Genomic DNA, 57,671 nt, shown 5'->3' with positions numbered 1-57,671 from the left:
TAAAGTTAGAGACATACTTTCCAATAGAGGTATAAGGTTTTCCATTGTAGATAAATTAGATTCCACTCCAATAGATGGATATTCTTTTTATCATGAAGGAACGCCCTGTATTGTGATTACTAAAAGAAGAGATAAGATTGACAATTTTGCTTTTGTTTTACTGCATGAAATAGGGCATATATTTCTTCATTTGTCTAAAAACCAAAGTAAGGAGTTTATAACTCTTGAAGAAAAGGAGAGAGTAGATAAATTGGAAAAAGAAGCAGATAAGTTTGCAAGTGATGGCTTGATTTCAGAAAAAATATGGAAGAATGCTCCTGCTGTGAAATTAGATCAATATCAAATTCAAAAAGTATTCACAGAGTGGGCTAATAGTAATAACTTAAACAAGTGGATTGTTTTAGGTAGAATTGGACATGAATTAAACTTCTGGAGATTCCGTGAAGATGGAACAAGAAGTATTAATTGAATAGACATTTGAACTTACATAAAGGCGACTGGAATTGCATATAATGTAAATGCAGTTTATTTTAAATGCAATTCATTTGCATGAAGGTATTGCCTGTTTTGTTAAAAATGTATACTTTTACGGAATAAACAGAGGTATCATGAGAAAGAAAAGCGCGCAATTCTTAACAATGTTAATCCTGGTGATGGGAGGAGTATGCTTTAGCGGATGTGACAAGGAGGGCGATATCACCTATCCAACGGTTGTACTGACACCGGAAAATGCGGAAGAAAGCGTGATAACCGGAACAATTGTGAGCGGCAGAATCACTCTAGCGGACGAAGCCACTTTTGTGAATGCACAGAAAGAAACGGTCTGGAAGAAACTGACCCGAAAAAAATAACCTCACCTATTGTCATATGCAAAATGCTGCATAGAGAGGAACAGATTTCACATCGTTCTCAAAACCAAAATTCTTTTTACTGATCCGAATAGCGTATGGCGAATGGTATCTCTTTGCAAAAAGTGATAGGCTTCGGGAACGGTTCAGGTATCCTTTTTTTACTTCTACCGGAACAACACCGTCATCATTTTGTAAAACAAAATCGATTTCTGCCTTGCCCTCGCTTTGCCAATAGAACAGATCAACCCCTTTGGCGGCCAATGCCTGTGCTACATAATTCTCGGCCATGGAACCGAGAAAAATATTATCCGCTTCAACAGGCGATAACAAGACCTGTAACGGTATCCTGGAGTGCAACGTGAGCATTCCGATATCGCCCATGTATAATTTGAAATTGGATAAGTCGGCATAAGCACTGACCGGTATAAACCCATGTTCCAACTTTTGACATTTGAGCACAATTCCCGCAAATTGAAGCCACTCTATCGATTCTCCGAAAATTGTGGCAGTGCCTCCGCGTTGTACAATCTTATATTGAAACTTGTTGTTCTCTTTTGCCAACTGCGCCGGAATGGAATTATAACAAGCCCTGATCTTGACACTTGTTGCCGCAGTGGCATATTTTGACATATCCGCAATGTACTGCTGAATGATACCGTTTTGGATCAATTGCACATCATGAAAACTTTGTGTATCAACAAACGAAGTCACCGCGGCTGGCATTCCTCCGACAATCATATATTGACGGTAATAATCCAACGCAACGGCATGAAGAGCTTCGGACATGGCCTCGTTACTTACGAAATGTTCTTCGATCTCTTTCGACAATAGTGCTCTGTCCATTGCCCATAAATATTCCTCGAAGTCAAGCGGAAACATGTTTATCTGCTGCACTTTACCCACCGGGAAAGAGTATTTATCGCGATTGAGGGCAATACCGAGCAGGGAGCCGGCAGCGATGATGTGATGCTCAGGCGCATCTTCGCAAAAATATTTCAACGAGGTGATCGCCCGCTCACTGACCTGTATCTCGTCAAAGAAAATCAACGTACTGCCTGCAACGACCTTGATTCCTTTGACGGCTTCGAGGTACTGCACAATTTTCCGGGGTGATATCTCGGTCTCAAGAAACAGGCAAAATTGTTCTTCGATCTCCAAATTGAGATAAAGTACATCCGAATAGTGTTCTCTTCCAAATTGATTGATGATATAAGTTTTACCAACCTGGCGTGCACCATTAACGATGAGCGGCATCCTTTTGGGATTGTTTTTCCAATCGGCCAGAGCTTTGCTTATTTTTCGTTTCATGAAATTATTTTTAGTCTTCAGCGTAAACTGGAAAATGAGACGGGTCACATGTAAAGACGAGTTGTTGTATTTTCGGTCAAAAATACAATAAAGTTCGGAAAAATCAAAATTTTATGATTATAATGAAGATAATGATTTATATGCCTGCCAGCGGCTGATCACGTCGCGCACGTAATTCACGGTTTCGTCGCCGCGAAAATAACCGGCTTTGCAAACCGGGTCGTTGTAATATTGCTCCAGCCGTTTTAACTGGATGAACCGCTCCACGTTCCCGTCCCACACGTTCTTGTCGGCAGCGTACTTCTCGGCCAGCGCACGGGCATCGGCGATGTGCCCGATCCCGCCGTTGTAGGACGCTAACGCCATCTTCACCTGCTCCGTCTCGTTTCCAACGGAGGAGAACGTATCGATCAGCATTTTCAGGTATTCGGCTCCCGCACGGATGTTCGTCTCGGGTATATACAGATCGTTTCCGGCTATACCCAAGGCTGCCGCCGTGGCCGGCATCAACCCCATCAACCCGCCGGCTCCGGCCCACGACTGGCCGTCGGGATCGAACGTGGACTCGTGGTACGACACGGAGGCCAGCAACCGCCAGTCCACGCCGTACTGCTTGCCGTACTGCTTGAAGTAGGCGTCCCACGGGGAAATTTGCCCGGGAGCCAGCATCGCGACAAAAGTAGATTGATTATCGGCATGGAAACCCTTGGCTTCCTCGAAATAACGCTTCGTCAGCCGCAGGTAATGGGGTGCCCGGTTGACCCTGCCGAACCAGGCAGTCAGCGAATCGGCAAGGACAGGGGTGTCTTTCCGGACTGCCCACGAGGTCCGCTGATCGAAACTGACCTTCAGCCCTACATCGATGTTCCGGAAGTAGGTATGGTTGAGCCGCGCCACATACTCGTCGGCAACGGTGTACCGGATCTCACCTCCCGATACCATGCGGATCAGGTCTTCCTCCACCAGCGTATCCCTGTCCGCATACCGGAGGCGTAGCCCGCCTCCCAGTTCCTGGTTCAGGTTGTTCATCCGCTGCTCGTACTTGGAACCGCGCAGCACATAGATATCCCTGCCAATCAGTTCCGTCACATCCTGTAATACGGTATCATCGCGTTCGGCACGTTGCACCACTACCTGGTGGGAAACCTCCGACAACCCACAATACAACACTGAGTCTTTCAATGCATTTTCTACCGGTACGCTGTAAGCAACCACGTCGCCGCTGTTGTTGAGAAGCAACTGAATAAGCGCCGAAGTATTTTGGGCCACTACAACCTGCAGTTCCAGCCCATGCTCATCGGCAAAACTTTTAATCATCTCGTAGTGATACCCCATCTCCTGGTCGCGGTAAATAAAATAGGAGGTGGAGGTGTTGAGCGTGATCACCCGGAGCGTATCCTTCGCGGCGATCTGCGGAAAATCATAGCCTGCTTCCTTGGACCTGTTGCAAGACAGGAGGAGCAGGATAAAGACAAATAAGATACGGCCGGGGTTGAACATATCCGTCAGTGATATTGAAACCGCTACAGCGTAGCAAACTTAATCAGGAAATAGACCAGGTAAACGCCCAGGAAAATAGTTCCCTGCCAGCGCCTTACGCGGGTACCTATCTTCATGAAAAACCACAGCAGCGCGCTGATGCCGACAACGAACAGGCTGTCCATAATGTTGATGTCTGGGGTCTCGATCGGATAAATAACGCCGGCAACACCCAAAATCAACAGGAGGTTGAAGATATTGGACCCCACCACGTTCCCGATAGCAATATCGGAACGTTTTTTCAGGGCGGCCACCACAGACGTGGCCAGTTCCGGCATGCTGGTGCCAACAGCAACAATGGTCAGCCCGATCAAGGCTTCCGACATACCTAATTTCTGGGCGATGATAATGGCATTGTCCACCAACAGGTTTGAACCGTAGACCAGTCCCGCAAACCCCAGTGCGATCAGCAGTACGTCTATCGCCCAATGTTTGAATTGTTTGATGACTTCGTCTCCCTCGCTGGCCCGGTTCTTGTTTTTCAGCGAAGTAACAAAAAGATAGGCCATGTAGGCCACAAAGAGGAACACGAAGAGAAAAGCTTCGACAGACGAAATCCTACCGTCGAGAAACAACACGAAGAACAGTACCGCTGTGAGTACCATAACCGGAGCGTCGAACTTCAACAGCTGCCTTTTAATGGCCAGCGGATAGATAAGCGCCGAAATGCCCAAAATGATTCCGACATTAAACAGGTTGGAACCCAGTACATTTCCAATCGACAAGGCGCTTTGCCCGTTCATCGCGGCTTTTACGCTAACCACCAGCTCGGGAGCGCTCGTCCCCATGGAAACAATGGTCAGCCCGATAATCAACGGGCTGACACCCAACCGGGCAGCAAAGGACGATGCACCTGACACGAGCCATTCAGCTCCGAAATAAAGTATGACGAGTGAAACCAATAACCAAACAACTTCCATTAACAACTAGTTTTATGAGTAAGGAGGGCACAAAGCCGTACAGGTACCTATAACAACAAAAAACCCCTATGGTTCAAATGGCCAAAGGGGTTTTTTTATAAGGGGTCCGTTTTATTCCGTATAGAACCGGAAATCCTTCAGCATCTCCTGCAAGCGTTTGCGGGCGAAAAAGATCCGGCTTTTAACCGTGCCGATGGGAAGCCCCAGGTGTTGCGCAATTTCTTCGTACTTATATCCGGAAACGTGCATGGAGAAGGGAACTTTGTATTCATCGGTGAAGCTGGCAATGGCCTTGTTGATCTCCTTGATGGTGTAGGCTCCGTCGGGAGTATTGAACCCGGAATCCTGTGGCAGGTTCAGGTGATACAAATTCTCTGTTTTGTCGATAATTGTCTGGCTTCTGACAATTTTGCGGTAGTTATTCACAAATATATTGTGCATGATGGTGAAAACCCATCCTTTAAAATTGACGTTCTCGTAATACTTTTCCCGGTTGTCCAAAACCCGGAGAGTTGTTTCCTGCAAAAGATCTTTTGCATCTTCCCGATCTGCTGTTAAAGTTAATGCGAAGTTAAACATATTATCCTGCAAGCCCAGCAATCTGTTTTCGAAAGAACTTTTTGACTTCATAGCTTTAATTTTTGATTGTGTTGTCTTTTGCAAATATAATAACATAATTTACTCCGTGAACATTTTTTTATTTCAAAAACAATTAATTAGTGTTAACAAATCAGCCCAAATCATTTTTCGATTTGTTATTCAGCACGTTACACATATTTCATGTGGGGATTTTCTCCACACATGATCGATAAATAATATTTATATCGTGATTTGGATAATCTAAAAACGCAATATTTCCAGCGGAACGGTGATTTTAGATCACGTCTAAATAAGCCGGATTAAGGCAGGTTAGCCGGCATTTTTATGGCATACTATTTGCAAATAATTTGAAAGATTAAAATTAACACCATATAGTATTATAGTATGATAAAAGAAGGACAAATTGGGGTAACAACCGGAAATATTTTCCCCATCATCAAGAAATTTCTTTACAGTGACCACGAAATTTTTCTTCGTGAAGTTATCTCCAACGCAGTGGATGCTACGCAAAAGCTGAAAACATTGTCGGATGTAGGAGAATTCAAAGGTGACCCGGGCGATTTATCCGTCAGGGTAGTTATCGATAAGGATACCAAAACGCTGACCATCTCCGATCGCGGGATCGGAATGACGGCTGACGAAGTGGACAAGTACATCAACCAGATAGCGCTTTCCTCGGCCAACGATTTCCTCGATCAGTACAAGGACAATGCCAATGCCATTATCGGGCATTTCGGGCTGGGTTTTTATTCCTCGTTCATGGTGTCTAAGAAGGTGGAGATCGTCACCAAATCCTACAAGGAGGAACCTGCGGTGAAATGGTCGTGCGAAGGCGATCCGGCCTACAAGATGGAGGAGGCGGACAAAACCGGCCGCGGCACGGACATTATACTCTACATTGACGAAGAGAACGAGGCGTTCCTGGAAAAGAGCAAGATTGAATCGTTGCTGGACAAGTACTGTAAGTTTTTACCGGTTCCTATCGTTTTTGGGAAGAAACAGGAGTGGAAAGACGGAAAGTACGTGGATACCGAAGAAGATAACGTTATCAACGATGTGAATCCGCTCTGGAAACAAAAACCTGTTGGGTTAAAAGACGAGGATTACCGCGATTTTTACCGCAAGCTCTATCCGATGAGCATGGACGAACCGCTCTTCTGGATCCACCTGAACGTGGATTATCCGTTTAACCTCACGGGAATCCTTTATTTCCCGAAGGTCAAAAACAACATAGAGTTGCAACGGAACAAGATACAGCTATACAGCAACCAGGTTTTCGTGACCGATTCGGTGGAAGGGATTGTCCCCGAGTTTCTGACGTTGCTTCACGGTGTCCTCGACTCGCCCGATATCCCGCTCAACGTGTCGCGCTCATACCTGCAAAGCGATAACAACGTGAAGAAGATCTCGAACCACATCACCAAGAAGGTGGCCGACAAGCTGGAGGAGATTTTCAAAAAGGAACGTACGCAGCTCGAAGAGAAATGGGATAGCCTGAAAATTTTCGTTGAATACGGCATGCTTACCGAAGAGCGTTTTTACGACAGGGCTTCCAAGTTTGCACTGCTCAAGAACACCGACAACAAGTACTTCACGCTGGACGAGTACAAGGCCCTTACCGAAAGCAGCCAGACCGACAAGAACAGCACCCTGGTGTACCTGTATGCCAACAACAAGGAAGACCAGTACACCTTTATCGATGCCGCCAAAGGGAAAGGGTACGACGTGCTGATGATGGACGGGCAGCTGGATGTGCATTGGCTGGGACTTCTCGAACAGAAGCTGGAGAAAACCCGTTTCGTACGCGTTGACAGCGACACGGTGGAGCACATCATCGAGAAAGACGAAAAAACCTCCGTGGAATTGTCCGACAAGGAGAAGGAGAACCTGACGGAAGCCATCCAATCACTGCTTCCCAACATCGACAAGACAGAGTTCAACGTCGACTTCAAATCGCTGGGCGAAACCACACGGCCGGTTCAGATCACCCAAAACGAATTTTCACGAAGGATGAAGGAGATGTCGGCCATGCAGCCGGGGATGGCTTTCTACGGAGAGATGCCCGACATGTTCCAGGTAATTGTAAACATGGACCATCCGATTGCCAAACAACTTCTCGGTGAGGTCAAAGATAAATCGAAGGAAGAGACAACGGCATTTGCGTCGGAAAACGCCAGACTGAAACAGGTTATCGACCTGGCGCTGCTCTCCAACGGGATGCTCAGGGGGGAAGCCTTGAGCAACTTCATCAAAAGAAGCGTGGAGCTTCTGTAATCACAAAAACAACGCAGGGGGGAAAGGATTATTATCTTTTTCCCCTCTTATTGTTGTTTTTATTCATCTTCCTGACCTGTTTTTCGAACCGTTTGTCCGCCTTTCCGCCTTTGGATTTCACTACACCCGTATCAAAAATATATCCCCCTCTTCCGGCAACCCGTGGATTTTTGGTTTTACCGTAGTCCCCAAATATACCGCCCCAATCGCGGTGCGATTTACCCAGGGTGTTCTTCATCCTGTGGAACGCGGCCGACCCGGGTTTGATGCCGTATCGTTTGGCCATCACTCCCCAGCCTTGTCCGTTGGAAACCCCTTCGCGGTAAATGCCAAAAACATCGGGCATCGGGATACCGAAGATCCCGCTCAATTCAAGGCCCAAAGCCACATTCCCCCAATTGTTCCCAAAATCGCTGTAATACAGGTTCAGCGTGGACTCCGGAACACCGTAGTAATTGTTGTACAGGCCGGCGATTTCGGTGTTGCCGTAACGCCTTGTGTATTCGTTCATGTGGGTAACGAAAACATCGAAGTTCTGAGCAAACAGTGTTAGGGAGGCTACGGTTAATGCTAAGGTAAAGAAAAACTTTTTCATAATCATGTTTGGTTTTAGTTATAGGTTAAAGACAATTGAAACCGAATAAAGTTTAAACAGCACACAAAAAACTACATCCGGATTTTTTAGGCAAAAAAATGCCCGTAAAAGAAAACCGTCTTATCTTTGCAACGAGAAAATGGCATACTTATGATTTTTAAACCTTACGAAGTAACTTACTCGCCGTTCCGGAGCTTTACACGCCAGGAATGGAGCATGCTTGAAGACCACCCCGAATTCCCGATTGCGGGTATCGACCTGACACAGTTGCAGGCACTGAACGAACCGCTTACCGTGGAGGAAGTGGAAGAGATCTATATCCCGCTTATCCGGTTGCTGCAAATCCACATCACGCATTACCGGAACCTGCACCACGAACGGGAAGAGTTTTTCAGGAATTCGAGCCAGACCATTCCCTACATCATCGGCATAGCGGGAAGCGTGGCCGTGGGCAAAAGCACCACCGCCCGGGTGCTGCAGAAACTCCTGTCGATGCTCCCCGAAAAACCGAAAGTAGAGTTGATCACCACCGACGGGTTCCTATACCCGAACGCGGAACTTGAGAAGCGGGGGATTTTAAACAAAAAGGGATTCCCCGAAAGTTACGATGCTAAAAACCTCCTTGCTTTTCTGGCCGGGGTGAAGTCGGGAAGGGAAACGCTGGAGGCTCCCGTCTATTCGCACCTGTATTACGATATTATTCCCAACGAGATTCAGCAGATCGGTAAGCCTGATATCCTGATCGTGGAAGGCATCAACGTCTTGCAGGTATCTCTCAATAAGAAACCCCGAAGGCGGCTGTTCGTCTCCGATTTTTTTGATTTCTCCATTTATGTGGATGCGGCTGAAAAAGATATCCGGCAATGGTACCTCGAACGGTTCAAGACACTACAAAAAACAGCATTTACCAATCCCGAATCCTATTTTCATCAATATGCCTCGTACCGGGAAGAAGAGTTGATGAAGTTTGCCAACGAAGTGTGGGAGGAGATAAACCTGCCCAACCTGGAGCAAAACATTCTCCCCACCCGTTTCCGTGCCGACCTGATATTGGAAAAGAGCGAGCACCACTTCGTGAGGGGAGTAAGGATTAGGAAGATATAAGGCCGGCGGGGCGGGGAATCAGTTAATCCGGCTGCTTATTTTTTCGGCAATCTCCGCAAACTCTTCTTTCGAAAGCCGGATCCGCGGATTGGCCAGGCTCATGTCTCCCTCCTTCTGAATGGGGATCAGGTGTATGTGCGCATGCGGGACCTCCAGCCCGATAACCATCATCCCCACGCGGCTGCAAGGGATCACCGCCTGGATAGCTGCAGCCACTTTTTTGGCAAAAAGGGCCATCCCAGCCAACAGGCTGTCGTCCAGGTCAAAAATATAATCGATCTCCTGTTTCGGCACCACCAATGCATGCCCCTTCGCCATGGGATTGATATCCAGAAAAGCAAAAAAACGGTCGTCCTCGGCTATCTTGTATGAGGGAATCTCTCCCGCTATGATCCTGCTGAAAATAGTTGCCATATGATTAAATCGAAATATCCAACACTTCAAAACTCAGCGTACCCGACGGCACCTGGATATCTACCTTATCTCCTACCTTTTTACCCAGCAGGCCTTGCGCAATGGGCGTATTCACAGCGATCTTTCCGCTTTTCAGGTCTGCTTCGCTTTCCGACACCAGCATATAGGTCATGTCTTTTTTCGTTTTCAGGTTCTTGATGGTCACCTTGTTCATGATCTGAATCTCATCGGTGCTGATAGCACTCTCATCAATAATACGGGCAGTGGCAATCAGCCCTTTCAGCTGTGCGATTTTTCCCTCCAGTAATCCCTGGGCTTCTTTGGCGGCATCGTATTCCGCATTTTCCGATAAATCGCCCTTGTCCCGTGCTTCAGCAATCTGACGCGAAATCTCCGGCCTTTGTACGGATTCCATATGCACAAGTTCCTCTTTCAGCTTTCGAAGACCTTCTTCGGTCATATAAGTAATTGCCATTTTTTTAACTCTCCTATTTTTTAAATGTTTGACACAGATATAGATTAAAGAAAAAGAATTCCGGCTGCTTTACAGACCGGAATCCCCTTTATTCAATCTTTTACGTTTACTGCAAAGATACTCCTTTCTCCGAAATTAAAAAAACTTTTTGCCAAATTTTACAATACTTTCCCCACTTCGCCGGGAAGGGTTGCGTAATTTTCAACACGTGCCACCACATCACCATCCCTGTTGATAACAAATGCCGTAGGTATATCGCGGACATTATACGTGGAGAGCAGGCGGGAATATACGTTTTGCGGATCACGAACGGTAATCCAGGGCAGGTTGCTCGCCGCGTTCTTCCAGAAATGCTCGTCTGAATCGAAAGAGATCTGATAGATCTCCAACCCTTTAGCCTTGTGCTGCGAATAGATTTTGTTCAACTCCATGTTGTGAGCAGGGGAGAAGTCCGATTTATACACGGTGAAGTCCAGTACAACCACTTTTCCCTTTTGCGAGGAGAGGGTTATTTTTTCCCCGTTAACTTCCGTCAGAACGATATCCGGCAGCGATAACCCGGAAACAACCGGAACATTCTCGAGCAGGGCAGCCTGTTGTTCCTGCTGTTTCCTTGTTTTCAGGGCATTCATCGTGAAGTCGTACAGGTGCTTCGATCGGGGGGTGCCGGGATAGTACCGGTCCCACGACGTGGCCACCGCTCCAAACATGGCGTAATCCTGCTTGTTGTAAGGATCAAATATCAGGTAGCCGTCCACCTTCTGAAAAACCGCATAGTATGCCGCCGCACCCGAAGGATTGCCCAGTATCAGTTTGGTGATTTCCGCCTTGTACGCTGTCAGGACGGAGTCGAGCTCGGCCAGGTAAGCCACGTCGTCAATAGCCTTGGCTGTATGTTTTTTTTCCGCTTCACTGATCCGGATGTTGACTTGACGGGTCTGGGAATCGATCTGCCTGATCTGCTCGTTCACGGGCGAGTTTTCGATGGACAACGTACTCGCCAGGTCTTTCGCATCGCCCCTGACCTGCAAAGTCTCTATCGAGTCGATGGCAAAAACAGCCACCTGGCTCCCTACCCTCAACTGGTAAAATTCGGGATTTACGGGGGCCTTTTCTTTAAATGCAAACTTCCCGTTCTCTTTCAGCTTAACCGAATCGAGCAGTTCAACACCACCCAGGCCACGGTGCTCCAGGTATAAGGTCTGATCGCCGGCAGCAGAGAGTTCTCCTTTTACCTCAAAGGTTTTCTCCGACTGACAGGACAGCAGGACAGCAGCTGTTAACAACACTGCGGGTAACAAAGAAACGTATTTTTTCATATCAAAAATTGCGTAAGAATTTCAGGGCGCAAACTTAACAATTTTTCGTCAATTTTGGAAGAATGTTCAATTTTATTGTTCTGCTGGGACATCCAGGTTGTCCGCCCCCGGAACTCAGGCCGAATTACAGAAAGTGTTGGATTTTGTTACAGAAAAAGAAAAAAAGCGCTACTTTTGTGGTTTTAAAATCCACAACACATGAATGAAATAGTAACCATCAAGGACAAGCAGTTTGAAAAATTCATCGAATTCGAGCAGATTCAAGCCGCTATCAATCGGATTGCAGAAAAAATGGACCGTGATCTACGCGATAAAAAACCTGTTTTTATTGCCGTACTCAACGGCGCTTTTATGTTTGCCGGAGAGCTGATGAAAGAAGTGAGCGTCCCCTGCGAGATAACTTTTGTACGATTGGCTTCCTATCAGGGAACAACCACCACCAATAAAGTACAGGAAGTGCTGGGTTTGAACGAAAGCATCGAGAACCGTACGGTTGTGATTGTGGAAGACATCGTGGATTCGGGAAATACGATGGTGGCGCTCAAAGAAGAACTCAACAAGCTCAACCCCAAAGAGATAAAGATTGCCACCCTGCTACTGAAGCCGGACGCGCTGAAACAGGAGATACAACTCGATTACGTAGCACTGGAAATCCCCAACGATTTTATCGTGGGCTATGGCCTGGACTACGACGGTTACGGAAGAAACTTAAAGGACATTTACAAGATCAGGCCCTGATAATGCGGCATCGCCCGTAACGGCTTGATTCAAAATATTCCTAACGAAACGTTAAAATTGAAATATATTAATCGTTTACCAGCCCATTTTACGTCTATTTAATGTTAAAATCAAAAACAAGCTTGCATTTTGATATTTATTAGCTAAACAAAACGCCGATTTTGCCGTCTAATTTGTACATTTGAGGTGAATTCAAATACGCTAATTAAAACGATATTTGTAACGGGATTTGGTCAATCTAGCGAGAAAATGACATTTTTTTGAGATTTTTATCGACGAAATACGACAGTATAAAAAAAATTGCCTATTTTTGCACCCGATGTCGTGGGTATATTCAGTCAGTAAAACACATAAAAAAGTAGAATCAAAATGAATGATGAAGTAAAAAAATCACCCAAAGCGAATATTGAAGCGCTCAAGCTGACTTCCATCCTGATGGGTATGGTAGTGGGAGTAGCGCTGTTGTTCTTCGCTTTTGAATGGTCTTCAGAAACCAAAAAACTGGACGAGAGTGTTATCGTTCAGGACGTTCTGGCAGAAGAAGAAATTGAAATCACTCGTCGCGATCCGACTCCGCCACCGCCACCACCGCCACCGGCACCGGAAACTCCGGAAATCATTCAGGTAGTGGAAGAAAAAGTGGAAACAAGAATCGAGATCAACACGGAGGATGATGCAAGTAAGAGACAAATGGAAGCTTACGTGCCGCCACCACCACCAAAACCTAAGGTAGAAGAAGTTACCGAAGAAATTTTCGTTGTGGTAGAAGAACAACCGGAATTCCCGGGAGGAAATACAGCCATGATGAAGTTCTTAAGCGACAACATTAAATACCCGGTAATTGCTCAGGAAAACGGCATCCAGGGACGTGTCATCACCAATTTTGTGGTAGAGAGAGACGGAAGTATTACTGACGTTCAGGTAGTTCGCGGAGTTGACCCATCGCTCGACAAAGAGGCTATCCGCGTTATCCAGTCGATGCCAAAATGGAAAGCCGGAAGGCAACGTGGTTCAGCAGTGCGTGTACGATTCACACTCCCTGTGGTGTTCCGCCTGCAACAATAATCAACTACAGTAATTTTTTTGAAATATCGAAAAGCTGCCTTTAGAACAAGGGCAGCTTTTTGTTCTAAATTAAATTTCACCAACATGATCTTACACAGCGCGGATACCTTAAGTAAGAAAATTGAGGAAGCCATCCAAAGCATCTCTTTCGATTTAAAACCAGCGAGCCTTTTCGAGCCCATCAGCTACACCCTCTCCGTTGGAGGAAAAAGGGTGCGCCCGCTGCTGGCCTTGTTAGCCACGGATATGTTTGACAAGGAGGTGGACCTATCGTTGAAGCCGGCTATAGGGATAGAGATTTTTCACAACTTCACCCTGTTGCACGACGACCTGATGGACAATTCGGATATGCGGAGAGGCATGCCGGCGGTCCACAAGAAGTGGGATGCCAACACCGCCATTCTCTCGGGTGACGCCATGCTGATAGAATCGTATAAATACGTAAGTTCCGTGCCACCCGCTGTCCTGCCGGAAATCCTTGGCCTCTTTTCAAAAACGGCCATGGAGGTGTGTCAGGGACAACAGCTGGATATGGATTTCGAGAAAAGAACAGATGTCACAGAGTCGGAGTACCTGGAGATGATCGTGCTAAAGACGGCGGTACTTCTAGCCTGTTCGCTCAAGATGGGAGCCTTGCTGGCCGGAGCCTCCCCGCGTGATGCGGAACTGCTCTACACCTTTGGCATAAACATCGGACTGGCTTTTCAACTGAAAGATGATTTGTTGGATGTTTACGGAGATGTTAAAACGTTTGGGAAAAATATCGGCGGAGACATTGTCAGCAATAAAAAAACCTACCTGTTGATAAAAGCGCTGAAAACATCCGGCGAAAGGCAACGCACGGAGTTACTAAAATGGATTACCGCAGAAAAATTCGACAAAAACGAAAAAATTGAATCCGTTAAAAATATTTACAATGATTTAAATTTAAAGTCGATTTCGGAAAATCTCATTGAAAAGTATTATCTTGCAGCGTTGGATTCTCTTTCGTTGGTGCATGTGGCTGACGAAAGGAAAAAAGAACTCATTTCCTTGTCGGAAAACCTGATGTACAGAGAAAAATAATTTCCGTAAATGCCCTATCGCAGATTACCCAATACAGACCTGTCTCGGATTAAAGCGTTGAAAACAGCTATCGAGAAAGCAGCCGGTACTGATTTTCAAGATGTCGCCATATCCATGAAAACACTGTCGAGGGCAAGAAGCGTGGTGGAAAAATTCGAACGTCTTTCCCTGAAATACCAGCAGACGCTGGATACCCAGGTAAAAGCGAACATTGCCTTTCAAAGCAAGGTGAAGAATGCGAGGATGTACCTCTCCCATTTCATTCAGGTCTTGTACATGAGCGTCATGCGCTCCGAGATAAAACCGGAACACCTGGATCTGTATGGCCTACAGGACGCAAACTTTGTCGTTCCCGACCTGAGTTCAAACGAACAACTGCTGCAATGGGGCCAGAAAATCATTAACGGAGAGAATAAACGGGTGGCACGGGGCGGTGTGCCGATATACAATCCGGGCATTGCCAAAGTGAGCGTCATGTATATTCTGTTTAAAGAGGGTTACCAAACCCAACAAATCCATCAGAAAGCCACCGCAAGAACCCTGGATGAAGTTTCCGAGTTCAGAAGCGAAGTGGACAGTGTTATTTTTGATATCTGGGAAGAAGTGGAGAAATTTAATGCTGAACTTCAGGCAGACGAGCGGCTGGATAAAAACAGGGAATACGGGCTGATCTATTATTACCGCAAAGGAGAAACCATGGATGAAAATCGTTGATACGCACGCCCACCTGTACCTGGATGCTTTCGATAATGACCTGGACGATGTAGTTGTCAGGGCCAGGGCCATTGGTGTGGAAAAAATCCTGTTGCCCAATATAGATGAAACAACCGTTTCGGATTTAAAACAAACCGTTGATAGATACCCGTCTTTTTTAATACCGATGATGGGGTTGCATCCTACAAACGTGCGGGAGGACTGGGAGCAACAGCTGCAAATCATTTACGACGAGCTAAGCCGCCCGGGATATATAGCCATCGGTGAGATAGGTATCGACTTGTATTGGGATAAAAGCTCAAAAGAAAGGCAGGTAGCCGCTTTTGAAAGGCAGCTTGCCTGGAGCATTGAAAAAAAACTGCCGGTAGCCATTCATTCAAGAGAGGCTATCCCGGAAGTGATAGAATCGATAAAAAAAACCGGAGAAAAAGACCTTTTCGGAGTCTTCCACAGTTTTGGAGGAAGCATAGGCGAGCTGAAAGAGATCCTGGAACTTGGGAATTTTTACATCGGGATAAACGGAGTGGTCACCTTCAAAAAATCGGGATTGATGGAAACACTGGAAAATTGTGTGTTGGAGAACATCATCCTCGAAACCGACTCCCCCTATCTTGCACCGGTTCCTTACAGAGGCAAACGTAACGAGCCGGGATATTTAAGTGAGGTCGTAAAAAAACTTTCAACAATTTATCGCAAAACGGAGGAGGAAATTACTGAAATAACAACGCTGAACGCTTATCGTTTGTTTAATATAGATTATTATAAATAAAGGAATGAAGCCTTTTTTCACGGAAAACCGTTTTTTTTAAAATAATTTGCACCAGGAATAGTAATTAATCGATAATTTCAGTAATTTTGCGGGATAAAAGAAGGGTAAGTAATTTTTTTTTTGTAATTTGCGCCCGTTTTCTGAAACTGTCTCCTTAAGGAGAGATGCTCGAGTGGTTGAAGAGGCACGCCTGGAAAGCGTGTATACGCCAAAAGTGTATCGCGGGTTCGAATCCCGCTCTCTCCGCGCCAAAAGTCTGACAAATAACATATAAGGCAACGAACTAAACGTTTAAATAAATCAAAAAAATCAATTAAAAAACAAAATTAAATTCATTAATCCAAAAAAAATTGAACACACAATGAAAAAGTTATTTGCAATTTTAGCAATCTTCGGCCTTATGTCTGTAGGATTGCCGACAATTCTTTCCGCTCAAGATGCTCCCGCTGCACCTGCAGTAGAAGAAACAGCTCCAGCAGCAGTATCGGTTGCCGAAACTGATGGAGGTGGATTTCACCAGGCTCTGAAAGTTAAATTTATTGAAGGTGGTGCCGGGTTTATGGCTCCCATCGCTCTCTGTTTAATTCTCGGTCTGGCTTTTGCTCTTGAAAGAATTATTTATTTAAGCTTGGCAGATGTTAATCCGAAAACATTGTTAAACGGGGTTGGTGAAGCACTCGACAGAGGAGATATCGAAGCTGCAAAAGACATTGCCCGCAATACCCGCGGCCCGATCGCCTCAATTGCATATCAGGGATTACTTCGCCTGGACCAAGGACCTGACGCAGTAGAACGCGCTATCGTGGCTTACGGAGGTGTACAAAGTGGATTGCTTGAAAGAAACCTTTCCTGGATTACCCTGTTTATCGCTCTTGCTCCGTCTCTCGGATTCTTGGGAACAGTAGTAGGTATGGTTATGGCGTTTGACGACATCCAACGTGCAGGTGACATGAGCCCGACAATTGTTGCCGGTGGTATGAAAGTGGCTTTGATCACGACTGTATTTGGTCTTATTGTGGCTCTTATCCTTCAGGTTTTCTACAACTATATTCTTTCCAAACTGGAAGGTATACTCAATAAAATGGAAGATGCTTCCATCACCCTTCTCGACCAGGTAGTAAAATACAACGTTAAATACAAAAAATTATAATTGATATGGCTGTAACTAAAATACGAAAAACCTCCAGTTTAGCCTTCCTGTCTACCATCATCGTTACGTTGGTAGTATTGGGGTTATTCCTGTTCGGAGGACAAGTTGCGCCAGAACAGAAACTGGTTCCCGATATGTCTCAGCCTATATTTACCGATATGCTGTTGTATTGGGCCTATGCGCTACTTGCAATAACGATTGTAGCATTGATAATCTTCGCGATATTCGGTTTTCTTCACAGCTTGAAGGTGAACCCTAAAGGCGCTATTCGTGGACTACTGGTTCTTGTAGCCATGGTGGTGATTTTAGGAATATCCTACTTCCTGGGAAGCGGAGAAATATTGAATATCCCGGGTTATGACGGCGGAGACAATAACCCCGGCACCTTAAAAGTGGTGGATATGTGGTTGTTTACTACGTATTTCATGCTTTTCATCGCAGTGGGCGCAGTGTTGATATCTCCCTTATTGAGTAAAAGAAAATAACAAAAGAAAAAATCTATGTCAAAGAAAAAAAGAAAAGTTCCTGCTCTGAATGCAAGTTCAATGGCGGACATTTCGTTTCTTTTGCTTACTTTCTTCCTGCTTGTTTCGAGTATGGATACCGACAGCGGGCTGGCAAGACGTTTGCCGCCACCGCCACAAAACGAAGACCAGCAACAAACGGTTGATGTCCAACGACGGAACCTGCTGGTTGTACTGGTAAACTCCAAAGACGAGACCATGGTTACTTCTCAGGCAGAGACAGAGTGGTATCAGAGTGATGCAGAATTGCTCGGCCGGGGAAATAAGCCAAGCTTGAAAGATAAAGTAAAAGAGTTTGTATTGAATACGAGTAACAATCCTTTATTGCCGGAATTGGTGGAGGAAGACTTTGGTACGCCCATCGGGACTGTACCGGTGACCGCCGACCACGTTGTGTCGTTACAAAATGACGCTACCACCAGTTACAAAACCTATATCGCGGTTCAGAACGAACTGGTAAAAGCGTATAACGAGTTGCGGCAGGAAGGATCGAAGAAGTATTTCAACTCAGACTACGAAAATCTGACCGACGATCAAAAGGAACAGATAAATAAATTGTATCCGCAGAGAATTTCTGAGGCCGAACCTAAAAACTTTATGGGAGGAAATTAATATGGGAAAATTTAGTAAAAGCGGCGGGCGTGAGATGCCCGAATTGAACACAGCTTCAATGCCTGACCTGGTATTCGCCATCTTATTCTTCTTTATGGTTACAACCACCATGCGCTCTGAGGAGTTAATGGTAAGGTTGAAATTGCCTTCTGCCACTGAAATTCAGAAACTGGAGAAAAAATCGCTGGTAACCTACATCAATATCGGGCCCGCAATGGACCCAAGATTCGGTACGGGAACCCAGATGCAGCTGAACGACAAGTTTGCCGAAGTGGAAGACATCCAGGATTATATCGCCCAGGAAAAAGCGAGTATGAATGAGGCGGACCAGCAATTGATGACGGTATCCATCAAGGCGGACGAACAAACAAGGATGCGCTACATCAGCGATGTTAAACAGGCACTCCGTAAAGCATATGCTTTGAAGATCAGTTATTCGGCACGAAAAGCTGAAAACTAAGGAGCATGTTTCTACAATAGAAAAACCGGGTCACTATCGTGATCCGGTTTTTTTGATCCATTCCATCACATTGGCCGGTGGCCGCTCAGCCAGGAGTTCACGCTTCATAAAATCCATGTAGGGTGCAACGTGGTTAAAGAATGTATAGTAACCTTTACAAAGGTAATTTAATCCGGGAATCCCATACTTATCTCTCACAAATCTATTTTTGGGACATTCTCCGTAACAGGCAAAAAGAAAATCACACTCCCTGCATTGCCGGGGAAGTTTATCGAACTTGTCGTTGCCAAAGGTAAGCTGCTCGTTGGAATACATCATTGAAGCGAGCGGTTTGGCGTAAATATTGCCCACGCGGTATTCCGGGAAAACAAAATGGTCGCACGAATAGACATCCCCGTTGAACTCCATCACCCCGGCATGTCCGCAAGTCTTGGCCATTGTACAAAGCCCGGGTTGCTCTCCCACCCAGTTAGCCAGCGTGGAGTCGAAAAGCTGAACAAAAACCTGCCCCACATCTTCTTTCACCCACTCGTCGAAAATAGCGCAGAGGAAACTGCCCCACTTCTCCGGAGAAACACTGAAAGGCGCCAACTCCACCGCATCCTCCCTATCTTCTGCCGTGGCCAGCTTTAGCGGAGAATTCTTTTTTCGTATTCGTTCGACGATAGGGGTAAACTGAATGAAGCGGCTGCCGGTAGTTTTGAAAAAACGATAAAACTCCAACGGGAAATCGGCGTTGTAATCGTTCACCACAGCCATACAGTTATATTCCACTCCGTGCTTATGAAGAAGCTCCATCCCGCGCATTACCTTATGAAACGACGGGCGGCCCATCTTATCCCTCCGGTACTCATCGTGAAACTCCTGCGGCCCATCAATGGAGATACCCACCAGGAAATTGTTATCCTTGAAAAAGCGGCACCAGTCATCGTTAAGCAACGTTCCGTTGGTTTGAATGGAATTATCAATCTGCCGTCCTCCGGCATATTTTTTCTGCAGTTCGACTGCCTTTTTGTAGAAACTTAACGGGCGCATCAACGTTTCACCGCCGTGCCAGGTAAACAGCACCTGCGGCATGGTCTGCGACTCTATGTATTCTTTGATGAACTTTTCGAGCAGTTCTTCACTCATCACGTGGTTCTTCTTCTCTGTATACAGATTTGCCTTCTCGAGGTAATAGCAATAATCACAATCGAGGTTACAACGCGACCCTACGGGTTTGAGCATCACATATAACGGTTTGGCAAAGGGAGCAAAAACAGACATATCAATTTTATTTATCGGACAAATATAAACAATTTGTAGGGTTTTGGAGTTTAGGCCTTGAATATAATTTAAAATAATGACAACATGAGAAAAGATAAAAATTTATTGCAGGCCGGATTGCTCCTCCTGCGAGTAGGTATTGGCGTTTCGATATTTTTCCACGGTTTACCCAAAATTACGGGAGGCCCGGAGACGTGGACGGCCATCGGCGGCACCATGTCGAACCTGGGCATAAACTTTGCTCCCACGTTCTGGGGATTTATGGCGGCCTTTGCCGAGACAATCGGAGGAATATTGTTTGCCCTGGGACTGTTTTTCCGTCCGGCAGCCCTCTTGCTTATCGGGACCATGACTGTGGCGCTGGTTATGCACTTTTCGCAGGGCGATGACTTTATGAAGTACGGGCATGCGCTCGATTTACTGATTGTTTTTGCAGCTGCCTTGCTCACAGGCCCCGGGAAACATTCCTTCGATGCAAAATACATCCCGAGGATCGCTTGAGGCTCCCTGCTCCACACACTGGGGAGAATAAAAAAAGGGTAAGCTTACTATATCGCGCCGCTACAACCAAATACCCTTGCTTCGGTCAAGACCTGGGGGATTCAATGGGAGCTGGCCGTATAGGACTTACCCAACTGCAAAGATACGGTTTTTTTTTTAGTTACAAAACGGTTGATTTGATTTTCTGAAATAAAAGGCTTTTGTTATCTTTGCGGTTACTAAAAGAAAAAACAATGAACATTGTTGAACGATTTATTAAGTACGTAAAGATTGATACCCAGTCTGACGAAAACAGTTCGCAAACACCCAGCACACAGAAACAATTTAACCTGGCTAAAGAGGTGGAACGCGAAATGCTTGAGATGGGTTTAACTGACGTTTCTCTCGACAACAACTGCTACCTGATGGGCACTTTGCCGTCCAATACCGATAAAACAGTGCCCACTATCGGATTCATCGCACACTTTGATACAAGTCCCGACATGAGCGGGGAAAACGTAAATCCGCGTATAGTCAAAAACTACGACGGAAAAGAGATCGTACTGAACGAAGCACAGCAGATTATCTCCTCGCCTGCCGACTTTCCCGAGTTGTTAAAATTTATCGGGGATGACCTGATCGTAACCGACGGGACAACCTTGCTCGGCGCAGACGACAAGGCAGGTATTGCCGAGATCATGACCGCTATGGAATACCTGATTGATCATCCCGAGATCAAGCACGGAAAGATACGTGTAGGATTCACGCCCGACGAAGAGATCGGCCGCGGAGCGGATAAATTCAACGTGGATAAATTTGGTGCAGAATGGGCCTATACGATGGATGGCAGCGAGATAGGCGAGCTGGAATATGAAAACTTCAACGCTGCATCGGCAAAAATATCGATCCAGGGAAGAAATGTTCATCCCGGATATGCCAAAAACAAAATGATAAACGCACTGCATGTGGCCAACGAACTCGTGCAGATGCTGCCCGTCAATGGCCGCCCCGAATACACGGAAAAATACGAAGGGTTCTTCCACTTGATCGCAATCAACGGAACGGTGGACGAAGCGGCGGTATCCTATATTATCCGCGATCACGACAGGCAGATTTTTGAAAATCGGAAGAAAGAGATGGAGCAGGCCGTAGCGTTCCTAAACGCCCGTTACAACAACCGATTGAAGCTGGAGATGCGCGACCAGTATTACAACATGCGTGAAAAAGTGGAGCCGGTAAAGTATGTGGTGGATTACGCTTTCAGGGCTATGGAAGAAGCAAACATAACGCCGATTGTAAAGCCTATCCGTGGAGGAACGGACGGAGCCAGACTCTCTTTTATGGGCCTGCCTTGCCCGAATATTTTTGCCGGAGGCATGAATTTTCACGGCCGTCACGAGTTTATACCTATCCGGGCGATGGAAAAAGCAACGGAGGTCATCGTAAAGATTGCGGAATTAGTAGCTAAACTTTAAGAAAATATGAAAAAAACACCTTTTACAGACACACACATCGCACTGGGCGCAAAAATGCATGAATTTGCAGGGTACAACATGCCCATCGAGTATTCGGGAATTATCGATGAACACCTGACAGTCGTAAATGCCGTGGGCGTTTTCGACGTTTCACACATGGGAGAATTTTGGGTGAAAGGCCCCAAAGCGCTGGAATTTGTTCAAAAGGTAACCACCAACGACGCCTCAAATTTGCAGGTGGGGAAGATACAATACACCTGTTTTCCAAACGAGCAGGGTGGCATAAAGGATGACTTCCTGCTTTACCATTTCGAACCCGAAAAATACTTAATGGTGGTAAACGCCGCCAACATCGAAAAAGACTGGGAGTGGTGTCAAAAGCAAAACACGATGGGTGCAGTGATCGAAAATGCATCTGCCCACACCGCTTTGCTGGCCGTGCAAGGTCCGAAAGCCAAAGATACGCTGCAAAAAATTACCGATACGGACTTGTCATCCATCCCCTACTACACGTTTGCCAACGGAAAAGTCGGCGGAGTGGACCGGGTGATCATTTCCAACACCGGCTACACCGGTGCGGGCGGATTCGAGCTCTATTTTTATCCGGAGGACGGATTAAAGATCTGGGAAGCACTGTTTGAAGCCGGAGCGGAATTCGGCATCAAACCCGTCGGACTGGGTGCACGCGACACCCTGCGCCTTGAGATGGGCTTCTGCCTTTACGGGAATGACCTCGACGAAACGACCACCCCCCTGGAAGCGGGGCTGGGCTGGATCACCAAGTTTACAGAAGGGAACTCCTTTATTGCAAGAGAGCTGCTCGAAAAGCAAAAAGCGGAAGGCGTTACGCGCAAATTGTGTGGATTTACGTTGTCGGACAAGGGAATACCGCGCCACGGTTACGAAATTGTGAACGCCGGGGATGAACCCATCGGAACCGTAACATCGGGAACCATATCCCCCGTATTGAAAGCGGGCATCGGGCTGGGTTACGTGAAACCCGAATATGCAAAAGCCGGAACTACAATTTACATCAAGGTACGCAACAAGAACCTGAAAGCCGAAGTCACTCAACTACCTTTCAGGAAATAGCACACTCTCATGAGTAAAACGAAGATCGCCACCAACCTGTTTTTCCTGCTGGGACTCATCATCCTGGGTTTCATGCTATATAAAACCGGGATAGGGGTTATCTGGAACAACATAAAACTGACCAATTGGTGGTTTGCGGCAATTATCGGTATCTGGGCGGTGGTCTATTTTTTAAATGCCATCGCCTTTCACACCATTATTCGCGACGGAAGTCCGGAAGCCCGGTCCGTCGGTTTCCTCCGCACACTGAAGCTGACCATCAGCGGTTACGCCATTAACCTCATCACGCCTTTCGGACTGATGGGCGGGGAGCCTTATAAAATCATCGAATTACAGCCGGCACTGGGTATTCAGAAAGCCACATCCACGGTACTCCTTTACATGATGATGCATTTTGTGTCGCACTTTATCTTCTGGATGGTCTCCATACCCTTGCTGTTTATCATCGTGCCCAATGTGGCTGTTTCCGTCAGAATAATCCTTGCCATAGCCGGCATCGCATCGCTGCTACTGCTCTGGTGGTCGTTCACGGTCTACTCCAAAGGATTTGTGAGTAAGGCCCTGTCCATTGCCGGGAAACTGCCGTTCGCCGGAAAAAGAGTAAAGGTCTACAAAGAAAAACACCTGGAGAAGATCGAACAGATGGATTTCCTGATTGCCAACCTGTACAAAAACCGGAAAAAGGATTTTGTTACGTCGCTCTCGCTGGAACTCCTTTCCCGCTTTGTACTCTGCACGGAAATAATTTTCATGATGCATGCTATCCGGTTTCCCGTCACCTTCACGCAAAGCGTGATCGTTGAATCGATCCAGTCGATGGTGGGAAACCTCTTCTTTTTCATGCCGATGCAGCTAGGTGCCCGGGAAGGGGGATTCATCCTGGTTTTCGGCATCTTGTCGCTTCCCGCTGCACATGCGGTTTACGTGAGCTTATGCATCCGTATTCGCGAACTTTTCTGGACCCTGTTTGGATTGGGGTTAATCCAGGTGAGGAGAAGGTAGGTAGATCATCTTCTTCGTCATTCCTCCGTCGATCACGAAGTTCTGCCCGGTGATGAACCCGTTGGCCGAATCGAGCAGGAACATCACCATCTGTGCGATATCAAAAGCGTTCCCCACACGTCCTGCCGGGTGCTGTGCATGATCGGATTCCGACAATTCTACCTGCCGGGCTTTCGCTTTTTTCTTCACGGCCGAAACATCTATCCATCCCGGGCTGATGCTGTTTACCCGAACGTTGGGAGCCAGGCTCATGGCCAGGGCATGGGTGAGCGAATAGATTCCGCCTTTACTGGCGGAGTAGGACTCGGTATCCGGTTCGGACTGAAAGGCACGCGTAGAACACATGTTCACCATGCTTCCGCGCGATTCAATCAGGTGGGGAGAAGAGAACTTGGCGCAGAGGAACGTTCCTGTCAGGTTGGTGCCGATGGCACGGTTCCACTCCTCCAGCGTCAGTTCACTCATGGGCTTGAAGACCTCGTAAACCGCGTTGTTTACCAATCCGTAAATTCCTCCGAACTTTTTCAGGGATGCCCTTACCGAAGACCTCACGCTCACCTCACTGGATACGTCGGTAATAAAAAAAGCGGATCGTTTTTTATCGAATTGCGGTTTTATCTCCTCCATCGCTTCATTATCCATATCGAAAATGGAGACAGCGTACCCCACTTTAAGCAGTGACTGCGCGATGATGCGCCCGATGCCCTGAGCACCTCCGGTTACAATAACGTGTTTCATAGAGCCCTGGTTTTTTGTTGAGTTTCCAAAAGTAGTGATTTTTTACGAAATACGTAAATCCGTAATTTCTACTTATCTTTGTAACGCTAAAAATAAAGAAGCAATGAATCAAGAACACCTGCTGGGTATGACGCTTTCCGAAATCCAAAACATCATTTTGGAGCTCGGCCTGCCGAGATTTACCGCCAAACAAATTACCGACTGGGTTTATGTAAAACGCGTGAAGAGTATCGACGAAATGACCAATATTTCCGTACGGAACCGGGACATCCTGAAAAAGCGTTTCGACGTGGGCCGCGTTGAGCCTGTTGACGTAAAAACATCCGTTGACGGGACGCAGAAGATGCTGTTCCCCGTAAAAAACGGCAAGTTCATCGAATCGGTGAACATACCGGAGGAGGAACGCCTGACAATCTGTGTTTCATCGCAGGTGGGCTGCAAGATGGATTGCAGCTTCTGCATGACGGGGAAAATGGGGTTTCTGGGGAGCCTTTCGGTGAATGAGATATTGAATCAGGTTTATTCAGTCCCCAATGCTGAAGCACTCACCAACCTGGTCTTTATGGGCATGGGTGAACCGTTGAACAATTTCGACAACGTCATGAAGGCCATTGAGGTGCTCACTGCGGATTACGCACTGGCGTGGAGCCCCAAACGCATCACACTATCCACCATCGGGGTGATCCCCAACCTGAAAAGGTTTCTCGAAGAAAGCAGGTGCCACCTGGCGGTGAGCCTTCACAGCCCGCTCTCTGTACAGCGCGAAAAGCTGATGCCGATAGAGAAGACGTTTAAGGCAGCCGATATAATCGAGCTGCTCCGGGAGTACGACTGGAGCCATCAGCGCCGTTTATCGTTCGAATACATCATGTTTGACGGGGTGAACGACGCCCCGGTGTATGCCCGCGAGCTGAGTAAGTTTTTGTCGGGATTGGATTGCCGAGTCAACCTGATCCGCTTTCACAAAATTCCCGGCAGCGACCTCTCACCGTCCACGGAAGAGACGATGATCGCGTTCCGCGATTTCCTCACGGCCAAAGGGTTCACCTGTACGATTCGCGCATCGCGTGGCGAAGATATTTTTGCCGCCTGCGGCATGCTGTCAACGACAAAAGAACCAAGAACCGGGATACAAGACTGATAGGTGCCCGTCATGGGATATTCATCGTCTTAACAACTACATGTAAATAATAAATAATCCTAAATCAACACGATTTATTTCATTTACAATCGAATAATTGTAATTTTGTTGAAAATAAATTCTAAAGAAAACAGTATGAAACGAATTCATTTACTCTTGTTGCCGGTTTTGGCAGTACTCCTGCTCACATCGTGCGACGGCAGCGGATTTCTGTCGGCCTCTGCAATGTCGAGCGAGGTGTTGGTCATTATGGATGAAGACGAATGGGAAGGCGAAACAGGGCGTGCACTCTTCGACGTGCTGAACTCCCCCGCCAAGGGACTGCCCCAATTTGAGCCGAATTTCAGGATCATACAACTCACACCGGAAAACTTTACCAGTACATTCAAAGTTTCCCGGAACATCATTATGCCGGAAATATCATCCATTTACAGCGTTGCCAAACTTTCTTCCGAACTCGACAAGTACGCATCGGGACAGGTAATCATGACCGTCAGGGCTCCGGATACCGCAACGTTTATCAATTTTCTAAAAGAGAACAAGGAAGGTATTGTCAACTATATCCTGAACAAGGAAATGGAGCGTACGTCCCAATGGCTTATCAAGGATTCCGGTACGCCGCAATCGCATATTAAACAGGTGTTTGGCTTTAACATTTACTATCCAAAAGGATTATCCAACATTACCGAACATCCTAATTTTTACTGGGCAACCAACAGTGCTGGCAGGGCCAGAAAAGACATCGTGATCTATCAGTTTCCCTATACGTCCGAGTCTGTTTTCGAAAAAGATTCCCTCATCGGTATCCGTAACCGGGTGCTGGGACAATACATTACCGGCTCTTTCGACTCGCACATGACCACCGCCACACAGGCTTATAATCCCGACTACCGGAAGATGGAGTACAACGGCATCTTCCGTGCCGAGCTGCGTGGATTGTGGGAAATGACCAGTGATATGATGGGAGGTCCATTCGTTTCGCATGCCTTTGTGAATGAAGAGACCAACATGGTAGTGGTGGTAGAGGTCTTTGTTTTCGCTCCGGAAGCCGACAAGCGCAACCTGATCCGCAGCATGGAAGGAGCACTCTATACCATCAATTTTCCCCAAAAAGAGAAAATAGACGAATGATCACGATAAAACTAATTACTATTTAATTAATCCCGCATGCATTGCAATAACAGCTAAATAAATTTGAACAATGTCAGAACAAATAAAAGTGGGTATCACTCACGGAGATATTAACGGGGTAGGATACGAAATATTGCTGAAGACCTTTGCCGATGAGCGCATGCAGGAACTTTTCGTTCCGGTCATCTACGGCTCTTCCAAATCGGCCTCTTATCACCGTAAAGTACTCGATCACAGCCCCGTCAGCTTCCACATTATCAATCATGTTGATGAGTGCAGCCCGGGGAAGATCAACCTGCTCAACTGCGTTAAGGAAGAGGTGAGGATTGAGTTGGGAACGGCAACGGCCGAAGCGGGAGAGTCGGCATTCATCGCTCTCGACAATGCGGCCAGGGACCTTGCCGCAAAAAAAATCGACGTGCTGGTCACCCTCCCCATCAATAAAGATACCATACAAAACGATAAATTCCATTTCCCCGGCCATACCGAATTTTTGCAGGACCGTTTTGCCGAAAACAATAAGGCGTTGATGATCCTGGCCAGTAATTCATTACGAATTGCGTTGGTCACCACCCATATTCCTCTGGCGGAAGTATCGGAAAAAATATCGAAAGAACTCATCACCGAAAAACTGTCCACACTCAACTTCTCCCTGAAGCGCGATTTCCGTATCGAAACACCACGCATTGCCGTACTCGGATTGAACCCTCATGCAGGGGAAAACGGACTGCTGGGACAAGAAGAACTCCGGATCATTGCTCCGGCCGTAAAAGAGGCGCAGGATGCAGGAATACTGTGTGCCGGGCCTTTCGCCGCAGACGGCTTCTTCGGAACCGGAAGGTACAGGGAATTTGATGCCGTGTTAGCCATGTATCACGATCAGGGGTTGGTTCCGTTTAAGACCATCGCCATGGATTCGGGGGTAAATTTTACTGCCGGCCTGCCTATCGTGCGGACATCTCCCGATCACGGAACGGCGTACGACATTGCAGGGCAAAACAAAGCATCGGAAGAATCTTTCCGGCAAGCGATTTATATGGCTATAGATATTTTTAACAACCGCCGCGATTACGATGAAGCGGGCGAAAACCCGTTGCGTAAAATGTTCTTCGACCGCGGAAAAGACGACGTAAGGTTAGACCTGACGGAAGAGGAAGAAGAAGCGTAATGCGAGTCAGCAGTCCTGCTGCTGTGGTGAGTGTTTAAGACGAATACCTGCCCGGATATTCCGGATCAGTTCGTACCCCCATAAGCCCAGCGCCGTGAGCTCAATAAAACCGGAGATGCCGATAAACCGAAAAGCTTCGGGGTAAAAATCAGTCGTAATCTGCGAGACAATACGCCAGGTGTTGCCCACATTGAGCAGGATGAAAACCAGCCAAAGCGAGCTTGTCTTCCGAATGTCGATACCTGAAAAACCGGGCACGACCTTAGCGGAAACACCGACAATCATCATCATGATAAAGCCGACTGTCAATGCATGGCGGTAGGCACCGAAGTAAGCGTGCGAGAATGGATTCTCTCCTCCCGTCATGGGAAGATAGATGCCGAACATGTAATAGGGCCCAAACAGCAGCAACAGCGTAGCTACAATAAACCAGAGAAAGGCTGCCCGGATAAATTTCAGGCTTCGGTCGCTACTGCCTGCCGGCAGCGGCCTGAACAAGCGGAACTGGATGGGTGTACCGATGGCTGCCACCAGGAATATGATGTAGGAGATACCGTTTGCGGCGTGCCACCAGTGCACACCGGTAGTCATGCCGGCCGTGAACGAGATGATGCCAAAAAGAACGGCCCCGTTCACGCCCCACAATAAAAATCTTCTCCAGCGCCTTGAAGGTGTACGAAATCCATAGGCATGCGGGAGAATATGCAGGGACACCCCCAGAATCATCACTACGGCGATCCCTAATGTTTGAATGTCACGATAGGGTATATTGAACGAGGAGACGTTGAAGAGAAATTCTTCCGGGGTTGCTGCCGCTTCAAACAAACTGAATATAATCGGGTTGGCGACAGCAGCAACGAGGAACCACCCAAGCGCCGCATAGACAAAGCCGTTGTAATATCCTTTGGTCGGTGCGCCACGAAGAGTACGAACCATAACCCACACAAAAATGGCCACTGCGATAAGTTGCAGCAACCCGGCGAAAATGCCGAGCGGAAGGTACGGCGGTTGGGGAGCCATTACATGGGCCAACGCCTGCAGCAGGATACCCGTAATCAGGAGCGGTAACGTCGAAAAGGCTAAACGGGGGTTCCGAAGCGTCACTCCCGCAAACCGGGGCATTGCCTGAAAGGAAAACCCCATAATAAAAAGCCCCACGAAGCCAAAGATCATTGCATGGCCGTGAGCCAGTACCCAGGAGTAGTCGATACTGTGGAAGCTTTCCCCAAGCCCGATCAGAAGCAGATTGACGGCTCCCCACATACAACCCAATGTGAATATCGTAACTAAGGCGCTTATGAAGAAATAACGGTATAATTGATTGTCGATCATTGTACTATACATTAATTTATTGTCCGGGATACAATTGAGATCTCCGGTTCAATGAACAGAAATCCCAACAGAGGCAGACAGCTGTGATTATATACGACAAATGTATAAGAATTTTTTATTCTTCGCGAATAAAAACCTTCCTATATTTTTACAGGCCTGTAGTTTTTAGTGAAAAAAAAACCGTACTTCCAGAAAATCAGTATCTTTGCAGGTGCGCCGATTCTTTGTAAGAAATGAAAAAAACTCTTTCCATATTACTGATAATCTGCGGTATTACTTTGACCCTGCCGGGACAGGAGCTGCAACGAAAAAAAGTGGGGGTGGTGCTCAGCGGGGGGGGCGCTAAGGGATTTGCGCACGTGGGAGTGCTCAAGGTGCTGGAGGAGGCCGGAATCCCCATCGATTATATTGCAGGCACGAGCATGGGAGCCGTTGTTGGCGGGCTCTATGCAGCGGGCTATTCCAGCGATCTGATCGATTCACTGATAAAGATTCAGGATTGGAGCTACCTGATGCGTGATGATATTTACCGGAAACACCAGCATGCCTCCCGAAGAGATCACCAGAAAAGATACATTATCTCCCTACCCTACCAGCTGAAATTCAGGGAGAAAAGAGGAAAGGTGACCCTACCTCCGGGAGTATACGCCGGGCAGAATATCTACACCCTTTTTCTGAAGCTGACTGCCGGATATCAGCACGATCTTGATTTTGATGATCTTCCCATCCCTTTCGGATGTGTGGCGGCCGATGTCCGCAGCGGCAGGGAAGTCGTCCTGAGGGAAGGAAGCCTGCCCGAAGCACTACGGGCAAGTATGGCCATACCCGGCATGTTCACACCGGTTGAGAAAGACAGCATGTTGCTGATTGACGGAGGGGTGATCAATAATTTCCCGGTGGATCTGGTACGCAGCATGGGGGCAGACAGGGTGATCGGAGTTATCTTTCCTCCCGACGAAGAGGCCATGGAAAAGAGCCGGGGAAGCATTACCGAAGTGACGGAGCAGCTCTGGAACTTTGTCGGCCAGGAAAAACGCAGGAGAAACATAGCGGACACCGACCTGCTGATCACTCCCGAGGTGCACTCGTTCGGAATGATGGATTTTCAACGTCCCGCCATCGATACCATTATCTCCCGGGGCAAGGAGGCAGCAGCCGCTAAGCGGGACGAGCTAATTGCCTTGAAACAATCGTTGGGCATACAGGAGGTTGCCCCGAAGGTTAAACCAGGGAAAAATTCCTACATCGGACTCGACACGCTGGTCATTAATTCCATACGGATCGAAGGTGTCTCACCACGGGAGACAAGTCAGATTGCCCGGTGGATTGACATCGATAAGAACAGTGTAACAAAAGAAGAGCTGGATGAGATGACGGCCCGCATATACAGTAGCGGATGGTTCTCCAGGGTATACTACCGGCTCGAGGGTGAACATCCGTTTGATCTTGTTTTCACTGTTGAAGTGAAAGAGTCAAACACCCTGAACCTTGGCATACATTTCGATAGCAACGACATGGCCGCTATACTGGCCAATACAACCATTCGGCTGAACACTTCGCTCAATTCACTGTTTGATATCACTGCCAGACTAAGCCGCGATCCCTACCTGATGGTCGATTACTCCATCAACAAAGGGATTTTCTACAAGGGGGGGATCAGTTACAAGATCAGCAGCAATGATCTGAGCATTTACGAAAGGGGTAGCTTATCGTACAACCTGGGCGTTACACGGAACGCGCTGAACCTGGTCTTTTCCGAATTCTATTTTGGCAACATCATGCTGCAGCTAAAGGCTGCAATGGAACATTTTCACTTTTATAAAGCGTTGCGAAACGAGTTCGACCCCCGCCATACAGAGCCAAACGATCAGCTGTATATCAACTACCTGATAAACGGAGTGTACGACAACCTCAACCGCATCGACTTCCCCACATCGGGGCAATATTTCTCTTTTCAGTACTCACTGCATACCGACAATTTCGTTCAACTGAAAAACGAAATCCCATTAAGCGTCCTGAAAATGAATTTCTACAAACCGTTACCGTTAACCGAAAAAATCTGCATCACTCCCCGCATCAACGCCAGGTATGTTATGAACGACAGTGTACCGCACATGTACCGCAACTTAGCGGGAGGCAGGTTCGACGGACATTACCTGCCTCAGCAGATATCCGTGCAGGGCTCTGCCGGCATGGAGTTTTTAAACAATACGGTGCTGTTGACGGATGTGACATTGTATTATAATTTCACCCCGAAAAATTACCTCTACGCCAACATCAATTTCACCGCAGACAGCCATCACCTGCATCACCTGCTTGAAGGAAAATCTTACCTGGGGGCAAACTTAGGCTATTCCTACCTTTCGGTAGCCGGACCATTGCGGGTTGAACTGGGGTATTCCAGCCTCTCCAGGAGGTTTCACCCTTATCTTAGTTTCGGACATTACTTCTGACCGCGTAGTTGAAAGGCCCGCACATTGTGTTAATAAACCGGAAAGTTGCGTTAAATAATTCAAAACCTGTTGCATTTTTTAATTTCGATTGTATCTTTGTGAGTGATTGCTCACTTACTTATTATGAGATTAATTAATCGATTGTCATTTTATGTTTGGAATTTTAGTTGATGTCTATTCACTTACTCTTCTCGGCATAAATTATTTGTTCATCAGTTTATGTTTGAATGTTGAAAATGGAGAAAAATAATCGGGATATGATTGAAAGGAAAGCATTCTTTATTTCCGGGGAGAGACTCACCCGTATTGAGCACAAAAAAACCGTGGTAATTTTTGACATGAGCCACGACAGGGTTGTTGGGGTGGCCGTAAAAACGGCCGTGGCGCTAAAAAATGACAGGCTATTCGATTCGCTGTATTTCTCCCCTCCGGTTTTCTGAAAACCGTTGAATACTGAATATAGCCGGAGGGTATCTTTGAACGTATGTAAAATAAAATGCAATGGACATCAAAATTCGACAAAGTATATTTCTGTTAAGCATCTTTTTATCCGGTACGCAGCTATCTGCCCAAACCGACGAGTGGAAAACCGCACTCAGTAAAAATGGCAAAATAACGGCGAAATACAATTTTTCGTCGCGCATAAATGAAGACGACGATAAAGTCCCTGTAGTAAAAACTATTACTACAACAACAGAAAGTATCGGCATTGACAACTGTATCGCATTAATGAAAAATATTGCAAAGCATAAAGATTTCCGCGGAGAAAAATCGAGTAAACTCATCAATAAAATCTCAGAAAATGAATGGTCCATCTATTATTACAACGATGGAATGCTGCTTACCCCGGCAGTGGATGGTTCCTACCGAATGATATTTGAAGAAGACAGGAAAAATAAAACGGCCACGTTTACTCTTACGGCAGACCCTACATTGATTGAAAAGACGGACATGGCCCGTTTGACCTATGCAAAAGAGATCTATTCATTTAAGGAGGTAGAAGGGAATCAATTGGAAATAACCATCAAAACTACGGTTTCGCCGGGATTTAAAGTGCCGTTTCTAATGATGAAGAAAGCATTTCCCAGAAAATCTTTTGAGCATATGGAAAAATTTCTCGAGGCTGCAAAAAAGGAGAAGCCCTGAACGCTGATTCTCTGCCAACCAGGAATAAAACAATTCTTTACTACTAAAAAAGGATGAACAATGATAGTAACAATGAACATTAAACCGAGGCAACTGGAAATTATCGAGGCAACTGGGAAACTCCTCACAACTTCGGGTTTAAACGGCCTGACGATCAAGAACCTGGCTTTGGAGATGAATTTCTCCGAAAGTGCTATTTACAGGCATTTTTCAAGTAAGGAAGAAATCATCATCACTTTGTTGAAATACTTGAATGAAACTGTGAACAAGATTTTTAAAGAATCTTCCGCATCGGGAGATTTTGAAAAAGATTTTACGGCACTTTTCAGAAAACTGACCACTTATTTTATGGAGAACCCATTCTATGTAGTTGCTGTCTTTTCTGAAGGGCTGATGAATGAGAGTGCCCGGATTGGAGAGAGAATTCTTCAGCTGATGAATAATTTAACGAAACATGTACGAACCATTATAGGCGAAGGCCAGAAAAAAGGCCTTATAACCCGTTCGCTGACGTCGGAGCAGATCGTGGAGATTATCATTCCTGCCTTCAGGCATCAACTGTTCAGGTGGAAGATAAGCAATTTTGAATCGGACGTGGCACAGAGCATCGAATCTTTGGCAGGCTCACTGTTGCTGCTTCTGAAGGAGCGTACAGATTAAACGGATTACAACAATAAACAAATAAACAAATAAGAACATGAGATTAAAAATATTCCTCTTTTTTGCAGCATTGATCTGGCTGAACAGTTCGCTTGTATCGTCACAGGTTATCACACTGAGTGAGATTCAAAAGATGGCGGAAGCAAATTACCCGGCCATAGCGCGATACGACATCATTGAGAAAACAAAGGATTTCAGCATCGCGAATGCTAACCGGGGGTTTCTGCCGCAGGGCACAGTGAGTGCCCAGGCTACCTGGCAGTCCGATGTGACTTGGATAGATATGGAGATGCCGGAAGGGATACCGCCCCTCTATTTTCCAGTGCCCGACCAGGACCAGTACCGCGTGGTGGCAGAACTGAACCAGCTTATATGGGACGGAGGCAATATCTCAGCACAGAAAAAAAGTCTGAAAGCCGGTGCGGAAGTAGAAAAGAAGCAGTTGGACACAGAGGTTTACGCCCTGAGAGAGCGGGTAAATAATCTCTATTTCGGCATTCTGCTGATGAAGGGAAACCTGCAGCAACATGAGATCCTGGAAAATGAACTGCAGCGCAACTACGATAACGTGCAAACCTATGTGCAAAACGGCGTAGCTAACGACGTTGACTTGAGCACAGTAAAGGTAGAACAGCTGAAAGCAGGACAACAGCGGATTCAGTTGGAATCTACGTTAGATGCTTATATACGGATGTTATCCGTGCTCACCGGAGAACTGCTCGAAAAGAATACGACATTTGTAAAACCAAATCCCGAAGTAGAATTGATATCTCCCATCATCAATCGTCCCGAGTTAAAGATGTTCACCGCACAGGAGGAGGCCGCTGAATCGCAAAAATCGCTCCTGAAAGCCAAAAACATGCCAAAGTTGTCCGCCTTTGCACAGGGAGGTTACGGAAAACCGGGACTCAACATGTTCGACACCAAATTTTCCCCCTACTTTTTGGGAGGGATCCGCCTCTCATGGAACATTGGCAATCTATATACATACGGTAACGACAAGAAGAAGATCGATCTGCAAAAACAGTCGGTAAACACGCAAAAGGAGACTTTCCTGTATAATCTGAAAGTACAGATACCGCAGCAGCAGTTGGAGATTGAAAAATATAAAAAGACCATGCTGGACGATGACGAGATCATACGCCATCAAACGCTGATCCGTGAAGCTGCCGAGGTGAAAGTGGAAAACGGCACCATGACGGTATCCGACCTGATGAAGGAGGTCAATTCGGAAGAGGCGGTCAAGCAGGCGAAAACATTGCATGAAGTTCAATACCTCATGTCGATCTATTCACTGAAACATACAATAAATCAATAAAATGGAGGCTGTCTATATGTGACTAAATCATCGTCTGACGATATTTTGAGACCCATTCTCGCTCATGTCAACTAAAAGAGTAGAAACTCGCTTCGCTCAAACAACTACTCTTTTTTACGTTTATCGCGAGCTATGGGTACCCCGTAAAATAGCTAAAAGGTCTCTGTTTTAGTCGCATAAGCTATCTGAGGATATCTACTAAAATTCAATAAAACAACATTAAACGATGAAACTATTTAGATTACTAACAACATTATCCGCCTTGTTCCTGCTCTTTTCATGCAGCAACGGCAAAGGCGACTATGACGCTACCGGATCGTTTGAAGCAACGGAAATTATCGTCTCATCACAGGCGAATGGACGCATTTTAGAGCTGGGGCTGAATGAGGGAGATCAGCTGGAACAAGGGCAAGAAGTGGGACTCATCGACAGCACCCAGCTCTATCTGCAAAAAATGTCCTTGCTCTCCAACGCGAAAGGTGTCCGTGCCCAGCAGCCCGATATAAAAGCGCAGACGGCAGCTTTACAGGAGCAAATCAAATCATTGGAGCGGGAAAAAGCACGGTTAGGGAGATTGGTTACCGCCAATGCCGCCAATCAGAAACAGCTGGACGACATTGACTCCCAATTGGAGGTTGTGAGGAGGCAGCTATCGGCGCTGACATCCACATTACAAAAAAGCAGTGATAATATTTCCGCACAAAGCTCCACGCTCGATATTCAGGTCGCACAACTGGAAGATCAACTGGACAAGACCCGTATCGTCAGCCCTATTTCGGGGACCGTACTCAACAGATATGCAGAGGCAGGTGAGCTGGCTACCATAGGTACTCCCCTATTCAAAATTGCCGATACCGGAATCCTATTCCTGAGGGCCTACGTGACAAATGATCAGCTGGCACAAATCAAACTGAACGGTGAGGTGACGGTACGGGTTGACGACGGGCACGGCGGAATGAAGTCATACAAGGGCCGGATCAACTGGATATCCGATAAATCGGAGTTTACTCCCAAGACCATTCAGACCAAGAATGAACGGGCTAACTTAGTGTATGCGCTGAAAATTGCCGTCCCGAACGATGGTTTCCTGAAGATCGGCATGTATGGAGAGGTTAAGCTTTAATTTGCAACAAAAATGATTGAAGTAAAGGATTTACATAAAAGTTACGGCAGGCAGGGTAAGGTGAATGCCCTGAACAGCATCTCTTTCACAGTAGATGACGGGGAGATATTCGGTGTAATCGGCCCGGACGGAGCCGGCAAATCATCACTCTTCCGGATCCTGGCATCACTGATCCTGCCCGATAGCGGTTCGGCAATAATGAATGGGCACGACGTGGTGAAGGATTACCGGAAGATACGACAGATTATCGGTTACATGCCGGGCCGGTTCTCACTCTATCAGGATCTGAGCGTGGAGGAGAACCTGGTATTTTTCGCCACGCTCTTCAATACAACCGTAGAAGAGAACTACCACCTGATCAAAGATATTTACCAACAAATCGAGCCCTTTAAAAAACGGCGTGCCGGAGCGCTCTCGGGCGGAATGAAACAGAAGCTGGCCCTTAGCTGCGCACTGATCCATAAACCGGAGATCCTGATCCTGGACGAGCCTACCACAGGGGTAGACCCGGTCTCAAGAAAGGAGTTCTGGGATATGCTGGGTCGGCTGAAGGAGCAGGGGATCACCATTCTGGTGTCGACAGCATATATGGATGAAGCGAGCCGTTGCGACAGGATAGCGCTGATCCGTGAAGGGGAATTTATTGCAAACGACACCCCACAAGGAATCATTGATGATTATCCGGAGATACTCTGGGCAGTGGAAGGAACCGGCATGTCGGCACTGCTCGGTGAGCTGCGCGCTCATGATAAGGTAAAGAGCAGTTTCGCGTTTGGCGACAAGATTCACATCACCGTAGAAAAAAGCCTGCAGACGGAAGAGTTGAAGCGATACCTGGCGAACAAAAAATTCAACGACGTACGTATCGCTCCCATAGCGCCCACTGTGGAGGATTGTTTTATGGCATTGACAAGTTAGGACATGAGCAAAAAAGTTATCGAGGTATTCAACCTGACAAAAAAGTTTGGCAATTTCACGGCCGTGGACCGCATCTCTTTTGATGTGAAGGAAGGTGAGATTTTTGGTTTTCTGGGTGCCAACGGCGCGGGTAAAACCACTGCCATGCAAATGCTTTGCGGTATCAGCATGCCGACGGCAGGAGAAGGAACCGTAGCTGGTTATGATATCATTAAAGAAAATGAACGGATTAAACGGAATATAGGATACATGAGCCAGAAATTCTCCCTGTACGAAGACCTGAAAGTTTGGGAGAATATCCGCCTGTTCGGGGGTATCTACGGGTTATCTGATAAAACAATTGCGGAAAAGACGAACGAGTTGTTGAAGCAATTGGATTTTGAACAGGAGCGCAACACCCTGGTGAAATACCTCCCGTTGGGATGGAAACAAAAACTGGCTTTTTCCGTGGCCATCTTTCATGAGCCCAGGATTGTCTTTCTGGATGAACCTACGGGCGGAGTTGACCCGGCCATGCGTCGGCAGTTCTGGGAGATGATCTACGATGCGGCCGACCGGGGGATCACCGTTTTTGTAACCACGCACTACATGGACGAAGCTGAATACTGCAACAGGGTATCGATCATGGTGGATGGCCGTATCGACGCCTTGGACACACCGGCCGAGTTACGCCGCAGGTTCAGCGCCGACTCCATGGATGAGGTATTTCGACAATTGGCACGTAAAGCAAAGAGGGGGGACTAATGAAACAATTTATAGCATTTGTAAAAAAAGAGTTCCGGCATATCATCCGGGACAACAGGACCTTGCTGATAATCCTGGGGATGCCTGTAGTGGAAGTTCTGTTGTTCGGCTTTGCCGTAAACATGGAGGTACAGAACATTCGTGTGGCCGTCTACGACCCCACTCCCGATGCTTTCACCACGGGCATCGCGGAACGGATACGGCAGAACTCCTACTTCAATTATCGGGGAAGCGTTCAAACCATGGATGAAATGGAAGAGTCGATGCGGAAAGGTGAGCTCGATCTGGCAGTGGTCTTTCAGCAAAACTTCCAGAAGGAGTTGGTGCACTCGGGAGAAGCTGACGTACAACTGCTTTCCAACAGTTCCGACCCAAACCGGGGCTCCATCGCGGCAACCTATGCCACGGCTATCATAGCGGGATTTCAACGGGAACAAACCGACTTGATACAGATACCGTTTCAGATCCAGACTGAGAATCGGATGATCTACAATCCGCTGATGAAATCATCCTATATGTTTGTACCGGGCATCATGGGGTTGGTACTGATGATCATTTGCACCATCATGACCTCGGTGTCAATCGTCCGTGAAAAAGAGAGAGGGACCATGGAGGTACTCCTCGCATCTCCGTTGAAACAGGGAACCATGATCTTCGCAAAGACCATTCCCTATATGGTGATCTCTTTTATCGACTTTGTCATTATTCTGCTTCTGAGCTATTTTGTGCTGGACGTGCCTGTCAACGGCAGCCTCCTGTTGCTGTTTTTCGTTGCTATCCTCTACATAACCCTAACTTTGTCATATGGATTGACCGTTTCCACACTGGTAGACAAACAGGTCAATGCGGTCATCTTCTCGGCTATCACCGCCATGATTCCCGTGCTTATGCTATCAGGGATGATCTTCCCGGTAGATAACATGCCCGGGGCATTGCAGGCACTGTCGGCCATAGTACCAGCACGTTGGTTTATTGAAGCCGTGAGAAAAGTGATGATCCAGGGACTGGGAATGACCATAGCCTGGAAAGAAATGCTCGTATTAGCGGGAATGACGCTGTTCCTGCTGGGAGTTACCATTATGAAGACTAAAAAGAGGCTGGAGTAAAAAATAGAATCCGAATGAAGACATTAAAATTCCTCATAGAAAAAGAATTTAAACAGATGTTCAGGAATCCATTGATTCCAAGGCTTATCGTGTTGTTTCCCATCATGGTGTTGCTGGTTTTCCCGTGGGCAGTAAGTTTTGAGATAAAAAACATCCGCGTGGATGTGGTTGATCACAGCAAAAGCGTCTATTCCAAAAGACTAACCGACAAAATAGCTGCTTCACAGTACTTTATTTTGCACGACACCCCACCCGATTACAATGCGGCGATGCTGAATATGGAAAACGACGAAACCGATATGATCCTGGAGATACCCGCTTCGTTTGATGTGGATCTGGTGAAAAGAAGAGAGTCGGGCGTAGGGGTTGCTGTGAACTCGGTAAACGGGACTCAAGGGCTGTTGGGCAGCAATTATGTCATGCAAATCGTGAACGATTTTTCGTCGGAGCTGCGTGGGGAATTAACGCAGACACTGCCGCCCCAATCACGGGTGTCCCTCATGCGCCTGAAAAAGATGAATATTGTCCCGCAGTACAAGTACAACCCTGCACTGGATTACAAAAAATTTATGATTCCGGGCTTTATGGTGCTGCTGCTTACGATTCTGTGTGGCATTTTGCCGGCACTCAATATTGTAATAGAAAAAGAGAACGGCACCATTAACCAGATCAACGTGACGCCGATAAGCAAGATGAACTTCATCCTTGCCAAGCTCATACCTTATTGGGCCGTCGGCCTTGTTGTGATGATTATCTCCATTACCCTGTCGTTCCTGATCTACGGCTTATGGCCCGGCGGGGGTGTGGTGGCAGTGCTTATTTCGGCCATTGTCTTCATCCTCTCCGTGTCGGGCCTGGGAATCATCATTTCCAACTATTCGGAGACCATGCAACAGGCCAGTTTCCTGGTGATGTTCTTTATCCTGATCCTGGTCCTGCTGGGAGGCATGTTCACCCCGGTCTCAAGCATGCCCGCATGGGCTCAGGCAATCGCGGCCATCAACCCTTTCAACTACCTGACGACAGCCTTCCGAATGCTTTACCTGAACGGCAGCAGCCTGGCTGATGTCTCCGGGAACCTGCTGGCATTGGGAGCAATAGCCGTAGTATTGAATGGATGGGCAGTATTCAGTTATAAAAAGAGAGGATAACGTGGGTGTATAGATCGATACTGACATATTGCGTGTTGCTGGTCCTACCACTTTACGGGCAGGGCAGGACAGACAGCGTTGCCGAGAAAAACAGGGGCAAGTCTGTCTCTATCAACGTAGGTTTGAACATGGTGATGAGAGGGTTTAACCGGATCATCCTAAAGGATGAATACGCCCAGATCAATTTAAGGTCGATGCGGACCAATTTAAAGACATGGCCTGTATGGGATACAAACAGGTTCTCCACAAACTTTATCGGACATCCCTACCACGGGTCAATGTATTTCAACAGTGCACGGACGAACGGGTTGGGGTTTTATCAATCTTCCGTTGTCAGTATGGCCGGCAGCCTGATGTGGGAATACCTGATGGAGACAAAACCGCCCTCTCAAAACGACCTGTGGGCTACAACGATCGGCGGAACGGCCCTGGGAGAGACCCTGTTCCGGTTCTCCGATCTGGTATTGGATAATCGGACAACGGGGCTGGAGCGTGTGGGCAGGGAGCTTCTTGCCGGCATCCTGGCCCCTACCCGGCTCATCACCCGGCTGACCACGGGTGAGGCGTGGAGAACAGGACAATCTAGAGGGAACCTTCTCCACGTGCCTTCTTACTGGCTGAAACTGTATTTCGGAGAAACGGTGACAGGCACTGCCGGCAGTAACCCGAGCATGTGGAGATCTGTTCTGGGGATTGAGCTGCTCTACGGCGAGCTGTTTGAAACTGTTGCCGGAAACCCGTATGACTGGTTCCGGCTGACGGGAGAAATCCGTGCAGGTAACAACTACCTCCACCTGTCGCAAGCCAATACCCTCGGGCTTATGCTCAACAAGGAACTGCTTCACAACAACGGGACACGGGTAACCGCAGGTTTGTTCCAACATTTCAACTACTACGACCTAAACGGGAGAACAAACAATAATACGGCACCGGTTTATATCTCCGAAGCAGCGGCAATTGGCCCGGGAATAATCGTTCAGAAGAAAAAGGACAAAAGCACAGTACAATTCGCGGTTCATTTAAGCGGGATTATCCTGGGAGCAAGCACCTCAGATCATTTTAAGCTCGAAGACAGGGATTATAATTTCGGGAGTGGCTTTAGCCTGAAATTGAGCAGTTCCTTACAGTTTAAACAGAGGCTGACGATCTCTTTATTCTCTGAGGATTATTTTCTTTTCTCGTGGAAAGGTGTGGATGACTACGAAGTACTGAAACAGTTGACAATAAATGAAATTGATTTCCTCAACGTACAAGGCGATAAAAGCAGCACCATGCTGAATTTACTGGGATTAACCATGAAATACAGCCTGAACAAAAGGGTTCATGTAGTGCTTAGGGCCCGGAGTTTCAACAGGAACACCTTGTATACGTATTTTTCCAGTGTGAAGCACAGCTTAAATGAACTTTTTTTTGGAATGGGCGTGAATGTTTGATCAATTTAAATCATGATGGTAACGAAAAATTTGTTATCCGCCACGCTGGCATTGTTTTTATTTATTCCTGAAATAAATGCTCAGTTAGAAGCAAGCCGTACCGATTCGACAACATGGCCGATTAAGAGCCTTACGCAAGACAGGCAGGATCTGGCCATGACAGAAGATGAAATCATCAGCTATATGGACGAATTGCCTCCCTTTTCCATCTATAAGGACAATTATTTTATCACCGGCATCCCTTTAAACCGAAGTATCGACAGGGAGAGTGCCGACGCCAAATTTCAACTTAGCGTCAGGCACAGGCTTACTTCAAGCAGGTTGCCCTTCAACTCTTTTCTCTACCTTACTTACACACAAAAATCATTTTGGGATATCTACCGGGAGTCTGCCCCATTCAAAGACAGTAATTACAACCCGGGGATCGGACTGGGAAGGTACATCATCGTTGACAACCGTCTTACGGGAGCAATATTTCTGCAGTTGGAACATGAGTCCAACGGCCGTGACAGTCTTGAGTCGAGAAGCATCAACTGGATAGGCCTCTCCGGGAAATATTTTTTCACCTCCAACCTCGCGGCCAGTTTCAAAATAACAGTCCCTTTCATGACGGGAGAAGACAACAGCGATTTATACGATTACAGGGGAACAGGATATTTCACTGCAGACTACAAAACCTCGGACAACCAATGGTGGCTCTCGGGCACCTATAGCCTCCGGAAGAGCGTAAAAGCCATAAACCTGAAATTCACCGCCGGCTACAAAATCTCAGAGAAGTTCAATCAATATATTTTCGGTGAACTATACAGCGGAACCGGCGATAGCCTGCTCGAATACAAACGGAAAGATGTGCAACTGCGCGTAGGGATTTGTATCAAGCCCGATTTTTACAATGTGTTTTAATGAGAGTATCCCGTGGAAATCATTTGATCTGATCGAACCCTTTTCCGTATACCCCGACCACATTGCTTTGCGAGATAAAAGCATCTTTATCGATACGTTTTACCAATCGGAAAATAGGTGTCGATTCCGTTTTCCGGGCCAAGACGACGAGTACTTTTTGCGGCTGTTTCGAATACCATCCCGTTCCGTCGATAACGGTGCATCCCCTGTGGAGCTCGGCGTTGATGTGCGAAGCAATTTCCTCGTATTTTGAAGAGAAGATCAGGAACTGCACCGACTGCCTTGCTCCACTGATAACCATATCCACCACGTAGTAAAGGACGGCAATGATGATAAGCCCGTAGATAATTTTCTCGAGGCTCTGAAACAGGAACCACGAGCTGAGAATGATCACCACGTCCACATACATCAATCCGCGGCCCATACTGATATAACGGTATTTGGTGATAATGGCGCCCACGATATCCGTACCGCCCGTTGTACTGTTCATCGAATAGACCAGTCCAAGCCCGGCACCGCAGCAGATTGCGCCTATGATACTCGCCATGAGTGGATCTGCGCTGGGGAGTAGCGAATGTGTCAGGTATTTCTCAGCGATACCGATAATGAAGGTCAGCCCGAATGCGCCGAAAAGTGTTTTAAACACAAAACCACGCCCCAATATAAACCACGCGATGATCAACAAGATACAATTGATAACCAGAATGGAAAACCACACGGGGACGCCGGTTGAGTAGTTGATGAGCAAAGAGACACCAGCCAGTCCACCGGTAACGATCTTGTTGGGAATCAGGAAACCGGCCAGTCCGATGGCGTAGAGAACCAGCCCGATTACGACCAACAGGTAATCGCGCCATTCAAATGCTTTAAGGTATTTTTTTGCAGGAAGGTTCATTGACATTCAATGTTTTAGTCCTGAATTTATAAATGGCTATAAGCGTCAGACAACGATATTTACAATTTTCCGCGGCACAATGATCACTTTTCTCGGTGATTTTCCGTCCAGCCATTTCTGTGAATAAGGATGTTCCAGCACCGTTTTTTCAATTTCAGCGTTGGATACATCGGCCGGAAATTCCAGCACAAAGCGTGACTTTCCGTTAAATGAGATGGCGTAAGAGAACACGTTCTCCTTTAAATATTCTTCGTTAAGTTCGGGAAATTTTGCGTCGCAAATGGTCTGTTCATTTCCCAACTTGTGCCACAACTCTTCGGCAATGTGCGGAGCGAAAGGAGCCAGGCAGACCAATAAATCGCTGAGGATGGCTTTTTTATTGCATTTTAGCTGAGACAGTTCGTTGACGCAAATCATAAACGCCGACACGGATGTGTTGAACGAGAAATTCTCAATATCAAACGACACTTTCTTGATGAGTTTATGCAACGATTTCAATTCCTCTTTTGTTGGGTCTTCGTCAGAAACCAAAAACTCCCCGTTGGTGTGAAACAAGTTCCAAAGCCTGCGCAAAAAACGGTGTACACCGTCGATGCCGTTCGTATCCCACGGTTTGGAAAGCTCCAGAGGCCCCAGGAACATCTCGTACAACCGAAGCGTATCTGCGCCGTAGTTTTCCACAATCACATCGGGATTCACCACGTTAAACATCGATTTCGACATCTTTTCGACGGCCCACCCGCAAATGTACTTCCCGTCTTCCAAAATAAATTCAGCGTTCTTATACTCGGGGTTCCAGTTGCGAAAAGCCTCCACGTCCAGAACATCGTTATGAACAATGTTTACATCCACGTGTATGGGCGTGACATCGTACTGATCTTTAAGGTTCAGCGAGACAAATGTGTTGGTCTCCTTAATCCGGTACACAAAATTGCTTCGTCCCTGGATCATACCCTGATTAACGAGTTTCCGGAACGGCTCCTGCTCGCAAGAGACGCCCAGGTCGAACAGGAATTTATTCCAGAACCGGCTATAAATCAAGTGTCCCGTCGCATGTTCCGTCCCACCGATATAGAGGTCTACGCTTCTCCAATAGTTGTTAGCCTCTGTCGACACCAATGCCTGGCCGTTTCGCGGATCCATGTACCGCAAGTAGTAGGCCGATGAGCCTGCAAATCCGGGCATCGTACTCAACTCCAACGGATACCCCTCCCTTGTCTGCCAGTTCCTGGCACGGCCAAGCGGGGGTTCTCCCGATTCTGTAGGGAGGTATTTATCCACTTCGGGCAGTTCGAGCGGGAGTTCGCCCTCATCCAGCGTGTAGGGCATCCCGTCTTTGTAATAAACGGGGAACGGTTCGCCCCAATAACGTTGACGCGAGAAAATGGCATCCCTCAACCGGAAGTTCACTTTCCGGAAACCCAGGTTGCGCTCTTCCACCTCCTCAATGGCTTTAACAATCGCCTCTTTTACCGGAAGCCCGTTTAAAAAACCGGAATTCATCAGGATACCTTCCTTGGCATCGAAACTCTCTTCCGATATATCGCAGCCCTCGATCAAGGGAACAATGGACAAGTTAAAATGTTTGGCGAAAGCGTAGTCGCGGCTGTCGTGAGCGGGAACAGCCATAATCGCTCCGGTTCCGTAACCGGCCAACACGTAATCCGAAATCCAGATTGGTAAAAGATCTCCGGTAAACGGATGTAATGCATAGGATCCGGAAAAAACACCGCTGACCGATTTGTCGGCAATGCGCTCCCGCTCCGTGCGTTTTTTTGTTTTCAGTATGTATGCATCTACAGCGTTGCGCTGTTCGGGGGTGGTGAGTTGTTCAACCAGTTCACTTTCCGGTGCAAGCACCATGAAGGTGACACCGAAAATAGTATCGGCCCGGGTGGTAAAAATATCGAAGGAGATACCGCCGGGTGTTTTAAATTTCATGACTGCTCCAACAGAACGCCCAATCCAGTTCCGCTGTGTTTCTTTCAACGAGTCTGTCCAATCCACATCATCGAGCCCGTCCAGTAACCGTTGCGCGTAGGCGGATACACGCAGACACCACTGACGCATCTTCTTCTGCTCAACCGGATATCCTCCGCGGATAGACAGCCCTTCGCTCACTTCATCATTGGCCAGCACCGTTCCCAACTGCGGGCACCAGTTTACCAGGGTATCGCCCAGGTAGGCGATGCGGTAATTCATCAGGATTTCCTGTTGCTCTTTTTCGGTTTTGGCATTCCACTCATCAGCGGTGAAGCTCATCGGCTCTGTACAAGCCAGGTCCAACCCGGTAGTGCCTTGTTGTGAAAAGACCTCGATCAGTTCATCCACCGGCCTTGCTTGTTGTGCCTGGTTGCAGTAGTAGGAACGGAACATTTTTACAAATGCCCATTGCGTCCATTTATAATATTCAGGATCGCAGGTTTGCACCTCGCGGCTCCAATCGTAAGAAAATCCTATTTTGTCCAACTGCTCGCGGTAGCGGGCAATGTTGTTTTTGGTAGTGATGGCCGGATGCTGGCCGGTTTGGATAGCATATTGTTCCGCAGGAAGGCCATATGCGTCGTAGCCCATAGGGTGAAGCACGTTGAATCCCTGCAGCCGTTTATACCTCGAATAAATATCGGAAGCGATATAACCTAGCGGATGCCCCACGTGCAACCCGGCTCCCGAGGGGTACGGGAACATATCCAGCACATAAAACTTGGGTTTGGTTGTATCTTCTGTTACCCGGTATACCTCACGGTCGGCCCAATACTGCTGCCACCGTTTTTCTATTTCCCCAAAATTATATTCCATTTTTTCACTTTTAAAAAACGGTGCAAAGATAATGATTTTCCCGCCTAAAAGCTATTCTGCGTACATTTTCTCAATCTCAGCGGCATAACGCTGGAGTACAATTTTTCTTCTCAGCTTTAACGTATTGGTCAGTTCGCCCGATTCCATCGTAAAAGGATGGGGCAGCAACGTTATTTTTTTGATTTTTTCATAGGAGGTGAACTGAGCCTGTAGTAGTTCGATCCGGCCAAACATATAATCGTGAATCTCTTTATTTTCCACCAGTTCTTCGTTTGACCCGCAGGGAATCTGATGCTCGAGGGCGTATTGTTTCAGATGTCCGAAGTCCGGAACAATCAACGCGCTTACAAATTTTCGTTCGTCGCCAATTACGGCAATCTGATCGATAAACTTATCCTCGGTCATCCGGGTCTCAATCATCTGTGGAGCAATATATTTCCCGTTTGAGGTTTTGTAAAGGTCTTTTATTCTTTCGGTCAGGATAATCTCGTTGTTCCCGGTCAGCCTTCCCGCATCACCGGTCCTGAAAAAACCGTCTTCCGTGAATACCGCGGCCGTCTCAACGGGTTTTTTGTAATACCCCTTCATCACCGTCTTGCCTTTCACCAGGATCTCGTCGTTTGTCCCGATCTTCACCTCCACCTCGGGCATGACCTTGCCAACAGTTCCAATTGTGAACCCTTTTTCCAGAAAACAACTAACCGTCGCGGTCGTCTCGGAGAGGCCGTAGCCGTATATCAGATGCACATCGATCGATTGCATGAACTCGTTAATCTTATCCGATAGAGGAGCTCCTGCCACGGGGAAAAAGTTTCCCCGGTCGATACCCACCACCTTCTTGATCAGGTAAAAGATAGTTAGTTTATAGAGGAAGAATTTGAGCGCAACACCGAACGGTGCCCTTTTCCCCTGATTTTTATATACGAGATTGTGCTTTCTACCCGTCCTGACACTATCTTCAAACAACCATTTCAAAGCACCGCTTGAAGTTTCGATCTTTTGCTGAATGCCATCGTACACTTTTTCCCAAAAGCGGGGAACGTTGCTCATCAGAGTGGGACGTATCTGCCTAAGGGTTTGCTGAATTTGGGTAGGATCCCTGTTTACGGCAACAAGTATTCCCTTGTGGAGGCAATAATAGGTCCACGCTTTTTCAAAGATATGCGTCAGCGGCAGAAAACACATCGAGACATCTTTCTCCGAGCACTGGGTTAGCCGCGCATCGTGGATCTTGAACGCCTGGATATAATTATCATGGGTGAGCATAACTCCTTTGGGCTCCCCGGTTGTTCCCGACGTATAAATGATGGTTGCCAGATCGGAACCTTTAAGTTGACGCAACCGGGCATTAACAAGCGCCAACGATTCGGAATTATCTCCGGTAGTGATAAAATCATCAAAATAGATGGACGTTTTATCTTCGGGTTTAAGCACCACATTCCTGTCAAAGACAATGATCTTTTTCAGGACCGGACTTTCCTGCTGTACTTTATATGCGTTGTTGTATTGGAACTGTTCACCTACAAAAATCACTTTTAGCCGAGCATCGTTTACGATGTATTCTACCTGCGATGGCGATGAGGTGGCATACATGGGCGCCATAACCGCGCGGTTGGCGTAGGCGGCAAAGTCGGTAATAAGGTATTTTGCCATATTCTGGGAATAAACCCCCACATTATCTTCGGGTTTGATCTGTAGTTCTGCCATGGCCTGAGCGGTTTTCATTATTTTTTCCGAAAACTCCTCCCACGACATTTGTGTCCATCGCCCATCTGATAATAAAAACTTCAACGAGGTTCTGTTTTTGTACTTTTGCGCCTGATGGTGAACCAGCTCTCCCAAGTGATAATAAGCCATAATTTCTGATTTTAGTTCTTCAAAGGTAATTCAAATTGAAGGAAATCGAGTAAAAAGCGATCTCTTTTTTGCCCGAGAAGGCCCTGGTTAAGCTGTTTTTTCCAAATTATTTACTTAACAATCTATAAACAGGATTGTTAATTAACTACACTTAACGTGATTTTAAGTACTCGAATAAAACAATAATGTTATTTTTGTCCCGGATTTATGATAAGATTTGTTCAAATATGGCTGCTCCTGACCGTGCCCCTTGCCTTCCAGGCCAAGGCGCAGGATTTCTTTGCCGACAACGCTTCTCCGGCAAAACAAAGGACGACCCTCTACCTGTTGCCCAATGTGTATCCGGCAGTGGTGATTGACGGCGACACGGTTGCCTGCATGAGCTTACACGATTTCATCAAGTATTCACCCTTACGTTTCGGCAGCAACAGGGAACAGTTACAATATACAAAACTGATCCGCGACGTAAAGAAAACCCTTCCCTATGCCAAAGAGATTGCCATGATCATTACCGAAACATACGAGTATATGGAAACCCTGCCCGATGATAAGGCACGACAGAGGCACCTGAACCAGATGGAAAAGTACCTGATGGAAGCCTATACCCCCAAAATGAAAAAATTGACCCGTTCACAAGGACAACTTTTGATGAAGCTGGTTGATCGGGAGACCAACTCATCGTCGTACCACATTATTGACGCCTACATGGGAAGTGCCAAGGCTTTTTTCTACAATGCGTTTGCAAGCATGTTCGGCAACAGCCTCAAAAAGAGGTACAACCCCTATGCCGAAGATCGCTTAACGGAACGCGCCTGCGTGCTTGTGGAACAGGGTGCTTTCTAAATTTTACACGTACAATTTCATTTTTATTCTTTAAATGGTTAATTTTGCAGCCAATTATTGAATATGCAGATGCAAAGAAACTTCCTGAAAGAATTTAAACCCATCCTTTTCTTATCGTTAAAAAACTACAACAAGGAGAAATTTATTTCCGATTTAATGGCAGGCCTTATCGTAGGAATTGTGGCATTGCCGCTGGCCATTGCTTTTGGAATCTCCTCCGGTGTTACACCGGAAAAAGGTATCGTAACGGCCATCATTGCCGGATTTATTATTTCGTTCCTCGGCGGAAGCCATGTACAAATTGGTGGCCCGACAGGTGCATTTATTGTTATTGTTTACGGAATTGTGGAACAGTTTGGCGTGACCGGGCTGGCAATAGCTACTGTTATTGCCGGAGCCATGCTGGTTTTAATGGGTGTTCTCAAGCTCGGGACTGTCATCAAGTTTATTCCCTACCCCATTGTCGTTGGATTCACCAGTGGTATTGCCCTTACTATTTTCTCCACGCAGATAAAAGACTTGTTTGGATTGAGCATAGCCAAGGTCCCTTCCGATTTCTTTACCAAATGGGAAGTATATTTTCAACATTTGGGAACCATCAATTGGTGGGCGACAGGCATTGGCGTGTTGAGTGTGACCATCATCTTTCTCACTCCAAAAATTTCCAGGAAAATACCCGGATCGCTGATAGCGATTGTTTTGATGACTGTTATCGTGTTCGTGATGAAGCACTATTTTGGAATTACCGGAATTGAAACCATCGGAGACAGGTTTCAGATAAACAGTCAACTGCCCCAGGCAAATCCTATCGGGTTCAATCTCGAAAGCATCCGCATGCTGTTTCCTTCAGCCTTTACCATTGCCATACTGGGGGCTATTGAATCCCTATTGTCTGCAACCGTTGCAGATGGCGTGATCGGTAAACGGCATAACTCGAACATGGAACTGGTTGCACAGGGAGTAGCCAACATCGTGACTCCGTTCTTTGGCGGGATCCCGGCTACCGGCGCCATTGCCCGGACAATGACCAACATCAACAACGGTGGGCGTTCTCCGGTGGCAGGGGTTATACATGCAGTGGTTCTGTTGCTGATTCTATTGTTTTTGGGTGATCTTACCAAACATATACCTATGGCCTGCCTTGCCGGAGTGCTGGTTGTGGTGGCATACAACATGAGCGAATGGCGCACGTTCCGCTCACTTGTCAAACAGTCTGGAGGAACGCTGGCCGTTTTACTGACGACGTTTATTCTAACGGTAATATTCGACCTGACCATCGCCATTGAAGTAGGGCTATTGCTTGCCATCTTCTTGTTTTTGAAGCGTATGAACGAAAGCACTCAAGTGTCGGTAACAACCGGAAAGATTGACATCTCAAAAGAGATTGAGTCTCATTCCGGGAACTTGCAGGACGAAGTCTTGCACCTGCCTAAAGGCGTGGAAGTGTATGAAATTGACGGGCCTTTTTTCTTTGGGGTAGCCAATAAGTTTGACGATGTTATGCGCGAAATTGGAGAAAGGGCACAGATCCGGATTATCCGGATGCGCAAGGTGCCGTTTATCGATGCTACGGGGCTGAACAACCTCCAAAATCTCTGCAAAAACTCCCGGAGAGAAAAAATTCAGGTTATTCTTTCGGGAGTGAATGACAATGTCAGGGCAAAAGTCGAAAACTCCAAAATACCGGATATTATCGGAGAAGAGAACATCTGTTCAAATATCCACCTGGCGGTGGACAGGGCGATCGTACTGAGCGAGAAGATGGGAGAAGAGAGACATAGGAAACATAAACTCTTTTAACGGATGGAAAGCCAACCCTATCCTTTGCCCCGCTTCCTCCCTACAACCAAAAAAGAGATGGATCTTCTCGGGTGGGACCAGGCGGACGTGATCCTCTTTTCGGGAGATGCCTACATCGATCATCCTTCGTTTGGGACTGCGGTGATTGGACGACTGCTGGAAAGGCTGGGGTTGCGCGTAGCCATTGTTCCTCAACCAAACTGGAGGGACGATTTGCGGGATTTTAAAAAACTGGGGCTTCCTCGAATGTTTTTTGCCGTAACCGCCGGTGTTATGGACTCGATGATCAACCGATACACCGCCAATAAACGCTTACGATCGCAGGATGCCTACACACCCGACGGGAGGTCGGATATGCGCCCCGACCGGGCCGTAACGATCTATTCCAACATCCTGAAAGAACTCTATCCCGACATTCCGCTGATTATCGGAGGTGTGGAAGCTTCCCTCCGCCGGGTTTCGCATTACGATTACTGGAGTGATTCTCTGCATAAAACGATACTGGCAGGCACCAACGCCGACTTGCTGGTTTACGGCATGGGCGAACTGCCGATTACCCGCGTGGTCCGGGAAATGCAAAACGGAAAAACGATTGCCGAAATGCGGCATGTGCCTCAGACAGCTTTCCTTGCGGGAAAAGACAATGTTCCTGAAAATTCATTTAAAGACGAGATCCAGTTGTTCTCTCATGAAGAATGCCTGGAAGACAAGCTGAAACAGGCGAAAAACTTTCGTATTGTGGAAGAGCAGTCCAACGCGTTGCACGCATCGCGTATCTTACAGGATGTGGACAATAAGACGCTGGTTGTGAATCCACCTTTTCCCCCGATGACGGAAGAGGAAATTGATGCATCTTTTGATTTACCATACACCCGCTTGCCTCATCCCAAGTACAAAAACAAACATATTGCGGCTTACGAAATGATCAAGTTTTCAGTAAACCTGCACCGGGGTTGTTTTGGAGGATGTGCTTTTTGTACCATCTCGGCACACCAGGGAAAGTTTATCGCGTCGCGATCAAAAGAATCGATTCTCCGGGAAGTCCGGAAAATCACCGAAATGCCCGGATTCAAAGGATACATAAGCGATTTGGGAGGGCCGTCGGCAAACATGTACAAGATGCAGGGCAAAGACCTGTCGGTTTGTGAAAAGTGCAGACGCCCGTCGTGCATCCATCCCGGTATTTGCCCAAATCTCAATACCAATCACGCTCCACTGCTCGACATCTATCGCTCTGTGGACAACCTGCCGATGGTGAAAAAATCGTTTATCGGAAGCGGAATCCGTTACGACATGCTGCTGCATAGGGGAAAAGACGAAAGTGCCAACAAAGCCGCCGAAGAATACACAAAAGAGTTGATTGTGAACCACGTATCCGGCAGGCTCAAAGTCGCTCCCGAACATACGGCAGACCGGACGCTCAACGTGATGCGTAAGCCTTCGTTCGGCCTGTTTTATCAATTCAAAAAGATTTTCGATGCTGAAAACAACAAGCAGAACCTGAATCAGCAATTGATCCCTTATTTCATTTCCTCACACCCGGGTTGCACAGAAGAAGATATGGCAGAACTTGCCGCTATTACTAAAAACCTGAATTTCAAACTGGAGCAAATACAGGACTTCACACCCTCGCCCATGACACTGGCTACAGAGATCTATTACACAGGCTACCACCCTTATTCGCTCGAAAAGGTTTACACCGCAAAATCCCCTTCACAAAAAGAAAGTCAACGACAATTTTTTTTCTGGTACGACAAGAACAACCGGAAGAAATTAATCGCAGAGTTGAAACGGCTCAATCGCACCGATCTTATTGAGAAACTCTATCCAAAAGTTAAATAGAGTTAAAAACAAAAAAATCCAAGGTTTTCATGCAGCGTTTTTTTCTTTTTTGCATCTAAGTATATAGAAGCAAAGAAATATATGAAAGATACCGCGTGGGGATTTGTTTTTTTTATCGTTTTACTTACAGTTGCATCGTGCAACAAGAAAGACGAACATTCGCTGGGCGAATTTCATATTGACATTGCTACGGTCATTCCCATGGGAGAGAACGGATACATGCTAATGCTCGACAACGGCAAGCAACTCTGGCCGGCTGCAACGGATGTACACTACCTGCCAGTGGGGAACTACCAGAGGGTATTTGTGAATTACACCACCTTATCGGATGAACAGGGCGGATATGATCATTACGTGAAAGTAAACGACATCTGGAATATTCTTACTAAAAAGGTCATCGAACAAACGTCGCAAAACGCCGACAGCATAGGGCATGATCCGGTAAAAATAAACGAAGCATGGGTAGGAAACGACTACCTGAATATCGATTTTATGTTCAATTACGGAGGAGTCAGGCCTCACGCCATCAACCTGGTGATTGATTCATTGCATCCGGACAAAGCCCCCGACACCCTTGAACTGGAGTTCCGGCACAATGCTTACGGCAGCTCAAGCCCGAAGTTTTTCGAGGGGTTTATCTGTTTCGATCTGAAACCGCTCCAACGAGCGGACACCGATTCCGTTCAACTAACGGTAAAAGCGAAAGACGAGGATGGAGAAAAAATATTCAACGTGGTTTACAGGTACAACCAGGCTGCGTTGCAAAACAAAATCGCTGAAACACCCATACCGGTTGTTGCATCGAACGAATACTATTAAATAACCATAACTTAATTAGTTCTATTTCTTATATGACTTTTTGATTTTCCATGGCCGGTAAGACTCTGTGAAGAGCCTTGCCGGTTTTTTTATTGCAGCTGAATCTTTCGTTTGAAAACAGGTGATTAACTATTTATGTTATAAAACATATGGGCTTAAAGCGAAAATCAATAAATAAAAAATACCTTTGTGATCAGAACAGAACAGCACACTAGTTTATCATGGAATTGGAATTCAACAACAAGAATACGAAAGTAAAGCAATTAGCCGACTATATCCAGAGGGCTATATCGATGAACGAATTGAAGCCCGGAGATAAACTATCCTCGATCAACACGTTAAGCCGACAGCACAACATATCCCGCGATACCGTTTTCAAAGCCTTCAATGACCTGAGAGCACGTGGGCTCATCGAATCCATCCACGGGAAAAACTACTACGTAAGCTACCGGGTAAAAAACGTGCTGCTCATCCTTGATGAATACACACCGTTCAAAGACGCATTGTATAATGCGCTGGTATCCAAGCTGCCTTCAAACCATAAAATCGACCTCTGGTTCCATCAATACAACGAGAACCTTTTCAACAACATTGTTCGGGAATCTTACGGCATGTACAACAAATACCTGATTATGAATTATAGCAACGATGTGCTGGCAGAGTCGTTGTCAAAAATCAATCCCAAAAAATTACTGCTGCTCGATTTCGGCAGTTTTAACAAGGAAGGACTGTCGTACGTCTGCCAGGACTTTGACCGGGCTTTTTACGATGCCTTGGATCAAGCAAAGCTTGATTTCAAAAAATACAAAAAAATTGTTTTCCTGTTCGATAAACGACACAAGCATCCGCAAAGCAGCAAAGACTATTTTATCCGGTTCTGTACGGACAACAATTTCGAATTTGAAATCATCGAATCTTTCACACCTCAAACGCCTGTTGTGGAGGGCACATTATACATCATTATCAAGCAGACCGATGTGGTAGAGGTCATCAAAAGGAGCAAAGCCGACAAGCTGACCGTGGGCAGACAGTTCGGGATTATCGGTTATAACAACAACCCTTTTTACGAAGTGATTGAAAACGGAATTGCGGCCATCAGCATCGACTGGGAGGAGATGGGCAACCTAGCTGCCGATTTCGTGATAACCGGCAATCCCATTACCCGTTATCTTCCGACAAAAATCATCAAGAGAGGGTCCTATTAATTTTTTTCCTGCAACATCAGCACTGTTCATACTACAACTTAAATTTGCACAAACTAATCATTAAAAAAATAAAAACGCTATGAAAACTTATCCAAAAATCGGTATTCGTCCCGCCATCGACGGGAGACAAGGAGGCGTCAGAGAGAGCCTCGAGGAAAAAACAATGAACCTGGCAAAGGCCGTTGCCAACCTGATAAGTTCAACCTTAAAAAACGGTGATGGAAGTCCCGTTGAATGTGTAATCGCCGACACAACTATTGGACGGGTGGGCGAAAGTGCTGCCTGTGCCGAAAAATTTGAACGTGAGGGCGTAGGATCCACCATAACTGTTACATCGTGCTGGTGCTACGGATCCGAAACCATGGACATGAACCCGCATTACCCCAAGGCAGTATGGGGTTTCAACGGAACTGAACGTCCGGGAGCGGTGTACCTGGCAGCCGTTCTGGCGGCTCACGCCCAAAAAGGGTTGCCTGCCTTTGGTATTTACGGGCGCGACGTGCAAGACCTGGACGACAATTCCATTCCCGATGACGTGGCTGAAAAGCTGCTGCGCTTTGCCCGCGGAGCGCAGGCTGTCGCCACCATGCGCGGAAAATCCTACCTATCGATAGGAAATGTATCTATGGGTATTGCCGGTTCCATTGTCAATCCCGATTTCTTCCAGGAATACCTGGGGATGAGAAACGAACAAGTGGAATCCATCGAAATTCTTCGTCGCATGGAAGAAGGAATTTACGACCGGGAAGAGTATGCCAAAGCAATGGCATGGACAAGAAAATATTGTGTCCCGAACGAAGCCGAAGACCTCAACCGGGCTGAAAAAGTAAAGAACCGTGCCGAAAAAGATGCTGATTGGGAATTTGTGGTAAAGATGACCCTTATCATCCGCGACTTGATGACCGGAAACCCCAGTCTCAGGGAGATGGGATTCAAAGAAGAGGCCATCGGACACAACGCTATTGCCGCCGGTTTTCAAGGACAACGCCAGTGGACCGACTATAAACCGAACGGCGACTTCTCCGAAGCCCTGCTCTGTTCATCTTTTGACTGGAACGGAATTCGTGAAGCCTATGTGGTAGCTACCGAAAACGATGCCTGTAACGGCGTGGCCATGTTGTTTGGACATCTTCTGACCAACACTTCCCAGATCTTCTCCGATGTACGCACGTACTGGAGTCCTGCGGCAGTGAAACGGGTTACGGGAAAAGAGCTTACCGGAAAAGCCAAAGACGGAATCATTCACCTCATCAACTCCGGCGCCACCACGCTCGACGCGACCGGGAAACAACGGAAAGAGGGCAAACCGGCCATGAAACCGTTCTGGGAAATCAACGAAAAAGAGGTAGAGGACTGTCTGGCGGCCACGCGCTGGTGTCCAGCAAACCGCGATTATTTCCGCGGCGGAGGCTACTCTTCCAATTTCCTCTCGGAAGGCGGGATGCCCGTTACCATGTCACGCTTAAACCTGGTAAAAGGTGTCGGTCCGGTGTTGCAAATAGCCGAAGGATGGACCGTAGAGATCGATCCGGAGATTCATAAAACGCTCAACGAACGCACCGATCAGACCTGGCCCACCACCTGGTTCGTCCCCAGGCTGACCAGCAAACCGGCCTTCAAGGATGTCTACTCGGTAATGAACAACTGGGGAGCAAACCACGGGGCCATCAGCTACGGACACATCGGACAGGACCTGATCACGCTGGCCTCCATTCTTCGCATTCCGGTGTGTATGCACAACGTGGAAGAAGACGAGATATTCCGCCCCGCAGCATGGAATGCATTGGGAATGGATAAGGAAGGTGCCGACTACCGCGCCTGCGCCACCTTTGGCCCCATTTACAAATAAGATTTGCAATAACTATGCTCAAAAAAATACCCAAAGTGCTATCGCCTCAGCTGGTAAAAGCCCTCATGGAGATGGGGCATGGCGATGAGATCGTTCTTGGTGACGCCAATTTTCCGGGCTGCAGCCTTTCAACCAACGTCATCAGGGCTGACGGGCTCTCCGGTGCTGTCTTACTGAAAGCCATTCTTGAGCTTTTTCCTTTAGACACCTATTCCGAACATTCGGTTTTTCTGATGGAAGTAACTCCCGGCGACGATTATAAACCGGATATATGGGAAGAATACAAAGAGATTTTGAGTGCTTCCGGCGAACCCTTCTCTATCGGCTACCTGGAACGGTTTGCTTTTTACGACAGGGCTAAAACATCTTTTGCCGTAATCGCTTCCGGCGAAGAGGCGCTTTATGCCAATATCATCTTAAAAAAAGGAGTGGTCAGATGAAACACAGTACGTCACCTTCCAAACCGGCGGTTATTGAGAAAAAATACCTCGTCCCCTTTATACTTATCACCAGTTTATTTGCCCTGTGGGGGTTTGCCAACGACATCACCAATCCCATGGTGGCTGCTTTTCAAACCATTATGGAGATTCCGGTTTCGGAAGCGGCATTGGTGCAATTTGCGTTTTACGGCGGCTACGGCACCATGGCCATCCCTGCAGCATTATTCGTCAGGCGGTTCAGTTACAAGAAAGGCATACTTCTGGGATTGGCCCTGTATGCCATTGGGGCATTTTTATTTATCCCCGCGGCTCAGTTCGAACAATTCACGTTTTTCCTGCTGTCGCTCTATATCCTGACTTTCGGACTGGCTTTTTTGGAAACAACCGCCAATCCGTACATCATTTCGATGGGTGATGAAGCTACTTCTACACGCAGGCTGAACTTTGCCCAATCGTTTAACCCGATGGGCTCATTGTTAGGCATGACTGTAGCATCGAATTACGTGCTTACGTCCCTTGACTCGGAGAAACGCGATGCGGCAGGCAACCTTATCTTCCATTCGCTGGGTGAAGCTGAAAAGGCAGTTATCCGGACGCACGACCTGGAAATCATCCGCAATCCGTATGTGATCATCGGCGGGGTCGTTTTGCTGGTCTTCGTCATTATCGCTTTGACTAAAATGCCCAGGACCCAATCGGCAGAGGCGAAAAATATCCGTGCCATAGATTCAGCCAGGAGATTACTCCGGAACCACAACTACCGCGAGGGGGTTCTCACGCAATTCTTCTACGTAGCCGCACAAATCATGTGCTGGACATTTATTATTCAGTATGCCGAGAACATCGGAATCCCCAAAGCTGTGGGTCAGCGATGGAACATCCTCGCCATGTCCCTGTTCCTGACGAGCCGCTTTATCAGCACTTACCTGATGAAATACCTGAGGCCCTCATCGATGTTGACCCTGTTTGCTGCAGGGGCTATGACAACAACACTGGGAGTTATCTTCATCGGCGGGATGACCGGTTTGTATTGCCTGGTAGCCACC

General features: G+C 47.0%; 54 protein-coding genes and 1 tRNA gene (2 of these 55 cut by a window edge). 41 read left to right on the top strand and 14 right to left on the bottom strand.

The window, feature by feature from the left end; translation table 11 throughout:
- Positions 1 to 469, top strand: the final stretch of a protein-coding gene (locus tag KCV26_07165) for a HigA family addiction module antidote protein (GenBank protein ID WZX38143.1). The gene continues 629 nt to the left of window position 1, outside the view; only the last 469 of its 1,098 coding nucleotides appear in the window; its start codon lies off the left edge, out of view; its stop codon occupies positions 467 to 469.
- 139 nt (positions 470 to 608) lie between these two features.
- A complete protein-coding gene (locus KCV26_07160) occupies positions 609 to 851 on the top strand; it encodes a hypothetical protein (GenBank protein WZX38142.1) in 243 nt (80 codons plus the stop codon).
- Positions 852 to 863: 12 nt separating this feature from the next.
- On the opposite strand, the gene KCV26_07155 is transcribed toward KCV26_07160, so the two are convergent.
- The 4 genes from KCV26_07155 to KCV26_07140 form a co-directional block, all read right to left on the bottom strand.
- Positions 864 to 2,159, bottom strand: coding sequence for an ATP-binding protein (locus KCV26_07155; protein WZX38141.1), 1,296 nt, complete (start codon positions 2,157 to 2,159; stop codon positions 864 to 866).
- 117 nt (positions 2,160 to 2,276) lie between these two features.
- Positions 2,277 to 3,659: a transglycosylase SLT domain-containing protein gene (locus KCV26_07150; GenBank protein WZX38140.1), complete on the bottom strand. Its 1,383-nt coding sequence runs from the start codon at positions 3,657 to 3,659 to the stop codon at positions 2,277 to 2,279.
- A 23-nt stretch (positions 3,660 to 3,682) separates the two neighbouring features.
- Entirely contained in the window at positions 3,683 to 4,618 is a 936-nt protein-coding gene (locus KCV26_07145) for a calcium/sodium antiporter (protein ID WZX38139.1), read from the bottom strand.
- Positions 4,619 to 4,729: 111 nt separating this feature from the next.
- Positions 4,730 to 5,248: an RNA polymerase sigma factor gene (locus KCV26_07140; protein ID WZX38138.1), complete on the bottom strand. Its 519-nt coding sequence runs from the start codon at positions 5,246 to 5,248 to the stop codon at positions 4,730 to 4,732.
- A gap of 354 nt (positions 5,249 to 5,602) precedes the next feature.
- Here KCV26_07140 and htpG point away from each other — a divergent pair, with 354 nt between their 5' ends.
- A complete protein-coding gene (htpG, locus tag KCV26_07135; protein WZX38137.1) occupies positions 5,603 to 7,492 on the top strand; it encodes a molecular chaperone HtpG in 1,890 nt (629 codons plus the stop codon).
- Between the two features lie 31 nt (positions 7,493 to 7,523).
- On the opposite strand, the gene KCV26_07130 is transcribed toward htpG, so the two are convergent.
- Positions 7,524 to 8,087: a hypothetical protein gene (locus KCV26_07130; GenBank protein ID WZX38136.1), complete on the bottom strand. Its 564-nt coding sequence runs from the start codon at positions 8,085 to 8,087 to the stop codon at positions 7,524 to 7,526.
- A 150-nt stretch (positions 8,088 to 8,237) separates the two neighbouring features.
- Between KCV26_07130 and coaA the strand changes: the two genes are divergently transcribed.
- Positions 8,238 to 9,191, top strand: a complete 954-nt coding sequence (gene coaA, locus KCV26_07125) for a type I pantothenate kinase (GenBank protein ID WZX38135.1) — start codon at positions 8,238 to 8,240, stop codon at positions 9,189 to 9,191.
- 18 nt (positions 9,192 to 9,209) lie between these two features.
- Here the strand turns inward: coaA and KCV26_07120 are convergent, their stop codons facing one another.
- The 3 genes from KCV26_07120 to KCV26_07110 form a co-directional block, all read right to left on the bottom strand.
- Positions 9,210 to 9,605 carry an HIT family protein gene (locus KCV26_07120; protein ID WZX38134.1) on the bottom strand — a complete coding sequence of 132 codons (396 nt, stop codon included), beginning with the start codon at positions 9,603 to 9,605 and terminating at the stop codon, positions 9,210 to 9,212.
- Between the two features lie 4 nt (positions 9,606 to 9,609).
- A complete protein-coding gene (gene greA / locus KCV26_07115; GenBank protein WZX38133.1) occupies positions 9,610 to 10,080 on the bottom strand; it encodes a transcription elongation factor GreA in 471 nt (156 codons plus the stop codon).
- 158 nt (positions 10,081 to 10,238) lie between these two features.
- Complete coding sequence (locus tag KCV26_07110) at positions 10,239 to 11,399, bottom strand: AhpC/TSA family protein (GenBank protein ID WZX38132.1); 1,161 nt, start codon at positions 11,397 to 11,399, stop codon at positions 10,239 to 10,241.
- 198 nt (positions 11,400 to 11,597) lie between these two features.
- On the opposite strand from KCV26_07110, the gene hpt reads away from it, so the two are divergent.
- The 10 genes from hpt to KCV26_07060 all read left to right on the top strand — a co-directional run bounded on the left by hpt (position 11,598) and on the right by KCV26_07060 (position 18,496).
- Positions 11,598 to 12,137, top strand: coding sequence for a hypoxanthine phosphoribosyltransferase (gene hpt / locus KCV26_07105; GenBank protein ID WZX38131.1), 540 nt, complete (start codon positions 11,598 to 11,600; stop codon positions 12,135 to 12,137).
- A gap of 369 nt (positions 12,138 to 12,506) precedes the next feature.
- Positions 12,507 to 13,202 (top strand): energy transducer TonB, encoded by a 696-nt coding sequence (locus KCV26_07100; protein ID WZX38130.1) that lies wholly within the window; start codon positions 12,507 to 12,509, stop codon positions 13,200 to 13,202.
- Between the two features lie 84 nt (positions 13,203 to 13,286).
- On the top strand, positions 13,287 to 14,267 hold the full coding sequence (locus KCV26_07095; GenBank protein ID WZX38129.1) for a polyprenyl synthetase family protein: 981 nt from the start codon (positions 13,287 to 13,289) through the stop codon (positions 14,265 to 14,267).
- 9 nt (positions 14,268 to 14,276) lie between these two features.
- The gene (locus KCV26_07090) at positions 14,277 to 14,981 is read left to right on the top strand and encodes a hypothetical protein (GenBank protein WZX38128.1); all 705 of its coding nucleotides are present in this window, start codon (positions 14,277 to 14,279) and stop codon (positions 14,979 to 14,981) included.
- Positions 14,968 to 15,750 (top strand): TatD family hydrolase, encoded by a 783-nt coding sequence (locus KCV26_07085; GenBank protein WZX38127.1) that lies wholly within the window; start codon positions 14,968 to 14,970, stop codon positions 15,748 to 15,750. The genes KCV26_07090 and KCV26_07085 overlap by 14 nt, the downstream gene beginning before the upstream one ends.
- Positions 15,751 to 15,908: 158 nt before the next feature.
- A tRNA-Ser gene (locus KCV26_07080) sits at positions 15,909 to 15,996 on the top strand.
- A gap of 115 nt (positions 15,997 to 16,111) precedes the next feature.
- The gene (locus tag KCV26_07075; protein ID WZX38126.1) at positions 16,112 to 16,900 is read left to right on the top strand and encodes a MotA/TolQ/ExbB proton channel family protein; all 789 of its coding nucleotides are present in this window, start codon (positions 16,112 to 16,114) and stop codon (positions 16,898 to 16,900) included.
- A 5-nt stretch (positions 16,901 to 16,905) separates the two neighbouring features.
- Positions 16,906 to 17,385, top strand: coding sequence for a hypothetical protein (locus KCV26_07070; GenBank protein ID WZX38125.1), 480 nt, complete (start codon positions 16,906 to 16,908; stop codon positions 17,383 to 17,385).
- Between the two features lie 15 nt (positions 17,386 to 17,400).
- Complete coding sequence (locus tag KCV26_07065) at positions 17,401 to 18,036, top strand: biopolymer transporter ExbD (protein ID WZX38124.1); 636 nt, start codon at positions 17,401 to 17,403, stop codon at positions 18,034 to 18,036.
- 1 nt (position 18,037) lies between these two features.
- On the top strand, positions 18,038 to 18,496 hold the full coding sequence (locus KCV26_07060) for a biopolymer transporter ExbD (protein WZX38123.1): 459 nt from the start codon (positions 18,038 to 18,040) through the stop codon (positions 18,494 to 18,496).
- 33 nt (positions 18,497 to 18,529) lie between these two features.
- On the opposite strand, the gene KCV26_07055 is transcribed toward KCV26_07060, so the two are convergent.
- Entirely contained in the window at positions 18,530 to 19,762 is a 1,233-nt protein-coding gene (locus KCV26_07055; protein ID WZX38122.1) for an anaerobic sulfatase-maturation protein, read from the bottom strand.
- An 84-nt stretch (positions 19,763 to 19,846) separates the two neighbouring features.
- On the opposite strand from KCV26_07055, the gene KCV26_07050 reads away from it, so the two are divergent.
- The 4 genes from KCV26_07050 (at position 19,847) to KCV26_07035 (ending at position 23,811) form a co-directional block, all read left to right on the top strand.
- The gene (locus KCV26_07050) at positions 19,847 to 20,263 is read left to right on the top strand and encodes a DoxX family protein (GenBank protein WZX38121.1); all 417 of its coding nucleotides are present in this window, start codon (positions 19,847 to 19,849) and stop codon (positions 20,261 to 20,263) included.
- Positions 20,264 to 20,496: 233 nt separating this feature from the next.
- Positions 20,497 to 21,717: a peptidase T gene (gene pepT, locus KCV26_07045; GenBank protein WZX38120.1), complete on the top strand. Its 1,221-nt coding sequence runs from the start codon at positions 20,497 to 20,499 to the stop codon at positions 21,715 to 21,717.
- A gap of 6 nt (positions 21,718 to 21,723) precedes the next feature.
- Positions 21,724 to 22,809: a glycine cleavage system aminomethyltransferase GcvT gene (gcvT, locus tag KCV26_07040; GenBank protein WZX38119.1), complete on the top strand. Its 1,086-nt coding sequence runs from the start codon at positions 21,724 to 21,726 to the stop codon at positions 22,807 to 22,809.
- A 9-nt stretch (positions 22,810 to 22,818) separates the two neighbouring features.
- A complete protein-coding gene (locus KCV26_07035) occupies positions 22,819 to 23,811 on the top strand; it encodes a flippase-like domain-containing protein (GenBank protein WZX38118.1) in 993 nt (330 codons plus the stop codon).
- Here KCV26_07035 and KCV26_07030 read toward each other — a convergent pair.
- Positions 23,788 to 24,549 (bottom strand): SDR family oxidoreductase, encoded by a 762-nt coding sequence (locus tag KCV26_07030; protein WZX38117.1) that lies wholly within the window; start codon positions 24,547 to 24,549, stop codon positions 23,788 to 23,790. The genes KCV26_07035 and KCV26_07030 overlap by 24 nt on opposite strands.
- Positions 24,550 to 24,652: 103 nt before the next feature.
- Between KCV26_07030 and rlmN the strand changes: the two genes are divergently transcribed.
- The 3 genes from rlmN to pdxA all read left to right on the top strand — a co-directional run bounded on the left by rlmN (position 24,653) and on the right by pdxA (position 27,989).
- Entirely contained in the window at positions 24,653 to 25,690 is a 1,038-nt protein-coding gene (gene rlmN, locus KCV26_07025; protein WZX38116.1) for a 23S rRNA (adenine(2503)-C(2))-methyltransferase RlmN, read from the top strand.
- Positions 25,691 to 25,825: 135 nt separating this feature from the next.
- Entirely contained in the window at positions 25,826 to 26,821 is a 996-nt protein-coding gene (locus KCV26_07020) for a DUF4837 family protein (GenBank protein WZX38115.1), read from the top strand.
- 70 nt (positions 26,822 to 26,891) lie between these two features.
- Positions 26,892 to 27,989: a 4-hydroxythreonine-4-phosphate dehydrogenase PdxA gene (gene pdxA / locus KCV26_07015; protein ID WZX38114.1), complete on the top strand. Its 1,098-nt coding sequence runs from the start codon at positions 26,892 to 26,894 to the stop codon at positions 27,987 to 27,989.
- A 6-nt stretch (positions 27,990 to 27,995) separates the two neighbouring features.
- On the opposite strand, the gene KCV26_07010 is transcribed toward pdxA, so the two are convergent.
- Positions 27,996 to 29,321 (bottom strand): NnrS family protein, encoded by a 1,326-nt coding sequence (locus tag KCV26_07010; protein WZX38113.1) that lies wholly within the window; start codon positions 29,319 to 29,321, stop codon positions 27,996 to 27,998.
- A gap of 233 nt (positions 29,322 to 29,554) precedes the next feature.
- Here KCV26_07010 and KCV26_07005 point away from each other — a divergent pair, with 233 nt between their 5' ends.
- The 12 genes from KCV26_07005 to KCV26_06950 all read left to right on the top strand — a co-directional run bounded on the left by KCV26_07005 (position 29,555) and on the right by KCV26_06950 (position 42,276).
- A complete protein-coding gene (locus KCV26_07005) occupies positions 29,555 to 31,774 on the top strand; it encodes a patatin-like phospholipase family protein (GenBank protein WZX38112.1) in 2,220 nt (739 codons plus the stop codon).
- Positions 31,775 to 32,031: 257 nt separating this feature from the next.
- On the top strand, positions 32,032 to 32,214 hold the full coding sequence (locus tag KCV26_07000) for a hypothetical protein (protein WZX38111.1): 183 nt from the start codon (positions 32,032 to 32,034) through the stop codon (positions 32,212 to 32,214).
- A gap of 61 nt (positions 32,215 to 32,275) precedes the next feature.
- Complete coding sequence (locus KCV26_06995; GenBank protein WZX38110.1) at positions 32,276 to 32,920, top strand: hypothetical protein; 645 nt, start codon at positions 32,276 to 32,278, stop codon at positions 32,918 to 32,920.
- A gap of 72 nt (positions 32,921 to 32,992) precedes the next feature.
- Positions 32,993 to 33,580, top strand: coding sequence for a TetR/AcrR family transcriptional regulator (locus tag KCV26_06990; GenBank protein ID WZX38109.1), 588 nt, complete (start codon positions 32,993 to 32,995; stop codon positions 33,578 to 33,580).
- Between the two features lie 37 nt (positions 33,581 to 33,617).
- Positions 33,618 to 34,898: a TolC family protein gene (locus tag KCV26_06985; GenBank protein ID WZX38108.1), complete on the top strand. Its 1,281-nt coding sequence runs from the start codon at positions 33,618 to 33,620 to the stop codon at positions 34,896 to 34,898.
- Between the two features lie 226 nt (positions 34,899 to 35,124).
- Positions 35,125 to 36,021: an efflux RND transporter periplasmic adaptor subunit gene (locus KCV26_06980; protein ID WZX38107.1), complete on the top strand. Its 897-nt coding sequence runs from the start codon at positions 35,125 to 35,127 to the stop codon at positions 36,019 to 36,021.
- Positions 36,022 to 36,033: 12 nt separating this feature from the next.
- On the top strand, positions 36,034 to 36,939 hold the full coding sequence (locus KCV26_06975) for an ABC transporter ATP-binding protein (protein ID WZX38106.1): 906 nt from the start codon (positions 36,034 to 36,036) through the stop codon (positions 36,937 to 36,939).
- 3 nt (positions 36,940 to 36,942) lie between these two features.
- Entirely contained in the window at positions 36,943 to 37,683 is a 741-nt protein-coding gene (locus tag KCV26_06970; GenBank protein WZX38105.1) for an ABC transporter ATP-binding protein, read from the top strand.
- Positions 37,683 to 38,789: an ABC transporter permease gene (locus KCV26_06965; protein ID WZX38104.1), complete on the top strand. Its 1,107-nt coding sequence runs from the start codon at positions 37,683 to 37,685 to the stop codon at positions 38,787 to 38,789. The genes KCV26_06970 and KCV26_06965 overlap by 1 nt, the downstream gene beginning before the upstream one ends.
- A gap of 14 nt (positions 38,790 to 38,803) precedes the next feature.
- Positions 38,804 to 39,940: an ABC transporter permease gene (locus KCV26_06960; protein ID WZX38103.1), complete on the top strand. Its 1,137-nt coding sequence runs from the start codon at positions 38,804 to 38,806 to the stop codon at positions 39,938 to 39,940.
- A gap of 5 nt (positions 39,941 to 39,945) precedes the next feature.
- Positions 39,946 to 41,373 carry a DUF3943 domain-containing protein gene (locus KCV26_06955; GenBank protein WZX38102.1) on the top strand — a complete coding sequence of 476 codons (1,428 nt, stop codon included), beginning with the start codon at positions 39,946 to 39,948 and terminating at the stop codon, positions 41,371 to 41,373.
- Between the two features lie 12 nt (positions 41,374 to 41,385).
- The gene (locus KCV26_06950; protein ID WZX38101.1) at positions 41,386 to 42,276 is read left to right on the top strand and encodes a phospholipase A; all 891 of its coding nucleotides are present in this window, start codon (positions 41,386 to 41,388) and stop codon (positions 42,274 to 42,276) included.
- A gap of 19 nt (positions 42,277 to 42,295) precedes the next feature.
- Here KCV26_06950 and KCV26_06945 read toward each other — a convergent pair whose 3' ends face one another.
- The 3 genes from KCV26_06945 to KCV26_06935 are packed head-to-tail and all read right to left on the bottom strand — an operon-like array spanning position 42,296 to position 47,827.
- The gene (locus KCV26_06945) at positions 42,296 to 43,171 is read right to left on the bottom strand and encodes a YitT family protein (GenBank protein ID WZX38100.1); all 876 of its coding nucleotides are present in this window, start codon (positions 43,169 to 43,171) and stop codon (positions 42,296 to 42,298) included.
- A gap of 45 nt (positions 43,172 to 43,216) precedes the next feature.
- Complete coding sequence (locus KCV26_06940) at positions 43,217 to 45,970, bottom strand: leucine--tRNA ligase (protein WZX38099.1); 2,754 nt, start codon at positions 45,968 to 45,970, stop codon at positions 43,217 to 43,219.
- A 51-nt stretch (positions 45,971 to 46,021) separates the two neighbouring features.
- On the bottom strand, positions 46,022 to 47,827 hold the full coding sequence (locus KCV26_06935) for a long-chain fatty acid--CoA ligase (GenBank protein WZX38098.1): 1,806 nt from the start codon (positions 47,825 to 47,827) through the stop codon (positions 46,022 to 46,024).
- Positions 47,828 to 48,034: 207 nt separating this feature from the next.
- Between KCV26_06935 and KCV26_06930 the strand changes: the two genes are divergently transcribed.
- From KCV26_06930 to fucP, 8 genes are all read left to right on the top strand, one after another.
- The gene (locus KCV26_06930; GenBank protein ID WZX38097.1) at positions 48,035 to 48,670 is read left to right on the top strand and encodes a DUF4294 domain-containing protein; all 636 of its coding nucleotides are present in this window, start codon (positions 48,035 to 48,037) and stop codon (positions 48,668 to 48,670) included.
- Positions 48,671 to 48,739: 69 nt separating this feature from the next.
- Entirely contained in the window at positions 48,740 to 50,470 is a 1,731-nt protein-coding gene (gene sulP / locus KCV26_06925; protein ID WZX38096.1) for a sulfate permease, read from the top strand.
- Between the two features lie 3 nt (positions 50,471 to 50,473).
- Positions 50,474 to 52,312 carry a YgiQ family radical SAM protein gene (locus KCV26_06920; protein WZX38095.1) on the top strand — a complete coding sequence of 613 codons (1,839 nt, stop codon included), beginning with the start codon at positions 50,474 to 50,476 and terminating at the stop codon, positions 52,310 to 52,312.
- An 81-nt stretch (positions 52,313 to 52,393) separates the two neighbouring features.
- Positions 52,394 to 53,131 carry a NigD-like N-terminal domain-containing protein gene (locus KCV26_06915; GenBank protein ID WZX38094.1) on the top strand — a complete coding sequence of 246 codons (738 nt, stop codon included), beginning with the start codon at positions 52,394 to 52,396 and terminating at the stop codon, positions 53,129 to 53,131.
- A gap of 221 nt (positions 53,132 to 53,352) precedes the next feature.
- Positions 53,353 to 54,336 carry a GntR family transcriptional regulator gene (locus KCV26_06910; GenBank protein ID WZX38093.1) on the top strand — a complete coding sequence of 328 codons (984 nt, stop codon included), beginning with the start codon at positions 53,353 to 53,355 and terminating at the stop codon, positions 54,334 to 54,336.
- Positions 54,337 to 54,415: 79 nt separating this feature from the next.
- Positions 54,416 to 56,185 carry an L-fucose isomerase gene (fucI, locus tag KCV26_06905; protein WZX38092.1) on the top strand — a complete coding sequence of 590 codons (1,770 nt, stop codon included), beginning with the start codon at positions 54,416 to 54,418 and terminating at the stop codon, positions 56,183 to 56,185.
- Between the two features lie 14 nt (positions 56,186 to 56,199).
- Positions 56,200 to 56,625, top strand: coding sequence for an L-fucose mutarotase (fucU, locus tag KCV26_06900; protein WZX38091.1), 426 nt, complete (start codon positions 56,200 to 56,202; stop codon positions 56,623 to 56,625).
- Positions 56,622 to 57,671 carry the 5' portion of an L-fucose:H+ symporter permease gene (gene fucP / locus KCV26_06895; GenBank protein ID WZX38090.1) on the top strand. 264 nt of this gene lie beyond the right edge of the window, so the window shows 1,050 of its 1,314 coding nt (coding positions 1-1,050); it begins with the start codon at positions 56,622 to 56,624; its stop codon lies off the right edge, out of view. The genes fucU and fucP overlap by 4 nt, the downstream gene beginning before the upstream one ends.

Source organism: Petrimonas sulfuriphila, assembly GCA_038561985.1.
Lineage (GTDB): Bacteria > Bacteroidota > Bacteroidia > Bacteroidales > Dysgonomonadaceae > Petrimonas > Petrimonas sulfuriphila.
The sequence above is the reverse complement of the archived record's forward strand: the minus strand, read 5'-3'. Positions and strand labels throughout refer to the sequence as shown.

Bases quoted from the DNA above. Each gene is read 5' to 3' on its own strand.
- KCV26_07160 (WZX38142.1), top strand. From the start codon at position 609: ATGAGAAAGAAAAGCGCGCAATTCTTAACAATGTTAATCCTGGTGATG.
- KCV26_07155 (WZX38141.1), bottom strand. From the start codon at position 2,159: ATGAAACGAAAAATAAGCAAAGCTCTGGCCGATTGGAAAAACAATCCC.
- KCV26_07150 (WZX38140.1), bottom strand. From the start codon at position 3,659: ATGTTCAACCCCGGCCGTATCTTATTTGTCTTTATCCTGCTCCTCCTG.
- KCV26_07145 (WZX38139.1), bottom strand. From the start codon at position 4,618: ATGGAAGTTGTTTGGTTATTGGTTTCACTCGTCATACTTTATTTCGGA.
- KCV26_07140 (WZX38138.1), bottom strand. From the start codon at position 5,248: ATGAAGTCAAAAAGTTCTTTCGAAAACAGATTGCTGGGCTTGCAGGAT.
- htpG (WZX38137.1), top strand. From the start codon at position 5,603: ATGATAAAAGAAGGACAAATTGGGGTAACAACCGGAAATATTTTCCCC.
- KCV26_07130 (WZX38136.1), bottom strand. From the start codon at position 8,087: ATGAAAAAGTTTTTCTTTACCTTAGCATTAACCGTAGCCTCCCTAACA.
- coaA (WZX38135.1), top strand. From the start codon at position 8,238: ATGATTTTTAAACCTTACGAAGTAACTTACTCGCCGTTCCGGAGCTTT.
- KCV26_07120 (WZX38134.1), bottom strand. From the start codon at position 9,605: ATGGCAACTATTTTCAGCAGGATCATAGCGGGAGAGATTCCCTCATAC.
- greA (WZX38133.1), bottom strand. From the start codon at position 10,080: ATGGCAATTACTTATATGACCGAAGAAGGTCTTCGAAAGCTGAAAGAG.
- KCV26_07110 (WZX38132.1), bottom strand. From the start codon at position 11,399: ATGAAAAAATACGTTTCTTTGTTACCCGCAGTGTTGTTAACAGCTGCT.
- hpt (WZX38131.1), top strand. From the start codon at position 11,598: ATGAATGAAATAGTAACCATCAAGGACAAGCAGTTTGAAAAATTCATC.
- KCV26_07100 (WZX38130.1), top strand. From the start codon at position 12,507: ATGAATGATGAAGTAAAAAAATCACCCAAAGCGAATATTGAAGCGCTC.
- KCV26_07095 (WZX38129.1), top strand. From the start codon at position 13,287: ATGATCTTACACAGCGCGGATACCTTAAGTAAGAAAATTGAGGAAGCC.
- KCV26_07090 (WZX38128.1), top strand. From the start codon at position 14,277: ATGCCCTATCGCAGATTACCCAATACAGACCTGTCTCGGATTAAAGCG.
- KCV26_07085 (WZX38127.1), top strand. From the start codon at position 14,968: ATGAAAATCGTTGATACGCACGCCCACCTGTACCTGGATGCTTTCGAT.
- KCV26_07075 (WZX38126.1), top strand. From the start codon at position 16,112: ATGAAAAAGTTATTTGCAATTTTAGCAATCTTCGGCCTTATGTCTGTA.
- KCV26_07070 (WZX38125.1), top strand. From the start codon at position 16,906: ATGGCTGTAACTAAAATACGAAAAACCTCCAGTTTAGCCTTCCTGTCT.
- KCV26_07065 (WZX38124.1), top strand. From the start codon at position 17,401: ATGTCAAAGAAAAAAAGAAAAGTTCCTGCTCTGAATGCAAGTTCAATG.
- KCV26_07060 (WZX38123.1), top strand. From the start codon at position 18,038: ATGGGAAAATTTAGTAAAAGCGGCGGGCGTGAGATGCCCGAATTGAAC.
- KCV26_07055 (WZX38122.1), bottom strand. From the start codon at position 19,762: ATGTCTGTTTTTGCTCCCTTTGCCAAACCGTTATATGTGATGCTCAAA.
- KCV26_07050 (WZX38121.1), top strand. From the start codon at position 19,847: ATGAGAAAAGATAAAAATTTATTGCAGGCCGGATTGCTCCTCCTGCGA.
- pepT (WZX38120.1), top strand. From the start codon at position 20,497: ATGAACATTGTTGAACGATTTATTAAGTACGTAAAGATTGATACCCAG.
- gcvT (WZX38119.1), top strand. From the start codon at position 21,724: ATGAAAAAAACACCTTTTACAGACACACACATCGCACTGGGCGCAAAA.
- KCV26_07035 (WZX38118.1), top strand. From the start codon at position 22,819: ATGAGTAAAACGAAGATCGCCACCAACCTGTTTTTCCTGCTGGGACTC.
- KCV26_07030 (WZX38117.1), bottom strand. From the start codon at position 24,549: ATGAAACACGTTATTGTAACCGGAGGTGCTCAGGGCATCGGGCGCATC.
- rlmN (WZX38116.1), top strand. From the start codon at position 24,653: ATGAATCAAGAACACCTGCTGGGTATGACGCTTTCCGAAATCCAAAAC.
- KCV26_07020 (WZX38115.1), top strand. From the start codon at position 25,826: ATGAAACGAATTCATTTACTCTTGTTGCCGGTTTTGGCAGTACTCCTG.
- pdxA (WZX38114.1), top strand. From the start codon at position 26,892: ATGTCAGAACAAATAAAAGTGGGTATCACTCACGGAGATATTAACGGG.
- KCV26_07010 (WZX38113.1), bottom strand. From the start codon at position 29,321: ATGATCGACAATCAATTATACCGTTATTTCTTCATAAGCGCCTTAGTT.
- KCV26_07005 (WZX38112.1), top strand. From the start codon at position 29,555: ATGAAAAAAACTCTTTCCATATTACTGATAATCTGCGGTATTACTTTG.
- KCV26_07000 (WZX38111.1), top strand. From the start codon at position 32,032: ATGATTGAAAGGAAAGCATTCTTTATTTCCGGGGAGAGACTCACCCGT.
- KCV26_06995 (WZX38110.1), top strand. From the start codon at position 32,276: ATGGACATCAAAATTCGACAAAGTATATTTCTGTTAAGCATCTTTTTA.
- KCV26_06990 (WZX38109.1), top strand. From the start codon at position 32,993: ATGAACATTAAACCGAGGCAACTGGAAATTATCGAGGCAACTGGGAAA.
- KCV26_06985 (WZX38108.1), top strand. From the start codon at position 33,618: ATGAGATTAAAAATATTCCTCTTTTTTGCAGCATTGATCTGGCTGAAC.
- KCV26_06980 (WZX38107.1), top strand. From the start codon at position 35,125: ATGAAACTATTTAGATTACTAACAACATTATCCGCCTTGTTCCTGCTC.
- KCV26_06975 (WZX38106.1), top strand. From the start codon at position 36,034: ATGATTGAAGTAAAGGATTTACATAAAAGTTACGGCAGGCAGGGTAAG.
- KCV26_06970 (WZX38105.1), top strand. From the start codon at position 36,943: ATGAGCAAAAAAGTTATCGAGGTATTCAACCTGACAAAAAAGTTTGGC.
- KCV26_06965 (WZX38104.1), top strand. From the start codon at position 37,683: ATGAAACAATTTATAGCATTTGTAAAAAAAGAGTTCCGGCATATCATC.
- KCV26_06960 (WZX38103.1), top strand. From the start codon at position 38,804: ATGAAGACATTAAAATTCCTCATAGAAAAAGAATTTAAACAGATGTTC.
- KCV26_06950 (WZX38101.1), top strand. From the start codon at position 41,386: ATGATGGTAACGAAAAATTTGTTATCCGCCACGCTGGCATTGTTTTTA.
- KCV26_06945 (WZX38100.1), bottom strand. From the start codon at position 43,171: ATGAACCTTCCTGCAAAAAAATACCTTAAAGCATTTGAATGGCGCGAT.
- KCV26_06940 (WZX38099.1), bottom strand. From the start codon at position 45,970: ATGGAATATAATTTTGGGGAAATAGAAAAACGGTGGCAGCAGTATTGG.
- KCV26_06935 (WZX38098.1), bottom strand. From the start codon at position 47,827: ATGGCTTATTATCACTTGGGAGAGCTGGTTCACCATCAGGCGCAAAAG.
- KCV26_06930 (WZX38097.1), top strand. From the start codon at position 48,035: ATGATAAGATTTGTTCAAATATGGCTGCTCCTGACCGTGCCCCTTGCC.
- sulP (WZX38096.1), top strand. From the start codon at position 48,740: ATGCAAAGAAACTTCCTGAAAGAATTTAAACCCATCCTTTTCTTATCG.
- KCV26_06920 (WZX38095.1), top strand. From the start codon at position 50,474: ATGGAAAGCCAACCCTATCCTTTGCCCCGCTTCCTCCCTACAACCAAA.
- KCV26_06915 (WZX38094.1), top strand. From the start codon at position 52,394: ATGAAAGATACCGCGTGGGGATTTGTTTTTTTTATCGTTTTACTTACA.
- KCV26_06910 (WZX38093.1), top strand. From the start codon at position 53,353: ATGGAATTGGAATTCAACAACAAGAATACGAAAGTAAAGCAATTAGCC.
- fucI (WZX38092.1), top strand. From the start codon at position 54,416: ATGAAAACTTATCCAAAAATCGGTATTCGTCCCGCCATCGACGGGAGA.
- fucU (WZX38091.1), top strand. From the start codon at position 56,200: ATGCTCAAAAAAATACCCAAAGTGCTATCGCCTCAGCTGGTAAAAGCC.